We start from the raw sequence: 56,190 nt of genomic DNA, 5'->3' as shown, positions 1-56,190 counted from the left end.
GGTGAGCGTGACCAAGGCCGACGGCGCGATGCTGCGCGGCGGGCACGGCGCCATGACCGTCAAACTCGACGCGCACACCGATGAGATCCCGGCGCGCAACGTGATCGCCCAGACCAAGACCGGATCGACCGAGAACGTGGTGATGCTCGGCGCCCACCTGGACAGCGTCCCCGAGGGGCCCGGTATCAACGACAACGGATCCGGAGTGGCCGCGGTGCTGGAAACCGCTCTGCAACTTGGTGATTCGCCGCAGGTGAACAATGCGGTGCGGTTCGGGTTCTGGGGCGCCGAAGAGCTCGGTCTGATCGGCTCGCGCAAGTACGTCGAGTCGCTCGATGTCGAGCAGCTCAAGAATATCGCGCTGTATCTGAACTTCGACATGCTCGGCTCGCCGAACCCGGGCTATTTCACCTACGACGGCGACCAGTCCCTGGCGCCCGATAAGCGCGGCCAGCCGGTGGTGCCCGAAGGCTCGGCCGGCATCGAGCGCACCCTGGTGGACTACCTCAAGTGGGCCGGCAAGGAACCGCGCGACACCTCCTTCGATGGGCGCTCCGACTACGACGGGTTCACCCAGGCCGGGATCCCTTCCGGAGGCCTGTTCTCCGGTGCCGAGGTCAAGAAGACCGAGGACGAGGCCAAACTCTGGGGCGGTGCCGCCGATGAGCCGTTCGACCCGAATTACCACCAAAAGGGCGACACCATCGACAACATCGACCGCGATGAATTGGCGATCAACGGCCGGGGCGTGCCCTACGCGGTCGGGATCTACGCGCAGGATCTCGGCGGCCGCAACGGAGTTCCGGTTCGCGACGACCGCACGCGCCACGTCGTCAGCACCCCGTAATCCGTCCGGCCGGCGCCATTCTGGTCCCCTGACGGTGGCGACCCGACCGGCCCCAAGCGGAGCACCTTGCGCTCACTGTTCACCCAGATGTGTTAAGAATGGCGCTTTAGATAACGGAAGTTATGAGGTGATTATCACGCTCGGTGCTACGAACGACCCGGCCGGACGCCCGGGTGACCGCATCAGGCGGCGCCCCAAGGACCGCAAAGCACAGATCACCCGTGCGGCGGCGGAAGCGTTCAGTGCGCAGGGCTACCACGCGACCAGCATGGAGGCGGTCGCCACCAGAGTTGGGATTTCCGCGCCTGCTCTGTACCGGCACTACCCCAGCAAATACCACATGTTCGCCGTCGTCGTCGGTACGCTCGGCCAGCAGCTGGTTGACTGCACCGCCTTCCTCGACGACGTCTCCGACGCCGAATTGGAGCGCGACGCCGCGGCGGTACTCGACCGGGCGTTCGACGCGCTGATCACCTCGGGGATCAGTGATCGCGAGATCGGCGGGTTGTACCGGTGGCAGGGCCGCTATCTGCAGCCCGACGATCAGGCCAAGTTGATGGCGCAGATGCGCACGGTCCATCGGCGCATTCAACGTCCACTCGTCGCGCTGCGCCCGGAGCTGACCTCCGCCGAACGCTGGACCTTGTCATCGAGCCTGCTCAGCCTCTCCGGAAGCATCCTCGGCCACCGGCTGCGGCTCCCCGACGAAGAAGTCCGGCCACTGCTCAGCGAGGCTGCGCGCGCGGTGGCGGCCACCCAACTGCCCAAGCCCGAAGACGTCGGAGTCAATCGGCCGGCGGTATGGCGCATCTTCACGCCGGACGCCGGACCGTATGAGGCCCTGCTGCACGCGGCGATCCTGCTGTTCGGCAAACAGGGCTACGCCGAGACCAGTGTCACCGAGATCGCCGACGCCGTCGGCGTCCCGGCATCCGGGGTATACCGTTACTTCTCCAGCAAAGCCGACATCTTGACGACCGGTCTGCAGCGCGCCATGGACCGGATCGCCGGGGAGATGTCGGCCATCGCCAGTGTGTTCGCCGACCCGCGTGAGACGCTGACCCGCTTGGTCGAGGCGTGGGTGGCCACCGTGTTCGCCAATCCCGAGCTGGCCGCCGTCTACGACACCGAGCGGGTCAACCTGGCATCGGCCGAGCGGGAACTGCTCCGGGATTCCGAGCGTGCGTTCATGGACACCTGGGCCAAGCCGCTGATCATGGTGCGGCCGGGACTGGACAGCGACCACGCGCGGTTCCTGGTGCACGTGTTGTCGGTACTGCTGGACGACATGGGCCGGGTGGCTCGGGAGCGCGCGGCCAAGCTCGGCGAGGACTCCGTCCCCGGCGGGCCCGGCTATGCGCAGGCCTGCCTGCGCACTCTGATGGAGTCCATTCTGCTGGGCCCGGCTGACGCCTGACGATTCTCGGGCTCAGGCGAGCTGGTAGTCCTCCAGCGGGAACCGAGAGCCGTCGCGCACCGCATTGCGCACCGAGGTGGGCCGCAGCAGCGACGCTTCGCCGCTGGGGTTGAAGTAGTAGGACCGTGAGGTGGCGCAGTCGCCCGCGTAGAACACCGAGCGGTCCAGCCGTTTGGTCATCTCGTCGAGGAAGCGGGTGTTGGCGGCCTCGGTGACCTCGAAAGTTGTCGCGCCGCGGCGCTGCAGTTCGCCGAACAACCGGCCCATGTGGCGCATCTGGTATTCCATCGTGTTGAAGAACGACAGGCCGCAGAACGCATAGGGGCTGGCCAGGCTCAGGAAGTTCGGGAAGGCCGGGATCGACACCCCCTGGTAGGCCTGGAACCGGTTCTCCCGCCACCATTTACCCAGATTGCGCCCGTCGCGTCCGACGATCTCGATCGCCGGGAAGTTGGCCTCCCACATGTCGAAACCGGTGGCCAGCACCAGCGTGTCGATCTCGCTCTTGCGTCCGTCGAGGGTCACGATGCCGTCCGGCTCGATGTGATCGATCCCGGCCGTCTCCAGGTGCACGTGCGCCTTGTTGAAGGTGCGGTAGTAGTCGTTGGACCAGCTGGGCCGTTTGCAGCCGATGTCGTAGTTCGGGGTGAGCTTGGCCCGCAGCTCCTTGTCCCGGATCGAGATGAACCGGTGGATCTTGCACAGGTCCATCGCGCCGATCGACAGCCGGCGGAAATAGGGGAAGTTGAGGATCCCGACGAACGTCATGAACCCCAGCAGCCCATCGGTCACATACCGCACCGCCCGCTGCGTCAGCGGCACCCGGGCGAACAGGCGCCGCACCGCCGGCGAGATCCCGAAGTCCAGCTTGGGCGCCACCCAGATCGGCGTGCGCTGGTACACCGTCAGGTCGGCGACGGTCTTGGCCAGCTCCGGGATCAGCTGCACCGCGGTGGCGCCGGTGCCGATCAGGCCGACCCGGCGGCCGGTGAAGTCGTGGTGTGCATCCCAGGCGGTGGTGTGCACCACCTTGCCGGCGAAGTCGGCGATGCCGGGGATGTCCGGGGTGTGCGGCTGCGACAGGAACCCGGTCGCGGTGATCAGGTAGCGAGCACTCAGGGTGCTGCCGTCGGCCAAGTTCACCTGCCAGCGCTGGGCTTCCTCATCCCAGCGGGCGCCGTCGACGCTGGTGTTGAACCGCATGTGGCGGCGCACGTCGTACTTGTCGGCGACGTGCTCGGCGTAGCGCTTGAGTTCCGAACCGGTGGCGAACAGCCGCGTCCAGTGCGGATTGGGCTCGAACCAGTAGGAGTAGGTGGTCGAGGGGATGTCGACGGCCAGTCCTGGATAGCGGTTGACGTGCCACGTGCCGCCCAGATCGTCCTCGCGCTCGAGCAGGACGATATTGTCGTAGCCGAGCTTCTTGAGCTCGATCGCCGCGCCCATCCCGCCGAAACCCGCACCCACGATGACGACGTCGAAGCGCTCCGTACTCATGAAAATACGGTACCTGACTCGTCGGTAACCAGCGAAGTTCACCGGCCACCACACGGAAGGCAGTCATGACCGATTCGATGGCCGATCCGGCCACGGTGTTCACCGCGCTGGCGAACATCGTTTACCAGTCTTCCAGCCTCGACGAGGTGTATGCCGCCATCTGTGCGGCGGCGACGCTGATGGTGCCCGGATGCGACCACGCGAGCGTGATGGTGCGCCGCGGCGACAGTTACGCCATCGCCGCCGCGAGCGACGGGGTGGCGGCCACGATCGACGAGCTGGAGATCGCCCTCGGCGAGGGGCCCTGCATGGATGCCATCGAGGAAGAAGCAGCCCAAATCGAGCCCGACCTGGCCGCCGACAGCCAGTGGCCGGCGCTGGCCGCCCGGATCGTCGCCGAGACGCCGGTGCGCGGTTCGATGGGATTCCGGCTGCTGGCCGAGCGCCGCAAGGCGGGTGCGCTCAACTTGTTCTCTGACACCCCCGGCGCGTTCGACACGGCGGCCGCCGAACGCGCGGTCGTCCTGGCCGCTTTCGCCACGATCGCGATCGGCGCGGCGGTCCGCGGCGAAGAAGTGGACAACCTGCAACGCGGTCTGGCCAGCAACCGGGAGATCGGCAAGGCGATCGGCATGCTGATGGTGCTCAACGACATCTCCGAGCCAGACGCCTTCAACCTGCTGCGCCGCATCTCCCAGGACACCAACATCAAGATCGCCGACATCGCCGCGGAAGTCGTCAAGCGGCGAGGACTGGGGAAGTCAGCCCCGTAGCCGCAGCGCGGCGTCGATGGCCGGCACCGGCACATCGAGTGTCTTCGACGGCCTGGTGATGCCGTCGCGGTCGCCGGCACCCGACCCCGACGGCGGGCCTTTGGGCCGGCGCCGCCGAAACGGCAGGTCGTAGCGGATCGCCAGGAAGCCGCGCCGCGCCCACCCCTCGCAAAGCGGTTGCAGCATGGTCGAATCCCGGTTGCCGCCCGCGCCGTGGGCCAGCAGCACCACCCCGGCCGGGGCGCCGGCGGGTTCGTGGGCGACGCCGGTGGGGTCGTTGACTAGGGGTCGAGTTGGGCGGGGGCGACCCGGCACCGGGCGGCTTGGGCGCCGGCGTGCAGGCGTCGGTCCCAGACGGCGACGATCAAGTCGGAGTCGCCGATCGCCAACGCGCTGGCCAGATGAACCGCGTCGGCTCCGCGCAAGGCGTGAGCCCGGGCGAGCTGGCCGGCGTGCTGTTCAACCGCCGCGGTGAGTTCGACTGGGCGGGTAGCGGCCCAGAAGTCCTCCCAGTCACGCTCGGCGCCGGCGAGCTCGGGCTCGGTGAGGTCGTGATTGCGCGCCGCTGCAGCGAGTGCGGCGCGCACTTCGGGGTAGGCCAGGCGGCTGGACAGGGCGGCGTCGCAGCTGTCCCATAGCGCGGACGCCAGAGAACTCCCTGTTTCAGTGGTGAGAAGTTTGACGAAGGCGCTGGCGTCGAAGTAGACGAGTGACACCGGTCAGCGCCGCTGGTCGCTGACCTGGTCAGACACCGGCCGTCGCGGTTGCGGTGTGGGCCGACCCGCAGCGACGGGCCGCTGCACGGTGGCCTTGCCGATCACGCCTTCGGCCGCGAGACGCTCTAAGGTGCCTGCGCTGTCCAGCGCCGCCAGCCGCGCGACCGGAATCCCACGGTCGGTGATGACGACCTCACCACCAGCCCGCGCTCGATCGAGCCAATCGCTGAGGTGCGCGCGCAACTCGGTTACGGATACGTCCACACCCTGAATGTACACTCGTCGACCAAACGATCTGTACATGTCCGCAGGGAGCTGGTGTGATGGCGCCGCGGTTGGTGGCGGCGGACGGTGCCAGAGCCGCGGCTTCAGCCCAGTAGCCGCAGCGCGGCGTCGACGGCCAGCACCGGCACATCGAGTGTCTTCGACGCCAGGTCGTGGCGGGCGCCGGGGATCTCGACGACCTGGTGGGCAGCCGGGATCAACGCGGCGGCCGCCTGGATCTCGGCGGGCGTCCCGAAGGGGTCTGAGGCGCCGTGGGTGAACACCGTGGGCACGCCGATATCGGGCAGATGTTCGGTGCGGGCGCGTTCGGGCTTGCCGGGCGGGTGCAGCGGGTAGGAGAACAACGCCAGCAGGTCCATCTGGGCGCCTCCGGCCGCCTCCACCATCGAGGTCTGCCGCCCGCCGTAGGAGTGCCCGCCGGCGATCAGCGGACCGTCGGCAAGGCTGCGGGCATACCCGATGGCCGCGGTGATGCCTTCGCGGTCGCCGGCACCCGACCCCGACGGCGGGCCCTTGGGCCGGCGCCGCCGAAACGGCAGGTCGTAGCGGATCGCCAGGAAGCCGCGCCGCGCCCACTCGTCGCAAAGCCGCTGCAGCATGGGCGAATCCCGATTGCCGCCGGCGCCGTGGGCCAGCAGCACCACCCCGCTCGGGGTGCCGCCGGGTTCATGGGCGACGCCGGCGATCTCGTCGAGGATCACCGCGACAACCGGAACAGCGGTGAGACCGGGCCGTGCCCGTGGCCCAGCGGGTAGGCGGCGCGTAGGCACTCGGTCACCCAGCGCTTCGCGAACGCCACCGCCTCGGGGACCGAAAACCCGTGCGCCAGCGCGCATGCGGTCGCCGCGGCGAGCGTGTCGCCGGCCCCGTGGTCGTCGCCGGTGGCCACCCGGGGGCCGGGGTACTCCTGAAAGTGGTTGCCGTCGTAGAGTAGATCGGGACTGTGCTGCGCCGAGGGCAGGTGCCCGCCTTTGACCAGCACCCACCGCGGTCCCAGGGCGTGCAGCGCCTGGGCCGCCGCCCTCTGGGATTCGGCGTCGACCACCTCGATCCCGACCAGCAGCCGAACCTCGTGCAGGTTCGGTGTCACCAGGGTGGCTAGCGGAAACAGCTTGTCGCGCAGCGCATCCAGGGCGGATGTCGCCAGCAGTGCATCGCCGTGCATGGACGCCGAGACCGGATCGACCACCAGTGGCACCCTCAGCCCGAGTTCACGCCACGTCGCGGCCACTCCCGTGATGATCTGCGCCGACGCCAGCATGCCGGTCTTGGCGGCCTGGATTCCGATGTCGGGTACCACCGCTTCGATCTGGGCGGCGACGGTGTCGGTGGGCACCTCGTGAAAGCTCTTGACGCCCACCGTATTCTGCACCGTCACCGCCGTGACCGCGACGCAGGCATGCACCCCGAGCAGCGCACAGGTGCGCATGTCGGCCTGAATGCCCGCGCCGCCACCGGAATCCGATCCGGCGATGGTGAGCACCCGCGCCGGGGTCGATCCGGGCGGGGCCAGCGGCAGGAACTCCACTAGGAGGAGATGGGCAGATACACCCGGTTACCCTGGTCGGCGAACTCGGCGGACTTCTCGTCCATGCCCTTCTGGATCGCCGCGTCGATGTCCTCCTGAGTGTGCAACCCATGCTCGTCTGCGAAGTCGCGCACGTCCTGGCTGATCCGCATCGAGCAGAACTTCGGCCCGCACATCGAGCAGAAGTGCGCGGACTTGGCCGGCTCGGCGGGCAGGGTCTCGTCGTGGTACTCGCGGGCGGTGTCCGGGTCCAGAGACAGTGCGAACTGGTCATACCAGCGGAACTCGAAGCGCGCCTTGGACAGTGCGTTGTCGCGGTCCTGCGCGTGCGGGTGCCCCTTGGCCAGGTCGGCGGCGTGCGCAGCGATCTTGTAGGCGATCACGCCGTCCTTGACGTCTTTGCGGTCCGGCAGGCCCAGGTGCTCCTTGGGGGTCACGTAGCACAGCATGGCGGTGCCGGCCTGGGCGATGATCGCCGCGCCGATCGCCGAGGTGATGTGGTCATAGGCCGGTGCGATGTCGGTGGCCAGCGGCCCGAGGGTGTAGAACGGCGCCTCGTCGCACCACTCCTCCTCCAGCCGCACGTTCTCGACGATCTTGTGCATCGGTACGTGGCCGGGGCCCTCGATCATCACCTGGGCGCCACGGGATTTGGCGATCTTGGTCAGTTCGCCCAGGGTGCGCAACTCGGCGAACTGGGCCTCGTCATTGGCGTCGGCGATCGAACCCGGCCGCAACCCGTCGCCGAGGGAGAACGTGACGTCATAGCTGGCCAGGATGTCGGCGAGCTCTTCGAAGTTGGTGTAGAGGAACGATTCCTGGTGCCGTGACAGGCACCACGACGCCATGATCGAGCCGCCGCGCGACACGATGCCGGTGACCCGCTTGGCGGTCAGCGGCACGTAGCGCAACAGCACCCCGGCGTGCACGGTCATGTAGTCCACGCCTTGTTCGCACTGCTCGATCACGGTGTCGCGGTACAGCTCCCAGGTCAGCTTGGTCGGGTCGCCGTTGACCTTCTCCAGCGCCTGATAGATCGGCACCGTGCCGACCGGGACCGGGGAGTTGCGCAAGATCCACTCCCGGGTCTCGTGGATGTCCTTGCCGGTGGACAGGTCCATGATGTTGTCGGCGCCCCAGCGGGTGGCCCACACCATCTTGTCGACCTCTTCGCCGATCGAGCTGGTCACCGCGGAGTTGCCGATATTGGCGTTGATCTTCACCTTGAACGCCTTGCCGATGATCATCGGCTCCAGCTCGGGGTGGTTGTGGTTGGCGGGAATCACCGCGCGGCCGCGGGCCACCTCGTCGCGCACCAGCTCGGCGGGGAAGCCCTCGCGGGCGGCGATGAACGCCATCTCGGCGGTGATCTCTCCGGCCTGCGCGCGCTGGAGCTGGGTGCCGCGGTCACGCACCACGCCGGGGCGGGCCGGCAGGCCGCGGTGCAGGTCGATCGCCGCGTCGGTGTCGGTGTACGGGCCGGAGGTGTCGTAGAGGTCGAAGTGCTCGCCGTTGGTCAGATTGACCCGGCGGAACGGCACCTTCATCGCAACGCCGCCGGGGGCTTCGATCTCGCGGTAGGTCTTCTCGCTGTACGGGATGGGCCCGGTGGTCACCTGCGGCTCGACGGCTACATCGGTCATGTTGCTTCCTCTCCCTTGCCGGCATTACCCGGTCAGGTTCGTACGGTCGACGGCCCCGGCCGTCCTCTCAGCGCACTGGTTGCGCTCCCGCGGTTGTGGATTTCTGCATTGCCATTACTGCACTGCCACGCTATCGCAGCGCGGCAGCTGGCGTAAGGGACCGCATCACCGCCGAAGCGGGTTTTCCCAGCGCAGATCTGTGAAGCGACCGAAGTCGGTGTCGGCGGAGTAGAGCGTGACGCCGTGCTCGATGGCGAGTGCAGCGAGCATGGCGTCGGGAATGAGGTTGCCGCCGACGCCGGTGGTGTCGAGGAGCCGGCCAAGGATTCGGTGGTATTCGGGCCCCGGTTGCGGAATCCAGCCGGGTCCAGGGGGCGCGGGAAGATCCGCGGGTGCGTCGCGATGCGCAAGAAGGCGCCCGTGCTCTGCCAGGGCAAACCGACCCGCCGGGAGCCGTTGAGTTGGCGGGTCAGCCAACCGACCGCTGCCTGGTGCATCGGGGAATTCTCGTCGACCGCATAGATCAGGAGGTTGGCGTCGAGCAGCATCAATGGCTTGCCGCGCCGTCGGCGATTTCAATCGCCTCCCAGACGTTGGTGTAGTCGATGTGTGCCGGACCCATGTCGTGGGTCTGCTGCTCGAAGGGGACTCCGGCGGGCGGCTTGGCCAGACCCGAGCGGATGAGTTCGTTGATGGCCTCGCTGAGACCGATCGCGCGTTCCCGTCGAATTTTCTCGACGGCGCGCGCCACATCGTCGGCGAGATTCACGGTGGTGCGCATGCAATCCAGCGTAGGCGCATCGCGATGCGTGGCTCATGGAGTCGTGATGAGGATTAGGTATCCGATCCTTTGCATAGCTAATATATGTGCTTTGGCTTAGCGAAAGACGTGGTGACTTAATGACGGCGCAGGTCGAGAGGACAGATCTCGATCCCGGCGCGGTCGCCACCGCCCGTCGCCGGCGGCGCTACGGCCGCGACCACCCGCGCTACAAGTGGATCGCGCTGTCCAACACCACGCTGGGCGTGCTGCTGGCCACCATCAACGGCTCGATCGTGCTGATCTCGCTGCCGGCGATCTTCCGTGGCATCGGCCTGAACCCGCTGGACCCGGCGAACGTCAGCTACCTGCTGTGGATGCTGATGGGTTACCTGCTGGTCGGGGCGGTGCTGGTGGTCTTCTTCGGCCGGCTCGGTGACATGTTCGGCCGAGTTCGCATTTACAACTGGGGTTTCGTGGTGTTCACGGTCGCGGCGATCGCGTTGTCGATCGACCCGTTCGATCTGGGCCCCGGTGCGCAATGGCTGATCGGCTGGCGCGTGGTGCAAGGAGTCGGCGGGGCGATGCTGTTCGCGTCGTCGTCGGCGATCCTCACCGACGCCTTCCCGGCCAATCAGCGCGGCATGGCGCTGGGCGTCAACCAGGTGGCGGCGGTCGCCGGGTCCTTCATCGGCCTGCTGCTCGGCGGGCTGCTCTCGGAATGGGACTGGCGGGCGGTGTTCTGGGCCGGCGTGCCGATCGGGGTGCTGGGCACCATCTGGTCGGTGCGCTCACTGCACGAACTCGGTGAGCGGGCACCGGCCAAGCTGGACTGGGCCGGCACCGTGACGCTGGGGCTGGGCCTGACCGTGCTGCTGACCGCGATCACCTACAGCATTCAGCCGCACGGGAATTCGCCCACCAGCTGGACCAGTCCCGCGGTGCTGGGCTCGCTGGCGCTCGGGGTGGCGCTGCTGGTGCTGTTCTGTGTCATCGAACTGCGAGTGGCCGCCCCGCTGCTCGATGTGCGGCTGTTTTTGATCCCGGCCTTCGGCATGGCCAACGTGGCCGGCCTGATGTCGGCGATCGGGCGCGGCGGGTTGCAGTTCATGCTGATCATCTGGCTGCAGGGCATCTGGTTGCCGTTGCACGGCTACAGCTTCGAATCCACCCCGCTGTGGTCCGGGATCTATCTGCTGCCGATGACGGTCGGGTACCTGCTGGCCGGGCCGGTGGCCGGGTCGCTGTCGGACCGGCACGGCGCCCGGCCGTTCGCGGTCGGCGGCATGGTGCTGATGGCGGCGACGTTCGTGGCGCTGGTCATGCTGCCGGTCGACTTCGACTACCGGATGTTCGCGGCGCTGGTGTTCCTCAATGGGCTCGGCGGCGGGATCTTCACCGCGCCCAACAGCGCCGTGGTCATGTCGAGCGTCCCGGCCGATCAGCGCGGGGCGGCATCGGGTGTGCGGGCCACGTTCTTCAACGCCGGCACGTCGCTGTCGATCGGCGTCTTCTTCTCGCTGATGGTGATCGGGCTGGCCAACACGCTGCCCGCCGCGATGGGCGCCGGGCTGCAGCAGCAGGGCGTGTCGGCCGCGGTGGCCGACCAGGTGGCCGCCACGCCGCCGGTGGGCAGCCTGTTCGCGGCGTTTCTGGGCTACAACCCGATCGCCGAGTTGCTGGGACCCTCCGGCTCCCTGGACCATCCCGGCGTCGATGGCCAGGTGCTGACCGGGCACAGCTTCTTCCCCCAGCTCATCTCCGGGCCGTTCCACACCGGGCTGGAGGTGGTCTTCGTCGCCGCCGCGGTGATGATGGTGCTCGGCGCGCTGACCTCCTGGCTGGCGCCGGGGCGGTATGCGGTCGAGCCGGTCAACGTGTCCGATCGCACGCCGGCGTGAACGCTCGCGGCACAAGCGTATTCAGGCCCGTTAAGAGCGTCCGACACGCCCGAAATCCAGCGAGTTGACCCGGGCTCGCGGGTCATGCACTATGGACCACGCAAGCACCTCGTTAGGTGAGGCGTCTGCACGGACACAGGCCACTGACCCCGAACGTCGAAAGACGCCCCGGGTCAGGACAGCTCCTCCCGGCTTAAGGGTTGAGCCCAAGTGGCTTCCAGAGATGGACACGCCGTGCAGTGCCGAAGCTCTGACGAGAGGGGTGCGGTCTTCCGACAGTCGTCGGAGCTGCCTCCACGAGCATGCGGTGAGAACCGGCACGCCGACGCGTGCCCGCGACCGAGAGGAGGTGAGGGACGAATGAGTTCCGGTGATAGTCCGAGCCGATATCTGACGTCTGTTCCGTCCCCATCCGAACGGTCGCATACCGCCTCCAGCTGAGCCACTACCTGGACTCCTCGCTGGGCGCGTAGCGCCCCGTTACGCGACTAGGAGGCCATCATGGTTGCAATCGCTTACACCGACATCACGGCTCCGGCCCCGCGTGCCATCAGCACGCCGACGAAGCCGGAGGCCCGCCGGGGCGCGCCCGCCGCGCCTGCCTCAGACCCGGTGGTCGACATGGCCACCCGGTTGCTCAGCGGTCCGCTGAACCAGATGTACGCACTCCTGTGGCGCGTCGGAGTGCTGACCGTCAACAACTGAGGTCGCGCTAGACGTCTTCTAAGGCCTCGCCGAGGTGCTCGAGAACCTCGCTGCGGTGGTTGTTGGCCAGAATGTGGCCGGCAGCCACCGCAACGGCAACCGGCCAGTCGATGATCTCGAATGCGGCCAGCAGCGCCAGCCCCCCGTAGTAGGCCAGCTGCTCGGGACGCGGCACCGTCACCTTTCCGACCAGCGGCAACTCGACCGCGAAGCCCTCCGCATCGCGGATATGGGCCACCGCTTCTTTCTGAGATGTGCTGCGCCGCGGCTTGTCCGCCATCATGAGCCTCCTGGTGGCGACGGGTCGCCGGATGATCGGGCCGCGGCCGTTCCGCGACGAGAGCCGGTGTCCCCATTGTGCACAAGCCGCAGTTGCGGCGCGGGGTGGCCGTTGGACGCCGCGGTGCCGTCCGGCCGGCGCGGCCCCGGAACGATGAACTCGGTGGGCTGGTCCGCGATGCCCTGCCAACCGGACACCAGCTTGGGCACCACGGCCGCACCGACGGTGGCGACTGTCGCCGTACCCAACGCCTGGGCCCAGCCCAGCGGGCCCAGCGGGGTGCAGCCCAGCAGCTGACTGACACCGGGAATGGTGATCAACGTTCCCATCGCGCCCAGCGACCCGACCGCGGTGAGCACCACGAGCGGGTCGTGGGAGTCCAGCAGCGTCTGGCCGAGCTGGGCCGCCACCAGCGACACCAGGGCGACGGTCGACGCCCGCTGCTGGCGCCCGGTGACCGACGCCAGTGCCCAGGCGCCGACCGCCGACGACGCCGTGGTCACGCCGCGCACGGCGACCGCGCGCCACAGCGCGTCGGGATCCGGCCCGCGAGGCGCCGACGCGGCGGAGTCACTGAGCTCGCTGACCGCCAGCGCGGTAGCCGGCAGCGCATCGGTGAGCATGTTCACCAGCAGCAGCTGGCGCGCATTCAACGGCGAGCGGCCGGTGATCGCACTGCCGATGATCGCGAACGCCACCTCACCGGCGTTGCCGCCCAACAGCACCGCCACCGCTGCCTGCACCCGCTGCCACAGTTCGCGGCCCTCGTCCAGCGCGTCCAGCAGCGCATGCACCCGACCGCCTACCAGCACCACGTCGGCCGCGGTGCTCGCCGATTCGCTGCCGTGCGCGACGACGGCAAGGCCCACGGTGGCCGCCCGGATCGCCGCCGCGTCGTTGGCGCCGTCGCCGACCATCGCCGACACCTTGCCGGTGCGCTCCAGGGTCTGCACGACCTGAACCTTGTTCTCCGGTGACATCCGGGCGAACACCACCTTCTCGGTCACCGCCTGTTCCTGGCCCTTGCGCGACAACCCATCCCAGTCGGTGCCGCTGATGACCTGGTCGGCGCTGACGCCCAGGCCCATCTCCCGGGCGATCGCGGTGGCGGTGACCGGGTGGTCGCCGGTGATCAGCCGGACCGGGATCCCCCGGCGGTCCAGTTCGGCCAACAGAGCGGCGGCTTCGGGCCGCGGAGTGTCAGCGATACCCAGCAGGCCGACGAATGTCAGTCCGGCACCACAGAATTCGGCGATGTCCTCCGGATCCGGGTCGTCGCCGAGGGCGGCCACCTGTTCGGGGGTGAGGTCTCGGCGGGCGACCGCGATCACCCGCAGGCCTTCGCCGGCCATCTCCAGCACCGTTCGGCGGATCGCCGGGTCCCCGCCGCAGGCGGGCCCGACCACCTCGGGGGCGCCTTTGACCGACAGTTCGGCGCCGACGACCGACGCCGAGTAACTGCGGCCGGACCGGAACGGCAGGTGGGCGACTTCCCCGCGGTCGGGATCGACCACCTGGGCGGCCACCGCGGCCTCGACGATGGCGGCGTCGGTGGCGTGCACCTGCCGACCGTTGGTCGTGGGCGCGGCCTGCGCGGCGAACGTCAACACCTGCTCAGCCGTGTAACCCGGCGCCGGCTTCGCCTCGGTCACCCGCAGCCGGTTCTGGCTCAGTGTCCCGGTCTTGTCGAAACACACCACGTCGACACGGCCGAGCGCCTCCACCGAACGCGGAACCCGCACCAGGACACCGGATTTGGTCAACCGGCGAGCCGACGCCTGCTGGGCGAGAGTCGCCACCAGCGGTAGCCCTTCCGGGATCGCCGCGACGGCGATCGCGATGCCGGAGGCCACCGACTGGCGTAGCCCGGTGCGCCGGAGCATGCCTAGCCCGGTCACCAGCGCACCGCCGGCCAGGCTGATCCGCCACGCCCTGCTGGTCAGCAGGCTCAACTGGTGCTGCAGGCCGACCGCGGACTGCTCACCGGCGACCAGATCGGCGGCCCGGCGACTGTAGGTGTCACCGCCGGCCGCGGTCACCAGTGCCAGCGCCGTGCCGGTGATGACGGTGGTGCCGGCGTAGAGCATGCACTCGCGTTCGGCCAGATCCGCACCCGGGGTTGCCTCGACCTGCTTGACCACCGACAGGGATTCGCCGGTCAGCGACGACTCGTCGACTTCCAGGTCGTCCGCGTCGATCAGCCGCCCGTCGGCGGGAACCACCTCGTGGGACCGGACCTCGATCAGCTCGCCGGGGCGCAGATCTTCGGCGACCACGTCGCAGTAGGTCCGGTCGTCGGCGGTGGCGCCCAGGATCACCCTGCGGGCCGGCGCCACCTGCTCATTGAGCAGGACACTGAGCCGGCGCTCGGCCACCAGTCGCTGCGCGGCGGCCAGCACCGCGTTGCCGCTGACCACCGAACCGACCAGCATCGCGTCGACCGGTGAGCCCAGCACCGCGCTGGCCGCGGCGCCCAGCGCCAGCACCGGTGTGATCGGGTCGGACAGTTCGCTGCGGACCGCCTGGGCGAACTGCCAGAACAGTTTCGGCGGTGCGGTGCGCTGGGCGCCGCGGCGGGCCAGATCGACGGCCGCCAGCGCGGCCGCCGCCGCGGGCGCGTGGCGGGTCTCGGCCGGCATGTCCTGGTCCGGCGGCGGGAGCACCGCCCGCACCTGGTCGATCGACATGGCGTGCCACTCGTGCACCGCAGCCGGACGCGGCAGCGCGGTGTCCACCGCGCGCCGGGCCAGCCAGTAGCCCGACAGCGCGCCGGCTGCCGCACCGGTGGTCACCGGGCCGGGCCCGCGGCCACGCACCCCGGGCAGCATCAGCAGCGCACCCAACGTCGAAGCGCCGGTGGCGATCTCGACACCCCGGCGGCTGGCGGACCGGGCCGCGGGCAACGCGTGCAGCATCCGCCACGCCGCGGCCAGGTCGGTCAGTAACACGTCGGCGCACCACGGCGGGCTGCCCTGCCCCGGCAACATGCCCAGTGCCACGTCGGCCGCCGCGAGCGCGTCGACGGCGGCCGTCGAGAGCACCGCGACGTCGTGACCGTCGGCTTGGTAGGCGGTCACCGCGTCGGCCAGCGCCTCATCGATCGATGCGCCGTCCAGCGGACGGATCTCGTCGAAGATCGGCCGCAGCTCGCCGAGCGCCTCGACCTCGACCGAGATCACCTCGACGTCGGCGTGCCGGGCCTCGGTGACCACCGCGGCGGCCAGCGGCAGCAGCGCGGGCTGGAACGACGCCCGCACGCCGGCGCGCGGACCAATCCGGTGCCAGCCGGGGGTGAGCTCGGGGTCGTCCAGCCGGGCCAGCGCCTGTGCCCACACGGCGCGCAGCTCGTCGTCGTCCGCGCCGCGCACCTGCAACACCCGCAGGTTCTCGCCGCACAGTACCCGCGGGTCGATGATCACGGTGTCGATCCGGTCGAGCTCACGTAGACTGCCCGGGCGCAGCACCACCACGCCGTGCTGGTCGGCCAGACCGCGGCCCAGGGTCGCGGCGAACGACTCGCGCGCGGTGCGGGTGCCCTTCGGGGCGGTCACCGCCGCAGCGGTGCCGGCCAGGTCGGGACTGCGGGTCACGGCGCCGATCACGCCGGCCCCGACGGCCTGCGCAACGGCGCTGCGGTCCAGATGGCGTTCGACCGGACCCGGCGGTCGCGGCACCGGCCGGGCCGGGATGGCCACCGGCGGGTGATCGGCGTAGTCGGCGAGCTCGGGTTCGCGGCGGCGCCAGGCCCGCGCCGCGGCGAGCTCCTCCCCGGCGCGCATCGCCTCCATCGACAGATCCACCGCCAGCGCGGTGGGTGCCTGGTTGAGGGTGTGCACGCCCGCGCCGGCCAGCGACAGCAGCGCGTCGGTGGCCTGCTTGCCGAGGCTGTCCTCGAGCAGCCGGCGCAGCCGCGGCTGGTAGTCGACGACGATGACCCCGGCTTCCAGGCCCAACGGCAGCACCGGCAACCGCAGCAGCCGGCCGAGGGTCGCCAGGCCCAGACCGGCGACGTTGGCGCCGACGGTCAACGCGCGCAGCGCCTGCGTCATGCCGTCACCGGGCAGGCTCGCCGGCGGGCGGCCGCGGTGGGCCGGCCGACGGTACTGGCTCTCGATGTCGGCGACGACCCGGCACAGCTCGCGCAACGACACCACGTCATTGCCGTCATTGCCGCCGGACGAGTCCAGACCGACGACCAGCCGGGACAGCGGGTGGTTCAACCGGACCGACGTGACCCCGGGCAGTGCACGCGCGGCGCTGAGCACGGCGGTCGCCAGCTCGGCTGCGTCGGCGCCGTCGAGCCCGCGCACCTCGACCCAGGCCCGCTGCGCGCCGCGGAAGCACCGCCGGGACAGCGACCACCCGGCCTCGCCGTTGGGAATGACCGCTCCGGCTATGCCAGTCGCGGTCTGCACCGACGCATCGACCAGCGTGGACGTGAGTTGGACACCGAAATTCGCCGCACGCAGCGGAAGGGAGTGCCTAATGGCACGGCCTAAATCCACTCCGCCCCGCTCAGTGGCGCGCGCGAGCGCTGCCGCCGCCGGTGCGCGACTGCCGTGCCGTGGTCTTCTTGGCCTGCGAACCGCTGCGCCGCGGGGCCGACGAGCCCGCCGGCTTCCCCGACTTCACCGACTTCAACGGCCGTTCCGCTGCGGAGGGAGCCTTCGCCGAGCCCTTCGAGGGTGCCTTGCCGGGGGCGGCTGGGGATGGCGCGGCGTTCTGAGAGCGGCCGTTGAGCTGCTTGAGCACCAGCGCGGTGCCGCCTACTGCCACCAATACCGGCCACTCGATCAGCCCGGAGACGCCGAGAGCGCCCAGGGTCAGTGCGGCCGCCGGGGTGGAGTGGCTGCCGGTGCTGAGCCCGCGTTGCGCACCGCTGGCCGCCCCCTTCACTCCGCCGATCACCCCGTTGAGCGCGGCCCCGCCGATCGCACCGGCCGCCTCAGTGGTCATGGTCGCCGCGCGGGTTGCCGCCCCGGCGACCTTTCGTACCGTCCCTGCGACGGCGTTCATGGGTATTCCCTGCCCTTCAAATGAGCAAATTGGTTAACCCGATCCATCCTATGCGCTATTCGGCGAACACCGCGGAATCCACACGGAATTCATATAACCGCGGGCATCAGACCCGATTGATGTCCACCAGCACCGGCGCGTGGTCGCTGGGCGACTTGCCCTTGCGTTCTTCCCGGACGATCTCGCCGTGCAAGACCCGGGTCGCCAGCGCGGGGGAGGCCAGGATGAAATCGATGCGCATGCCCTGCTTCTTGGGGAAGCGCAGCTGGGTGTAATCCCAGTAGGTATAGACGCCGGGCCCGGGGGCGAACGGCCGCACCACGTCGAGGTACTGCGCCTCGGACAGCGCCCGAAACGCCCGGCGCTCCGGCTCGGAGACGTGCGTCGCGCCGTTGAAGAACTCCATGCTCCAGACGTCGTCGTCCTGCGGGGCGATGTTCCAGTCGCCGACCAGCGCGATCGGCGCCGACGGGTCGTCGGCCAACCAGCCTGCGGCGGTATCGCGCAGCGCGGCAAGCCATTCCAGCTTGTAGGTGTAATGCGGGTCGTTCAGCGCGCGCCCGTTGGGCACATACAGGCTCCACACCCGCACCCCGGCGCAGGTGGCGCCCAGCGCGCGCGCCTCCACCGCCGGATCAGCCTCCGGCTTGGCCCAGACCGGCTGGCCGGGAAATCCGACCTCCACGTCGTCCAGGCCGACCCGGGACGCGATCGCCACCCCGTTCCACTGGTTGTGGCCCACATGGGCCACCTCGTAGCCCAGTTCGTGAAACGGCAGCGTGGGGAACTGCGCGTCGGTGCACTTGGTCTCCTGCATGGCCAGCACGTCGACCTCGGCGCGGGCCAGCCAGTCGGTCACCCGGCCCACCCGGGTGCGGATGGAGTTGACGTTCCAGGTGGCAAGTCGCAGTGCAGTCACGTGGTCACCCTAGATCCCTGGCGTCGAGGTAGCGGGTGCGGTGCTGCCCGGCGAATCCGATCGCCTCGCAGAACTCGAACGCGGCCGAACCGCTTGGCACCTGGGCGTAGCCGCGGGTCGCGCCACGTTCGGACCCCCAGGCCTGTAGGGCAGTGCAGATCGCCCGCCCGTGGCCTTGCCGGCGCCTCTCCTCGGCCACCCGCAGCGCGGTCACCCCCAGCCAGCGGGTGCCGTCCGGGGCCTCGGTGACCGCGCCGCGCCCGACCGCCACCCCGGGTATGCAAGCGAACATCAGGTCACCGTCGACCACCGCGGTCAGCGGCCCCACCGGGTCGTCGGCCGGCCAGTCCGGGCCGGGCCGGTCGGTCAGCGTCACCTGCTCGGGCATCGTCTCGGCGGTCCACGTCCCGGCGGTCAACTCCCGCACCAGGGTGCGGGTTTCCAGCCGTGCGGGAATGTCCTCCGGCAGTCGCAGCAGCCGCTCCGGGACCGCCAGGGTCGGTTCCAGATCCCGTCGGGCATACCAGTCGATGATTTCCGGGATGGTGCTGGTGTGGGCGAACATGTCCAGGGGCACAGCCGAACTCGTGGCCAAATCGGCAGCGGGCCCGGCTCGCAGCAGCCAGCCGTCGAGCCACTGGTGTTCGCTGCCCGGCCAGGCCAGGGCGGCGGCGTGCTCGACGGATCGGATCGCCGAGTTCTTCACCGGCCGATCGGTCAGCCGGCGCACGTAGAGCACGTCGGCGTGCCGGCACTCGTGGATCACCCCGTCCGCGGAACGGATCCGCACCAGCGGCCCGGCTTCAACGAGATGGCCCACCACGTCGCCCATCGACGGCTGCGAGCCGGGGGGACGCAGGTAGCGCAGGCTCACCCGGACGCCGATCTCCGGCAGTTCCGCAGGCAGTTCGGGCGGCTGGTTCATCGCGGGTTCGTCAGTGGCCGAACGGATCCGGCACATCCCCGGGCATCCAGGACAGGCCCGGCACCCCCCAGCCGTTGGATTTCACCATCCGCTTCGCCGCGCGGGCGTGCCGGCCCACCAGCATGTCCAGATACAGCAGGCCGTCCAAGTGTCCGGTCTCGTGCTGCAGCATCCGGGCGAACAATCCGGTGCCCTCCAGCGTGACCGGCTTGCCGTCGGCGTCCAGTCCGGTGACCCGCGCCCACTCCGCCCGGCCGGTCGGAAACGATTCACCGGGCACCGACAGGCAGCCCTCGTCGTCGTTGTCCGGGTCGGGCATGGTCTCGGGGCGCTCGGAGGTCTCCAGCACCGGGTTGACCACCACACCGCGGCGCCGGGTGGTCGCGCCGCGGTCGTCGGCGCAGTCGTAGACGAACACCCGCAACCCCACGCCGACCTGGTTGGCGGCCAGCCCCACCCCGTTGGCGGCGTCCATGGTCGCGTACATGGTGGCGATCAACTCGCCCAGGTCGGTTGGTAGCGAGCCGTCTTCGGCGACGGCCACCGGAGTGGTCGGGGTGTGCAGGACGGGATCGCCCACAATGCGGATGGGTACGACGGCCATGACCGAAAATCTTAGGCGGGCGGTTCAGCGAGGCTCGACGGAGGAGAGGCGAAGCTGGAACCGCCGGGTTGATCCGGTGCAGCGGCCACGGCGACTCGCGGGACGGGCTCCCGGTTCCGCACCACCTGCCGTGATTCAATAATCGCGCAGAACACGCCGCCTACAAGCAACGAACGTTCCGCACAAAACTTTCCGGAAGGGTCCAGGAAACGATATGGACGGCGCCAGGGCGCAAGCGAATCGCTCAGGGGACGATTCGGAGCCCGCCGACGGCCTGAGTCGCCGCGAGCATGACATTTTGTCCTTCGAACGGGACTGGTGGAAGTACGCCGGCGCCAAGGAAGAGGCCATCAAGGAGCGGTTCGCGCTGTCGGCGACCCGCTACTACCAGGTGCTCAATGCGCTCGTTGACCGCCCGGAAGCACTGGCCGCCGACCCGATGCTGGTCAAGCGGTTGCGCAGGCTGCGGTCCAGCCGGCAGAAGGCGCGCGCGGCCCGGCGTCTCGGTTTCGATATCACCTGACGCGCCTGATCAGCGGGAACCCTTGATAGCTGGGCGTTTATCGGTTATGACCCGCACCTGGATACAGTGGACGCAATGAACGACCACGTTCCCGACTCGTCTCGACTCCCGCTGCGGGCCATGGTGATGGTGCTGCTGTTCTTGGGCACCATCTTTTTGCTGGTCGGGTTCCAGGCACTCGGCTCGTCGGGCAATGACGACGACACCAGCCATTCGCCGACCTCGAAGCCGGTGACCACCAGCTCGGCGGTCGCCAAGCCCGAGCATCCGGCGCACAAGTCCGATGTGCGGGTCTACAACATCTCCGAGCAGCCCGGACTGGCCGGCCACACCGCCGACCAACTGCGCGAAGCCGGTTGGAACGTGACCGACGTCGGCAACCTCGAGCTGCCCGAGGTAACCGGGACCACCGTCTACTTCAGCGACGCCCCCGGGGAGCACGACTCGGCCACCGCGGTGGCCGGGGTGCTGCACGCCGCGGTGGAGCCGCGCATCCCCGACGTCGCCGAGCAGCCGCCGGGCGTCATCGTGGTCGTCGCGGGTTAAGCTCCTCGCATGGTCACAGGTCACCGCAGAGTTCTCGCCGCCGCAGTCTTCGCCACCCCGCTTGTGATGGTGGCCGCGTGCAGTCCCAACGAGCCGCCGTCGGACGTGCCGGGCACCACGCCGGCCATCTGGACCGGGTCACCGGCGCCGTCCGGCCACGCGACTGAGCCGGGAGAGCAGGGCGGCTCTAACAACCTCGTCGCGCACCTGACGACCCCCGAGGGCGGCCAGGTCGCCACTGCGACGTTCGAGTTCAGCACGGCCGGCGGTAAGGAGTTCGCCACCATCACCGTGCAGACCACCAACGCCGGCGTGCTGACGCCCGGCTTCCACGGCATGCACATCCATGAGGTGGGCAAGTGCGAAGCCGACTCGGTGGCCCCCGGCGGCGGGGCGCCCGGCGCCTTCCTGTCGGCCGGCGGGCACTTCCAGGCTCCCGGCCACAACGAGCACCCGCAGAGCGGTGATCTGACTTCGCTGCACGTGCGCGCCGACGGCAGCGCGCTATTGGTCACCACCACCGATGCGTTCACCCGCGACGAGTTGCTGGCCGGCGAGAAGACCGCCCTGATCATCCACGCGGACAAGGACAACTTCGCCAACATCCCGGCGGACCGCTATACCCAGGTCAACGGCACTCCCGGCCCGGACCAGACCACGCTGACCACCGGAGACGCCGGCAAGCGGGTTGCGTGTGGTGTCATCGGCACCGGATAACCCGTTGCACAGCTGGGCTTCCTCCCGGTCTGAAGCCCGGATCGAGTTCGCGCACTGTGCCCGGCCCACCCTCGGGGTGGAATGGGAGTTCGCCCTGGTCGACGCCCAGACCCGCGACCTGAGCAACGAAGCCAGTGCCGTGCTCGCCGAAATCGGCGAGAACCCGCGGGTGCACAACGAATTGCTGCGCAACACCGTCGAACTCGTCACCGGCATCTGTGCCGACACCGGTGAGGCGATGGACGACCTGCGTCAGACGCTGGCCGCCACCCAGCCCATCGTGCACGACCGGGGGATGGAACTGTTCGGCGCCGGCACCCACCCGTTCGCGCAGTGGTCGGCGCAGAAACTGACCGACGCTCCCCGGTACGCCGAGCTGATCAAACGCACCCAGTGGTGGGGCCGGCAGATGATGATCTGGGGAGTGCACGTGCACGTCGGCATCTCCTCGGCGCGCAAGGTCATGCCGATCATCTCCTCGCTGCTCAACTACTACCCGCACCTGCTGGCGCTCTCGGCGTCGTCGCCGTGGTGGGCCGGTGAGGACACCGGCTACGCCAGTAACCGGGCGATGATGTTCCAGCAGTTGCCGACCGCGGGTCTGCCGTTTCAGTTCCAGACCTGGCCGGAGTTCGAAGGCTTCGTCTATGACCAGAAGAAGACCGGGATCATCGACGACACCAACGAGATCCGTTGGGACATCAGGCCTTCCCCGCGTCTGGGCACCATCGAGGTGCGGGTCTGCGACGGGGTGTCCAATCTTCGCGAGTTAAGCGCCCTGGTGGCACTGACCCACTGCCTGGTCGTCGATCTGGACCGGCGGCTGGACGCCGACCAGTTCCTGCCCACCATGCCGCCGTGGCACGTGCAGGAGAACAAGTGGCGCGCGGCCCGTTACGGCCTGGACGCCGAGATCATCCTCGACGCCGACAGCAACGAGCGCTTGGTCACCGAGGACCTCGACGACCTGCTCAACCGGCTGGAGCCGATCGCCGCGCGACTGAACTGCGCCGACGAGCTCGCCGCCGTCGCCGACATCTACCGGACGGGCGCGTCGTACCAGCGCCAGCGCCGGGTCGCCGAGGAACACGACGGCGACCTGCGCGCTGTCGTCGATGCGCTGGTCGCCGAACTGGACGTCAACTAAGGGGCCGCCCCGATGGAGCTGCCGATGTTCCCCTTGGAGTGGGTGCTGCTGCCCGGTGAGGAACTGTCCCTGCGGATCTTCGAGCTGCGCTACACGGTGCTCGTCGGCGACCTGATGCGCAGCGGTGACCCGCGTTTCGGGGTAGTGCTGATCGCCCGCGGCCGCGAGGTGGGCGGCGGTGAGCAGCGCAACGACGTCGGCGCCATGGCTGCCATCACGCACTGCGCCGAGCTCGGTGGCGGCCGTTATGCGTTGCGGTGCCTGACCGGGGAGCGGATCCGGGTGCGCGAGTGGCTCCCCGACGACCCGTATCCGCGGGCGATCGCCGAGGTGTGGCCCGAGGATGAGGCAGAACCGTTGGACGACAGTCGGTTCCGCGAGCTCGAAGACCGTATCGTCGCGCTGCACAGGCGGATGGCGATGGCGCGCCGCCGGTGGATCATGCCGGGGCGCAACTCCATGCTGGGCGGCCGCCGGTTGCGCTCGCTGGATCCGGTGCAGCGGCTGTATTCGCTGGCCTGCCGGGTGCCGATGGGCGAGGCCGACCGTTACGCGGTGTTGGCTGCGCCCACGCTATCGGACCGGATGGCGGTGCTGCGCGAGGCGATCGAAACGGTCTCGGCCCGAGTCGAATTCGATATCCCTCGTTGACTCTGCGTCCACCAGGCAGAAGTGCGAGTGAGGTGTCTGGTGGACGCAGAGTCAACGTGGCTTATTTCAGGCAGCTGCCCGCGTCGACGGTCATCGGAAGCCCGGTGATATAACGGGATTCGTCGGAGGCCAGGAACAGCACGGCGTTGCTGATGTCGACCGGTTCAACCCAACCGATCGGCAGCACGTGCATGAGCTGCGCCACGACGGCCATGTCGTCGGCGCCGGGGTTCTTCAGGTCCGGGCGGAACAGCTTCATCGTTCCCTCGTTCATGAACAGCGGCGTGTTCACGTTGGTGGGGTGTACCGAGTTGACCCGGATGAAGTGCTGTCCCAGCTCGACGGCGAAGGTGCGCATCAGCCCGACCACGCCGTGTTTGGCCGCGATGTAGTGACCGGTGTGCGGGTAGGCCTTGAGGCCGCCGACTGAGCTGGTCAAGACGATGGATCCGCCGTTTCCGCCGGAGATGAGATGGGGCACACCGGCTTTGACGGTTTTCCAGACGCCCGACAGGTTGACGTCGATCATGTCCTGCCAGTCGGTTTCGGAGGTCTTGTCCAGGGTCTCGCCGCCGTTGCCGATTCCGGCGTTGGCGACGATGACATCCAGGCGCCCGAGTTGCTCAACACCGCTGTCGACGGCGGCTTTGAGCGCGTCGAAGTCGCGGACGTCGACCTCGGCGGTCACGATGCGGCGGTTCAATCCCTTGATCAGATCCGCGGTTTCGGCGAGATCATCCGATGTCGCCGGCGGGATCACGGTATTGCTGCTGATCGGAGCGCACACGTCGACGGCGATGATGTCCGCGCCTTCCTGGGCGAGCCGCACCGCGTGACTGCGGCCCTGACCGCGCGCCGCCCCGGTGATGAAAGCGACTTTGCCCTCGACTCGTCCACCCATGTCTGCACCTCGCCTCGTGTTGGTCGATCGATCAGCAAGGCTGGCACCAACGGGCCGGGTTGTCAACCATCGGTTACTACTCGGTGCTAAGCCGGCGGGCCCGCCAGCCTGCCCAGCTGACGCTCGACGAGGACGCGCAGCTCGTCGTGGCCACTGGTGACGCCGACGGTCTCTTCGTTGCACAGGCTGCGGGCGGTCTGGGCGATCAGCATGGCGACGGCGACCGGGGGATACTGCTCCAGGTCGACGCCGTTGGTGCGCAACGCCACCGTGACGGCCGCGGTCTCGATGTCCCGGACCCGTTCGGCGTAGGCCTTGAGTTCGGTACGGATCGCCTTGCGGTGGTTGGCCAACGCCATGAACTCGGTATTCAAGCCGGTCAGGCGGGCATCGCTATTGATGGTCCACAGCGCCCTGAGCGGATCGTCGGCGGTGAGGGCGGCGCGCATCCGCTCCAGCGCGACGTCGGCCCCGGCGCGCAGCACCTCGACGAACAGGTCGTCCATGGTGGGGAAGTAGTAGTAGACCAGGGCCTGCTTCACCCCGGCCTCGGCGGCCACCCGCCGCGAGGTCGCCGCGGCGTAGCCTTCGTCGCGCATCAGCCGGGCGGTCGCTTCGATCAGCCGCCGCCGGGTTGCGCTGTCGGTCGATTTGGCCTTGCGCGGCCCCGTCATTCAGGCCATCCTGGCGCGGCGATTGCTTGACCGCCCGCTGCCGCACATGATAGGCATGACGCATTCTAACAATTTGATCGATCGATCAGCGCGACCAGGTCGTGATACGAGCGAAGGGGCGCATCCGTGGTGACGGATCTCGCGGCGGTGGATTACTTCTCCGATCCCGGGGTGACCCAGAATCCCTACCCTTATTACGAATACCTGCGCTCGAATGGGCCCGTCTTCGTCGAGCCGCACCACGGCGTCGTCGCCGTCACCGGCTACGACGAGGTGCTTGCCGCCTTCAAAGACCACGATTCGTTCTCGGCGGTCAACGCCATCGGCGGTCCCTTCCCGCCGCTGCCGTTCGAGCCCGAGGGCGACGACATCACCGAGCAGATCGAGGCGCACCGGCATCTGTTCCCGATCTTCGAACATGTCGTCGTGATGGATCCGCCCGCGCATACCCGCGCCAGGTCGCTGCTCAGCGGGCTGCTCACCCCGAAGCGCCTGAAGGAGAACGAGGACTTCATCTGGCAACTGACCGACACCCAACTCGACGAATTCATCGCCAACGGCCGCTGTGAATTCCTGTTCGACTACGCCAAACCCTATGCGACCCTGGCTATCACCGACCTGCTCGGCGTTCCCGAAGAGGACCGGGCCGAATTCCGGCGCGCGCTCGGTGCGGGGTACAGCGAGGGACAACACGTTGGATCCCTGGACGGGACGCCGGTGGGGCTCAATCCGCTGGAGTACCTCGACGAGAAGTTCAGCGGCTACCTCAGCGAGCGGCGACGCCAGCCCCGCGAAGATGTGCTCACCAGCCTGGCCACCGCCACCTACCCCGACGGGTCCACGCCGGAACTGCTCGAGGTGGTTCACCCGGCCACCTTCTTGTTCGGTGCCGGCCAGGAGACCGTCACCAAGCTGCTCGGTGCGGCGGTACAAACCCTCTGCGAGCGGCCGGAATTCCAGCAGACGCTGCGGGAGGACCCCGCACTGATCCCCGTCTTCATCGAAGAGGCGTTGCGCATCCAGAGCCCCACCAAGATCGACTTCCGTCTGGCCCGCAAGACCACCACGCTGGGCGGGACGCGGATCAAGGCCGGCACCGTGCTGATGCTGTGTCTGGGCGCGGCGAACCGCGATCCGCGCAAGTTCGCCAACCCCGACGAGTTCCGACTGGACCGCAAGAACGTGCGTGAGCACATCGCCTTCGGCCGGGGCATCCACACCTGCGCCGGCGCCCCGCTGGCCAGGGTCGAAGGACGTATCACCGTCCACCGGATGCTGGACCGGATGCGCGACATCAGAATCAGCGAAGCCCACCACGGGCCGGCCGGTGAGCGGCGATACGACTATGAGCCGACGTTCCTGCTGCGCGGCCTGAGCAAGCTGCACATCGAGTTCGACCCGGTGAGCTGATTCTTTTCCCGCGAGCAGTCACGAAAGCCCCCTAAAAACCCTGTCCTAGGGGGCTTTCACGTCTGCTCGCGCGGGGTGGTCGCGCCCTCGGCGCCCCACTCGTCGGTGACCCGCTGCTTCTGCTCCTCGATCACCTGGGCCAGCCGCGACGCCTTGGCCCAGCCGTAGTAGGCGCCGAATTGCAAAGCCAGCTCGTCCATCTGCTCGAACGACACGTCGCGACTCTTCAGTGCGGCGTAGACGTGGCTGAGGATCGGATACGGCGCGTCTTGAAACGCCACGCACGCCACGGTCACCAGCCGGCGCTGCTTCATGCCCAGCCCGGGCCGCAACCACATCTCGCCGAAGACGAAATTGAGAATCCCCGCGCCCGAGTACGGGTCGTCGCGCACCGGGGCGAAGGGTAGGCAGTTGACGTCCCGAAACGACTGCTCGCCGACGCGCAGGCGCGCTTCGGGGTCGCTGGGTGTGGCCAGCGGCAGCAGCGGGGTCGGTGGCGGGACCGGCTGGTCGCGCTCGGCGTGGATGCGCTGCCACTGCGCGTCGACGGTCATGTTGAACAGCGACGCTTTCGGCCAGCCCGCGTACACCGCGAAATGCAAGACCGCTTCCCGCATTTCGTCAATCGTGAGGTCCCCGCTCGCGAGCGCGGCGTAGACGTGCTGGCGCAGCGGTCCCTCGGTATCAGCGGCGGCCAGGCACGGCAGTGCGATGAACCATCGGTCGCGGCGGCTCAACCCCGGACGCGCCCAGACCTGGGCGAAGACGAAGTCGAGCATGGTCGCCGCGATCGGGGAGCAGTCGGGGGCTGGAACGGTCATCAACTCGGCGAAGGCGCGCTCGCCGCGCCCCGCCTCACCGGAGGGTGACACCGGCGTCGACCTTGAATTCCAGCCCGGTCACGTGCCGGGACTCATCGGAGACCAGGAACAGCACCGCGTTGCTGACGTCGCGAGCCTCGGTCATCACGATCGGCAACGCGTTCTGGAAGATCGGTCCCAGGTCGGCGCGGGCCTCGTGCAGCAGCCCGTGCAGCGTGTCCGGCCGCATCCCGGTCTCGACCCCGGTCGGGTGGACCGTGTTGACCCGGACATTCACCGCGGCAAGCTCATTGGCCAGGGCTCGGCTCATGCCGACCACACCGTGCTTGGATGCGGTGTAGGGAGTGTGCAGCGGACTGCCCTTCAGCCCGGCCACCGAACTGATGTTGATCAGGCTGCCACCATGCTCGACCAGGTGCGGCAGTGCCGCCGAGCAGGTGTTCCACGTCCCGATCAGGTTGACGTCGACGACGGTGCGCCACTGCCGGGAGGTGGTGGTGTCCCAGGTTCCCCCGGTAATCACCCCGGCGTTGGCCACCGAGGCGTCCAGGCCGCCCAGTTCGGCCACGCCGTCGTCAACGGCGGCGGCCAGCGCGGCGCCGTCGCGCACGTCGACCACGTGGCTGACCGCGCGGCGGCCCAGCTCAGTGACCAACCGCGCGGTCTCGTCGAGGTCTTCGGTAGTGGCCAGCGGATATTCGATCTCCGGCAGCGAGGCGCAGATATCGACCAGGATCAGGTCGGCGCCTTCCTCGGCCAGGCGCACAGCGTGACTGCGTCCCATGCCCCGCGCGGCGCCGGTCACCAGCACCCGCTTGCCTGCAACCCGCCCGCTCATAGCTTGTTGCAGAAGCCGGCGTCGACGGGGAAGGTGACCCCGGTGACGTATCGGGCGGCGTCGGAGACCAGGTAGGCGATCGCGGCGCTGATGTCCTCGGGTTCGAGCATGCCGACCGGCATCGGGTTCTGCAGGTGCGGCCCGCCGTCGGGATAGTGCTCGAGAAACGCCGTCATCGCCGGGTTGACCGCCATCATGGTGTTGACCGCGGTCGGGTGCACCGTGTTGACCCGGATGCTCTGCGGGGCAAGTGCATTGGACAGCGTGCGCATCAAGCCGACGATGCCGTGCTTGGATGCCGCGTAGCCCAGGCCGCCGCCCTGCAGGCCGCCGAAGCCCTTCAGGCCGGCTGTGGAGCTGGTGAACACGATCGACCCGCCCCGGCCGCCGGCGATCAGGTGCGGGATGGCCGCTTTGGCGGTGTGGAACGAACCGACCAGGTTGACGTCGATCACGTCGGTCCACATCTGCAGGTCTTCGTCGTCGGTCAGCTCGCGAAAGGCCATCGCGGCGATACCGGCGTTGGCGCAGACGATGTCGAGGCGGCCGAAGTGCTCGACCCCGGCATCCAGCGCGGCCTTCAGTGCGGCGAAATCGCGGACGTCGGAAACCGAGGCGATCATCTTGCCGCCCTGGGCTTCCACCAGCGCGACGGTTTCGTCGAGCTCCGCGCGACTGGCCATCGGATAGCCGTTGGAAGCAATGTCGGAGCAGATGTCGACACCGATGATGTCGGCTCCGTCGGCGGCGAGCCGAACCGCGTGGCTGCGGCCCTGCCCCCGCGCTGCGCCGGTGATGAATGCGACTTTTCCGTCAAGAGAACCCATGCCGGTACGGTAACCTGGTTACTCGTCGGCGGCAAGGGGTGAATTTATGGACAGTTCTGAGGATCGGATCCTGGGCATCGTCGTCGAAATCCTTGAAACGCGGGGCTATGACGCGGTCCAGCTCCGCGAAGTCGCCCGCCGGGCCCGGGTGTCGCTGGCGACCATCTACAAGCGGTATGCCACCCGTGACGAGCTCATTCTGGCCGCCCTCGACTCCTGGATGGCCGAGAACCGCTACTCGGGCGTCGTCTCGCATTCGCGGGCGCCCGGGGAATCGGTGTATACCGCGCTGATGCGCCTGTACCGCACCCTTTTCGAGCCGTGGGAGCGGCACCCGGCGATGCTCACCGCCTACGTCCGGGCCCGATCTGCCCCCGGCGGTGACACGTTGGTCCGCCGGGGGCTCGACGTGGTGGGCCCCGCGATGCGCGCAGCGCTCTCCGACGTCGACGAAGGTTTCATCACCGACCTGGATGTCATCATCTCGAACCTGGTTTACGGGCTGTCCGCCCGCTTCGCCGCCGGCGAGATCGCCATCACCGACATCCTGCCGAGCCTGGACCGGGCGGTGTACTGGCTCACCAGTGGATACGAGAGGGCCGCGGGCCGTTAGCGGCTGGTGAGCGCAAAGATTTTGATCTCGCGTCCGGACCGGCCCCGGTAGGTGTCGTAGTTGCTGATGTAGTCGACGAACTCCTGGTAGATCCGGTCGCGCTCCTCGCCGACCACCTCGGTGGCCAGCACCGGAAACTCCTTGCCGCCCATCGTGACCCACGCGTTGGGGTCGGCGACGAGATTCAACGCCCATGCCGGATGGTGCGCTTGTCCGAAGTTGCTGCCCACCAGGAACAGCCGGTCCCCGTCACGCATATACGCCAGCGGGATCTGGCGACGCTGACCGGATTTGCGGCCGGTGGTGGTGAGCAGCAGCAACGGGACGGCCATCGGTCCCAAGATGGTGAACCGGCCGCCGCTGCGGTCGAGCAGCCAGCGGTCCAGCGGCGTGCATCGGCGGATGAACCAGGCGCCGGGTTTCGATCCCGCGACCGCCCCGATCACTCGCCGCGCCCGCGTTCCGGGGTCGCGGCCCCACCGCACGTCGGGAAAGGGGTTCTCAGTCATGCCGCTGACTATCCCGCGTTTGCCGCGGAACCCAACCGGGGCGCAACAGGTTTCCCAAGGGCCCCACAAGTTGCCGGTGGGCGGGTGGTGAATGTCGCCGAATCGGATAGCGTCGACGCTATCGGGGCCGGGGGAGCGGACTTCGTGTGGATGACGGCACCATGTGTCGACGTACGCTTTCGTCATGGCAGACATCGGATTCACCGCGGTTTCACCGATCATTCCGGTGCGAGATCTCGATGCGGCGCTGGACCGCTACCGCCGGCTGGGATTCGTCGCTCGCGCCTACGTCGGGCCCGCCCGGTACGGCTTCGTCGAACGTGGGCCGGTCTCCTTGCACCTGTCAGAGTGGGCCGAGCACGATCCACTGCGGACCGCCTCCAGCGTGTATCTCTACGTCGACGACGCCGACGCGCTCTACGCGCAGTGGACCGCCTCGGGAGTGCAGGGACGTTTTGTCGAGCCGGTGGACACCGAGTATCAGCTGCGGGAGTTCGCCTACGTCGACCCGGACGGCACCGCCCACCGCGTCGGCTCACCGGCGAAGGTCGCCCACGCCAGCCGTGACATCGCCGCGCCGGCGGCGCGGATCTTCGAGTTGATCGCCGATCCGGCTCAGCAGCCCCGGTGGGACGGCAACGAGAACCTCGCCGAAGCGCCTGCCGGACAACGGGTGCACGCGGTCGGTGCGATGTTCACCATGGCGCTGACCCTCGGTGTCGTGCGGGAGAACCACGTGGTGGAGTTCGAGGAAGGCCGCCGGATCGCCTGGTTCCCGGCCGAACCCGGCCAGCAGCCCCCGGGACATCTATGGCGGTGGGAACTCGAGCCGTTGGACGAGGCACACACCCGGGTCACCCACACCTACGACTGGTCGCAGCTGACCGATCCGAAACGCCTCCCGCGGGCGCGCTGGACCACCGCGGACCGGCTGGCGGACTCGCTGGCCCGGCTTGCCGCGTTGGCTGAGGGCTGCTAACGCCGGCCGAGTTAACGCGCGTCAGCGAAGGATCGCAGCGTCTCGATCTGAGCGGGATCCAGTGAGGGCCGGACATTTTCACGCGCCGCGGTGATATCGGCGTTCGTCACGTCGGCGGCGTCGATGGAGCGCCGCATCGCGGTCAGAGCTGCTTCGCGCAGCAGCGCCACGCAGTCCGCGGCGCTGTAGCCGTCGAGGTCGGCGGCCAAGGCGTCGAGGTCGACGTCGTCATGCAGCGGCACGGACTTTCCGGCCACCCGCAGGATCTGCCGGCGCGCGTCGGCGTCGGGTGGCTCGACGAACACCAGCTTCTCCAGCCGGCCCGGCCGGGTCAGGGCCGGGTCGATCAGCTCCGGCCGGTTGGTGGCGCCGACCACCACCACGTCGCGCAGTGGGTTGACGCCGTCGAGCTCGGTGAGCAGCGCGGCCACCACCCGGTCGGTCACCCCGGAGTCGAAGCTCTGCCCGCGCCGCGGCGCCAGGGCGTCGATCTCGTCGAGGAACACCAGCGACGGCGCGGAATCGCGAGCGCGCTGGAACAGATCCCGCACCGCCCGTTCGCTGCTGCCCACCCATTTGTCCATCAGCTCAGCGCCTTTGACGGCGTGCACGCTGACCCGCCCGGATCCGGCCAGGGCACGCACCACGAAGGTCTTGCCGCAGCCCGGCGGGCCGTAGAGCAGCACGCCGTGCGGCGGGTCGACGCCCAAGCGGGTGAAGGTGTCGGGGTGCTGCAGCGGCCACAGGATCGCCTCGGTCAGCGCCTGCTTGGTGGCCTCCATGTCCCCGACGTCGTCGAGGGTCACCGAGCCAACGGAGACCTCGGTGGCGGCCGAGCGGGACAGCGGCCGGATCACGCTGAGCGCACCGGCCAGGTCCTCCTGGGTCAGCACCGGCTCCGCGCCGGTGTCGCTGGCCCGCGACGCCGCCCGCAGTGCCGCTTCGCGCACCAGAGCCGAAAGATCGGTGGCCACGAAACCCGGTGTGCGATCGGCGATCTCATTCAGATCCAGGGCGTCGCTGGGCACCGATTTCAGCATTCCGCCCAGCAGTGCTGCGCGGGTCGCGCCGTCGGGCAGACTCAACCGCAGCTCCCGGTCGCACAGCTCCGGGGCGCGCAGCCGAGCGTCGGCCCGATCCGGCAGCGCGGAGGTGGCGATGAACGCCACCCCGTCGGAGGCGACGGCGTTGCGCAGCTCGGCCAGGATCAGGGTGCTCACCGGCTCGGCGGTCTCCGGCAGCAGCGCATCGATGTCGGTGATCAACAGCACCCCGCCGCCGTCGCCGATGGCCGTCACGGCCGAGCGCACCGCCGCCAGTCGCTCGTCGGGAACCCTCGCCCCGATCTCGGGCCCGTCGAGTTCGACCACCCGCCGGCGGCCACACACCGCTCGCACCAGCGTGGACTTGCCGACCCCGGCCGGTCCGGACACCAGCACGCCGAGGTTGGTGCCGGCGTTGAGCGTCTTGAGCAGATGCGGTTCGTCCAGGGCCAGCTTGAGCCACTCGGTGAGCTTGTCGGCCTGTGCGGCGCAGCCTTTGAGGTCGTCGACGCTCAGCGGGGCGGATGCGGTGGCCACGGCCCGATTCGACGGCGCGACTGCGGTGCCCTTGCCCCAGTCCACCGAGGAGTTGGGTTGCACGCTGACCGGTCCGGCCGGGTCGACACCGGTGACCGTCAACAGTTCCGAGGTCCAGCTGATCCCCACCGCGGAGGCCAGCGCGGTGGTGGCCGCGGACGTCGAGGTGCCCGGACCCAGATCGCGCGGCAGCAGCGACACCGCGTCGCCGACGGTCAGCACCTTGCCCAGCAGTGCTTGGCGCAAGGTGGCCGGTGAGACCGACTGCGAGGCCAGCTTCGACCCGCTCAGCGTCACCGAGCGGGCGCCGTAGACCGTGACCGCTGCTACCACCACCTCGGTGCCGTCCCGCAGACCGGCGTTGGACAGGGTCACGTCGTCGAGCAGCACCACGCCGGCCGGCGAGCCCGTCGCAGCCAATCCGGCCACCGCTGCCGTGGTGCGCGAACCGGTCAGCGACACCGCGTCCCATTCCCGAATACCCAGGGCGGCAATCGCTTCGGCGTGCAACCGGACCACACCGCGGCGCGAATCCACAGCCGAGGTGTTCAGCCGGGCGATCAGCGTCAGGTGGCGGGAGGAGGTCCGGGAGGCATCGCCGTCCCGATGCTCTTCAATAGAACCCATGCGGCCATTATCGGCATACTGCACCATTCCGGCGTCGGCGATCTGCGCGGCCACCCTGCTGGCGCTACCGCCCACCGCCGGAGCCGATAACCCCAACCCGCTGGCCGAGTTGGTCGGGGCCGCCGCCCAGCGGCTGCAGGTCGGCGACGACGTGGCGGCCATCAAATGGCGCACCAACGCCGGCATCGAAGACCCAGCCCGGGTGCAACAACAACTGGACTCCCTGGCATCGGCCGCCGAGACCGAACACCTCGACGCCGGCTACGTGCGCCAGATCTTCACCGACCAGATCGCCGCCACCGAAGCGCTCGAGCACTACCGGTTCGCGCAGTGGAAGCTGCACCCGGCCAGCGCTCCGGCCGCTGCACCCGACCTGGCGACATCACGGGCGCGCATCGACGGCTTCAACCACGTCATGCTCACTCAGCTCGGCCTGCAGTGGCAGCAGCTGCACGCCCCGGAATGCCCCGCCCATCTCGATGCGGCCATCAGAGACGTCAGCGCGGCGCGGCGATTCGACGAGTTCTCCCGGCAGGCGTTGTCATCGGCGACGCGGGAGTACTGCGCCGGGTAACTCAGCGACCGGGCTTGCGCAGCCGCAGCCGTGCCATCGACTGCCCGCTGGGCCGGCGGATGCCCCGCCGCACACCCGGGCGGCGACTCGGCTGCGACCGGCGGATCTCCCGGCGCGCGGCCCGGCGCTCCCGGGGGGCGTGCTCCCAGGTCTCCGGGTGCGCGGCCACCCAGCGCTGGCTGCGAACCGAGAACGGAATGGTGCACAGGTACGTCACGATCAGCACCAGCACCAGCACATAGGGGAACAGGAACGCCGCGGCGGCCACCAGCGCCAGCACCGCCAACAGCGGCGCGGCCAGGTGCGGCGGTACTGACACCGCGTGCATCTTGCGCATCGGAATGCGACTGACCAGCAGCAGCGAGGTGGCCACCACCCAGGTGCAGGTGAACCACTGCGACGTCCACCAGCCGTCGCCGAACTGCAGTTTCGCGGCCAGCAGACCCATCAGCGTGATCGCTCCGGCCGGCGCGGGCATCCCGACGAAGAATTCGCGGGTGTAGGCCGGCAGGGTGGCGTCATCCAGCAGGGCGTTGAACCGGGCCAACCGCAGCACCACGCACACCGCGTAGAGCAGCACCACGATCCAGCCCGCCGGCTGCGTCGACAGCAGCGACACATAGATCACCACCGCGGGGGCCACCCCGAAGTCGACGGCGTCGGCCAGCGAATCGATCTCGGCGCCCATCCGCGACTCGGCATCCAGGATGCGGGCCACCCGCCCGTCGAGGCCATCGAGGATGGCGGCCGCCGCGATCAGCGCCATCGCTACGTGCGGCTGACCGTCCAACGCGTACTTGATTGAGGTCAGGCCCGCGCAGATGGCCAGCACCGTCATCGAGCTGGGCAGGATGTGCAGGCCCACCGAACCTCGGGTGCGGGACCCTGGGACGGCCTGATGAGGGGCGGCCGTCATGGCAGCTGGGCCAGCACGGTCTCGCCGGCGATCATGCGCTGACCGACGCCGACCAGCGGCTGGCTCCCGACCGGCAGGTAGGTGTCCAGCCGCGATCCGAACCGGATCAGCCCGTAGGTGTCACCGATCGCCAGGTGATCGCCGGGCCGGGTGTCGCAGACGATGCGCCGCGCCACCAGCCCGGCGATCTGCACCGCGATCACCTCGGCGCCGTCGGCGGTGCGGATGCGCACACTGTTGCGCTCGTTGTCTTCACTGGCCTCGGCGCGGTCCGCGGACCCGAACTGGCCGGCCCGGTGTCGCACGTCGAGCACCTCACCGCCGACTGGGGCCCGCTGCACGTGCGCGTCGAACACCGACATGAAGATGCTGACCCGCGGCAGCGGAGTGTCGGGCAGGTCCAGTTCGGGCGGCGGGGTGGCGGTGTCGACCAGACAGACCATGCCGTCGGCGGGGGCCACCACCACCCCGGGGCGGGTCGGCGGCACCCGCGGCGGATGCCGGAAGAACCCGGCGCTGGCGCCGGCGGCCAGCAGCCCGACGCCCCGCAGCCAGCGCTGCTTGCGGCCCAGCGCCGCCACGCCCAGCGCGCCGGCGACGAACGGTACGCCGGCGTGGTGCATCGGCGGCACCGTCGTGCGCACGAGCTCGATCAGGTGTCGCAGACCGCCGGGATCATCCGGTGGGCGGGGTCGTCTGGCCATCCGGCCATCTTAGAAGCTGCCGGCGGTGGCCTTGCTGAACCGCTCGGCTCATGCGGCGGTTCCAGCTTCGGCTCTCCCTCGTCGAGCCTTGCCGAACCGCCGGGCTCACCCGGTGAGGTCCCAGACCTCGACCGGAGTGCCCATCGCGAGTTCGGTCACCTCGTCGGCGATGTCCAGCAGGCAGTTGGCCGACGCCAGGTAGCGCAGATGGTGGGAGGCGGGCGGGCCGTAGTTGGTGACGGTCCCGGTGTCATGGTCGAGCAGGCCGCGCCGGAACTGCCGGCGGCCGGCCGGGGAGGTCAGCGTCTCGCTGAGGACGGCGGTGCGGCGCGGCCGGTCCGGTGTGGGCAGATCCATCGCGCGGCGCAGCGCGGGGCGGACGAACACCTCGAAGGAGACCTGCGCACTGACCGGGTTGCCGGGCAGCGTGATGATCGCCGCTTCGCCGACTCTCCCAATGCCCTGCGGCATGCCGGGCTGCATCGCCACCTTGACGAAGTCCACACCCTGATCGCCGTCCCGGCCGAAGACGTCCTTGACCACCTCGTAGGCGCCCGCGCTGACCCCGCCGCTGGTGATGATCAGGTCCACCGCACCCTCGCGCACGCCGTAGCGGTCGAGCACCGCGGTGAACGCGGCGGTGTCGTCGGCGACGGTCGCCGCGGCCACCACCTCGGCGCCGGCGTCGCGCACCGCGGCGGCCAGCATCACCCCGTTGGACTCATAGATCTGTCCGGGCGCCAGCGGGGTTCCCGGCGGGACCAGTTCGGTGCCGGTGGAGATCACCAGCACCCGTTGCCGGGGCCGCACCGTCAGCTCGGGCAGGCCCAGCGCCGCGGCCAAACCGGCCGCCGGCGCACTGACGGGCTGGCCGGCCCACAGCACGGTGGCACCTTCGGCGACGTCGCCGCCGGCGCGGCGGACGTGGCGTCCCCGGGCGGTGGCGGCACGGATCTCCACCACGTCGGTCCCGCCGTCGGTGGCCTCGACGGGAACCACGCCGTCGGCGCCGAAGGGGATCGGTGCTCCGGTCATGATGCGATGTGCGGTACCGGGCTGCAGTGACGGGATGTCGGTGCGCCCGGCCGGAATGTCCTCGGTCACCGGCAGCGTCACCGGATTCTCGGGTGTCGCCGCGGCTACGTCGTCGGCAAGCACGGCGTAGCCGTCCATGCCGGAGTTGTCGAAGACCGGCAAGGAGATCGGCGCGGTCACATCCGCGGCCAGCACCAGCCCCTCGGCATCGGACAGCGAAAGGGTGACCGGCGGACGCGGACGGATCAAGTCGGCGACAGCGCGCTGATGTTCCTCGACAGAACGCATCCCGACATTTTGGCCTACACCGGGAAATCGATTCCTGTCAGCTCCTGCGAGACCGCCCACAGCCGCTGCTGAAGTTCGACATCGCGAGCCTGCTTGCTGGCGTCGACCAGCTTCGGATGACCGCGCTGCTCACCGAGACCGCCCGGGCCGTAGTACTGACCGCCGGCCACCTTGGTGTCGGTGGCGGCCCGCAGTGTCGGCAGCGCCCCCATTGCGGCGCTCTGGACGACCAGCGGCAGCAGCAACCGGTCGGCCGGACGCAGGAATGGCGGCAGGTAGCGGGTCAGTTCGGTATTGGCGGTGCCGGGGTGCGCGGCGACGGCGATGGTGGATTTGCGTTTGGCCGCCAGCCGGCGCTGCAGCTCAAAGGTGAACATCAAGTTGGCCAGCTTGGACTGCCCGTAGGCGGCGATCCGGTTGTAGCCGTGCACCCACTGCAGGTCGTCGAAGTGGATCGCCGCCATGATCCGGTGCGCCATGCTGCTGACCGTCACCACACGGGAACCCTTCACCCGCATCATCCGGGGCAACAGCAGGCCGGTCAGCGCGAAATGCCCCAGATGGTTGGTGCCGAACTGCAGCTCGAAACCGTCGACCGTGGTCTGTTTGGGGGTGTACATCACACCGGCGTTGTTGATCAGCAGGTCGATGCGGGAGTGGGCGGCGCCCAGGGCGTCGGCGGCTTCACGGACTGAGGCCAGCGAGCTCAGGTCGAGTTCCTGTACTTCGACGGCGGCCTGCGGGCAGGCCTTGGTGATGCTTTCGGCGGCCGCGCGCCCCTTATCGAGGTCGCGCACCGCCAGCACCACCGCGGCGCCGTGCTCGGCGAGCACCAGGGCGGTGTGAAAGCCGATTCCGGTGTTGGAGCCGGTGATGACCGCGACGCGTCCGGTTTGATCGGGTACGTCCTCCGCCGTCCATTTGTCGCGGCTGCCCATTGAAGAAACGATACCGACGTCGGCGGGTTCTGCACGTTGGGAGATGACAGCACCGTGACGCTAGGTCATTCTCTGTTGCATGGCGCCCAACGCACATCGTCCCGGGGAGATCACTTTGGCCGACCCCACCAATCCGCCGAGCTCGCGTGCGCCGTTGGTGTGGGCACTGGTCGGAGCGGTGCCCTGGCTGGTGCTGGCCGTGCTGCAACTGGGCTGGGCGCTCGCCGATGAGCGGCTGGCCTGGCTGCACATCGCCGCGTTGGCGGTCACCGCGCTGGGGCTGCTGGTGTCCGCGGTGATCGCACCGCTGTGGCGATACCGCGTGCACCGGTGGGACATCAGTGACCAGGCGGTCTACACCCGGACAGGGTGGCTGGTGCAGGAGCGCCGGATCGCGCCGATCTCGCGGATCCAGACCGTCGACACCTACCGCGGGCCGCTGGACCGACTGCTGGGGCTGGCCAACGTCCGGGTGACCACCGCGTCCTCGGCGGGCGCGGTCCACATCGTGGCCCTCGACGCTCCGGTCGCCGACCGGGTGGTGGCGCAACTGACCGACATCGCCTCACTGGGCGCCGGGGACGCCACCTGAGTCCCGGACCGGCTAGCCACAACGATCGAGTTCTCCCCGATCACCCCAGCGATCGATCACCTGGCCGGCGAAGTCAAGCATCTGGTCAAGGGTGGGGAACAGGGCGAACGCATCCACGATCGCCTCATCCGCACCGGACCCGGCGAGGCGCTCGAGCCTGTCGGCAACCGAGTCGACGGACGCGCCCGGTTCGAGGTTGATCCGCATGGCCGTCTTGAGCGCGTCCGGATCGCGGCCGGCATCCTTGGCCGCACGGCGGGCAATCGACCACAGGTGGTCGGTGACCGCGTCCTGCAGCCCCTCGACCCCGAGCCAGCCGGTGCCGCTGCGGCCGACCCTGCGCATCGCGGCCTCGCTGGCACCGCCGATCCAGATGGGCGGCCCGCCGGCCTGGACCGGGCGCAGGTCGGCATGCACCGGCGGCAGCGTGAAGAATTCGCTGTCCCAGGCCACCGGGGTGGTCGTCCACCACTTCTGCAGGAACGCCAGCAGGTCATCGAGCATCGGCCCGCGTCGGCGCCAGTCCGCGCCGCGGGCGATGTCGTGCTCGTCCTTCATCCACCCGAGTCCCACGCCGACCTCCAGGCGGCCGTCGCTGAGCACGTCGAGCGTGGTGAGCAGCCGGGCCAAGTGCACCGGCTCGTAGTAGAACGTGCTGAGCGTGCTGGCGTTCAGTCGTATCCGGGTGGTCGCCGTCGCAGCGACCGTCCACAGCAGCACCGGATCGAGGTAGCGGGTCATCTGCGGCGGGTACGGCTGCTCTTTGCCCGGATAGGTGCTGTGCATGTCGACCGGCGTGACCAGTCGATCGCCGACCCATAGCGTGTCGTAGCCGAGGTCCTCGAGTCCGCGGCAGAACCCGCTCAGACCAGCGGCGCTGCTGATCGCGGGCCCGACGATGGGAAGGGCGAAACCAAGCTTCATAACGGATCCTTTCGGTGATCCCTCAACCAGTGCCAGGGCGCGCAAGGGCCCTGCTCATGGACGAGATGGACGGCGCCGGGGCGGCTCAGGCGGCAGGGCTGGCGCCGAGCGCGAAGTCGAAGTTCCCCACCCCGTGGCGGGCGAGACCCATCACGACCAGGCCCGTTCCTTCCAGCCAGTGCGCCATGTGCAAGTCGCCGACGTCCAGCGGGCGCAGCTGAAGGCTCTCGATGAACTCCGCGACGTCCGCTTTGGCGCGCGCGTCGTCGCCGGCGATGAACACGTCGAGCGGCCGGCCCTGGGCGAGGACGACGCCGAAGACGGTGTTGAAGGCTTTCACCACGCTGGCGCTGGCCGGAGCGGCCTTGGCAACTTCCTGCGCGACCGAGGTGTCATCGGCAATGGCCAGCCCGTCGGCCGCGGAGTTGAAGGGGTTGCTGATGTCGACGATGACCTTGCCCGCGAGAGCGTCCCCGTACTGGGTGACGACGGGAACGACACTGGCGTACAACAGGGACACGATGACGATGTCCCCGGCCGGAACGGCGCCGAACTGTCCGGTCGTGGCGCTGTCGCCGAGAGTTTTGGCCAGGTCGGCGGCCTTGGACTGATCGCGGCCGATGATCTCGACGGTGTTACCGCCCGCTACCGCCAGCGTGCCGATGGTGCGGGCCATGTTCCCGGTGCCGATGATGCTGATGCTGCTCATGAGGTATCCCGTCTTGAGTTACGATGGAAAAGGTTGATGGATCAACATTAAACCTGCTTTGTTGATGTGTCAACAAACAACCGGAGGCGTGGAGGCGGATGGAACCGAACTGGCTGAACCCTCGTGAAGATCGCGCCTGGCGGGCGTTCGTGTACGCGCATCAACAGATCGAGGCCCACCTCAACCGACGCCTGCAGCAATCCGGCCTGTCCGGCGCCGACTACGCGGTCCTCGCGGTGCTTTCGGCAGCCGACGAAGACCGCATGCCCGCCCACGCCCTGTGCAAAGCGCTGAGCTGGGAGAAGAGCCGTCTCTCCCACCAGGTGCGGCGCATGCAGAAGGACGGGCTGATCAGCCGGGAGCCCAACCCCGACGACGCCCGCAGCACCATGGTCCGGCTGATGCCGGCCGGCCGCGCCGCCATCGAGAAGGCGGCGCCCGGCCACGTGGAGGATGTGCGCCGAAACTTCATCGACCTGCTCAGCCCGGCTGAGCTCGACATGTTCACCGCCCTCAACGAACGAGTTCTGCGCCACCTGGCCACCGCCGACGGCGCTCCCACCGGAGACGAGCCTTCATAGGTCACTAGGCAACCTTTGCGGCTACGGTTCCAAGCAGGGCGCGGCGAGAGGCTGACCCGCAGTTCGCCAGGGCACGGAGAAGGCAGATGAACAGCACGCAACGCGCTGAGCAATGGCAGCGGCTGAGCCCGCGGATGCTGCTGGTGCATCCGCTGCACGAGGTACTGCGCGAGTTGCCGCTGCTGATCGCGGTCGTCGTATTCGGTTCGGCCACCAATAATTCGGTGTGGGTGCTCGCGGTGGTGTGGGTGATCGCCGTGGTCGGGGTGACACGCTGGTTCACCACCACCTATCGGATCGAACCGGACCCCGAGGCCGGCCGGGTGCAGCTGCGCTCGGGCCTGCTGCGCCGCAAGGTGCTTTCGGTGCCGCGCAACAGGATTCGTTCGGTGGAGACCGACGCCCGGCTGCTGCACCGGCTGCTGGGCCTGACGGTGCTGCGGGTCAGCACCGGCCAGCAGGCCGCTGGGGACACCATGTTCGAGCTGGACGCGGTCGAGATCAGCCAGGTGCCGCGGCTGCGCAAGGCCCTGCTGGCACACACCGGCCAGCCGGTTGCCTCCCCGGCGCCGGTTCCCGCGACGGTGCTGGCCCGATGGCGCCCATCGTGGTTGCGCTACAGCGCCCTGAATCTGTCCGGGCTGTTGACGATCGGTGCCGCGGTGGGTGCGCTGTACCAGAGCGGGGCCTGGGCGGCGGTGGAGGAGTCGCCGCTGAGCCGGTTCTGGCGCGCCGCCGCCGAGCGGTTCGGGCCGCAGCAGACCGCGGCGGTGATCGCCGCGCTGGTGCTGGTGGCGGCGATCATGCTGGCGGTGCTGAGATCCCTGCTGACCTACGGAAATCTGGTGTTGTCCCGCAGTACCGGGGCGGCCGCCGACGTGCTCGAGTTGAGCCACGGGTTGCTGCGGGTGCGCCAGCACAGCTACGACATGCGCCGGCTGCGCGGCGGAACGCTACGGCGGCCCCTGCTGGTGCGGCTGTTCGGCGGCGCGCGGCTGGACGCGGCGATGACCGGCGTCACCGGCGTGGGCGAATCCTCGATCCTGCTGCCGCCGTGCCCGCGGGCCACTGCCGAGCAGGTGCTGACCGGGCTGGTGGGCGACCCGGTCGCGGTCACCGGGCCGCTGCGCGGGCATGGCCCGGCGGCGGTTCGCCGCCGCTGGACACGGGCGATGCTGCTGCCGGTGGCGCTCGGGGTGGGACTGGCCGTCGTGGCGGCGGTCGAGGCGGTGCCGGCGTGGCACTGGCCGGCCTGGGCGGCGCTGATGCTCTGCGCGGCGCTGCTGGCCGCCGACCGGGCGGGTGCCCTGGGGCATCGCGTTGACCCGCAATGGCTTTCGGCCCGTACCGGCAGTTGGGAACAGCGCCGCTACTGCATCGCCACCGCGGGCATCATCGCCTGGACGGTGCGCCAAAGCTGGTTTCAGCGCCGGGCCGGGGTGGCGACGCTGATCGCGGCCACCGCCGCCGGGGTGAAGGCCTACCGGGTGGTCGACGTGCCGGAGGAGTGGGCGTGGTCGGTGGCCGCGCAGGCTTCGCCGTGGGTGGCCGACAGCGTGTGGGCGCGGTAGCCCGGCGGTTACCGCTCGGCTGGACGCCACAGAGGCCGAGAACGAAGATGTCCGCTTGTAGAAACTAAGGGTTTTCTCGTAAATTATTTTCCACGTAAATTTCCTGTCGAGGCTCCAGATAAGAGCTCGTTTTCTTGGGCGTTGTGTAGCGAGACGGGCCACGGGTCGGGGCTGACGAAACGTTAACAAAGTCGTTGCGTGGGGGATTCAGCACGAAAACTACGCCAAAGATGTCGCCGCGATAAGGCGACGTTCGGGCGTATTTGGGCCTTATTTCACAAATTGACGGTTGTGCAACCTAAGGTCGTTTATGCTGCGAGCTGAGAGGCAGCTGAGTCCGTTCGGAAGGGGAGTAGCAATGGGTGAGCGTCGGCGTGAACAGGGGAACAGTCGGGCGAGGACCCGTCGGCGAGACCGCGCGGTAGGTGCCGCCGCCTCGGTCGGGGCGTTCCTGGCGTTGGGCTTGTCGCCGTTGGCGGCGGCGCCGGCGGCCAATGCCGACTTCGATGATTTGTTGGCAGATCTGTTCGACCCGAGTGCGTGGGGCAACCTGTCCAACGATTTCGACAGTCTGTTCACGGGCTCGGACTGGGATCTGTCCGGTTCGGCCGACGCGTCAGGGGCGGAGCTGGCCCAGATGTGGGACACCTACTTCTACATGCCGCTGCACGACATGATGCAGGACTGGATCAACTCTGACTTCGGGGCGAGCGTCAACGGGATGATCAACCAGCTGTTCGCGCCGTTCACCGAGGGCTTCTGCGGGATGATCTGCAACGGTGTCGATGGCACCGAGGCCGATCCCGATGGTGGTAACGGCGGGCTGTGGTTCGGCGATGGTGGTGATGGCTGGTCGTCGACGGTGGACGAGATGGCCGGTGGTAACGGCGGGCATGCCGGGGGGATCGGCAATGGCGGTGACGGTGGCGCCGGTGGCCTGGGCGCCGATGGTGGCAACGGTGGCCACGGCGGGGAGATGTGGGGCAACGGCGGCGACGGCGGCGCCGGCGGTGCGGCGACCGCGGCCCTGGCCGCCGGTAATGGCGGCAATGGCGGTTCCTCGGGTCAGGCCCAGGACTTCTTCGGCATGGGCGCGATCGGCAACGGCGGCGACGGTGGTATCGGCGGTGCCGGCTGGAACGGGACGACCGGGTCGTTCGCCAATGGCGGGGATGGCACCGGTGCCAACGGCACCAACGGTGGTAACGGCGGCAACGGTGGCGCCGGTTCGTCGATCCTGGGCATCGGCGGCAACGGCGGTACTGGCGGCGCGGCCGGCAACGGCGGCAACGGCGCGACCGGGACCGTGGCGAACCTCAACGGCGGCGCGGGCGGCAACGGTGCGGCACCGGGCACCGGCGGTAAGGGCGGCCTGGGAGCGAGCTTGTTCGGCGGCAGCGGCAGCGACGGCACCCTGGGCGGTGGCGGCAACGGCGGCAACGGCGGCAACGGCTACGACGCGGCCACCGATGCCAATGCGGTGGCCGGGGCGGCCGGCGGTAACGGTGGCGCCGGTGGCAACGGCGGCGCGTACGGCAACGGTGGCAACGGCGGGGCCGGCGGCAACGGTGCGAACGGCGCCGCGGGTACCGCGGGCACTGCCACCGACCTCGACGGCGGCAACGGCACCGACGGCGGCCTCGGCGGCAGCGGCGGTAGTGGTGGCTTAGGCGGAGCCAACGCCGGTAATGGCGGTGTCGGTGGAGCCGGTGGCTCGGGCGGTAACGGCGGTAAGGGCGGCGACGGTGTTCAGGGCACCAACGGCGCCGACGCTGAGGCCGGCAGTGGCGCCGACGGCGGTAACGGCACCGACGGCGGCAGCGGCGGCAACGGCGGTACCGGCGCCAACGGCGGCGCCGGCGGTGCCGGTGGTGCGGCACAGGCCGACGGGTACAGCAACGGTGCCGTAGGTGCCGGCGGCGTCGGCGGCAACGGCGGAGCCGCGGGCAACGCCGGTGACGGCGGTGACGGCGGAGCCGGCGCCGCAGGAGGAACCGGAACCATCGCGGGCAGCGGTGGTAACGGCGGCAACGCCGGAGACGCGGGTACCGCGGGCGGCGTCGGCAGCGGCGGGCTCAGCGGTGACGGCAGCACCACCGCCGCCGACGGCACCGCCGGTGCGGCGGCCACCGGAGTCGGCAACGGCGGTAACGGTGGCGCGGGCGCTGACGGCCAAGTGGTCACCGTCGGCAACGGCACCATCGCCCAGGACGGCGGTAACGGCGGCGCCGGCGGCGCGGCCGGGGCGATCGGTAACGGCGGCAGGGGCGGCGCCGGCGGTAACGGCGTGGATGGCACCGGCGGCAACCCGCCGGCGCAGAACATCCCGCCGGCGGCCGGAAACGGCACCGACGCCCCCACCACCGTCGACGGCAGTGGCGGTATCGGGGCCGACGGCGGCGCCGGCGATCCGGGTGCGGCGGTCGGGCAGGCCGGCGGCAACGGCGGGCTCGGCGGCGGCTTCGCGAACGCCGCCGAAGACGCCACCGGTGGTAACGGCGGGTCCGGAGGTAGCGGTGGTCTCGGCGCGTCCGGTGGAAACGGCGGGGGTGGCGGCACCGTATTCGGCGCCGAGCTGGGCGTCAACGGCACCGGCGGGGCCGGCGGTACCGGCGGGGACGGCGGGGCCGGCGGGGCGGGCGGCAACGGCGGTATCGGCGGCAACGGCGACGTCAACACCGGCAACGGTATCGGTGGTAACGGTGGCGACGGCGGCAACGGCGGCACCGGGGCAGCCGGCGGGAACGGTGGCAACGGCGGCTACGGCGACACCGATGGCACCGGCGACGCGACTGGCGGTAACGGTGGTCACGGTGGTAACGGAGGTAACGGGGCCAGCGGCACCAGCGGCAGCAACGGCGGCACCGGTGGAGCGGGTGGAGCCGGCGGCACGGTGAGTGGTGTCGGCGGTGACGGCGGTGCCGGTGGTAGCGGCGGGAATGGCGCGGACGGCGACGTCGGCGGTGCTGGAGGTAACGGTGGCGCCGGCGGTGCCGTCAGCAACGGGAACGTGAGCACAGCAGGTGACGGCGGTGACGGCGGGAACGGCGGCGCCGGCGGGAACGGCGGTGACGCCGGTAACGGCGGCAACGGCGGGAATGCCGGACACGGTGCCGACGGCGCGGGCACCGCGGGTGCCGGTGGCGCGGCGGGTACCGCCGGGACCGGCGCGGCGGGCGGTGACGGCGGTTCCGGCGGCGCCGCAGGTCAGGTCTCGCAGGGCAACACCGTCATCGACGGCACCGACGGCTCGGCCGGCACCGGCGGGGCTCACGGCAGCAACGGCACCGCCGGCCAGGGAGGTTCAGCAGGCCAGCCCTGACCCGGGTTGACGCTCGCCGAGCGTGTAACTGCTGCGAAATTTCGCCGGACTTCTCGCAGTCAGTACACGCTCGGCGAAGCGTTGTCAGCCCTACAACTGCCGGATCGCCTCGATGCGCGCCCGCAGCTGATCCGACGTGGCTGCCGCCACCGGCGGCCCGCCACAGATGCGGCGCAACTCGTTGTGGATCCAGCCGTGCGGCTTGCCCAGCCGATGATGCGCCGCCGACACCAGCGCGTTGAGCTCGTGACGCAGCGCCCGCAACTGGCCGTGCGTGGTCACCGGCACCGGAACCCCGCCGGCGGCGGCCACTTTCGATCGCCGGTCCAGCTGTTCCTCCTGGCGCTGGCGCAACAGATCGCGCATCTGGCTGGCATCCAGCAGACCGGGGATGCCCAGATAGTCGGCTTCTTCATCGCTGCCGGCCGGGGTGGCGGTGCCGAACGAGGCGCCGTCGAAGATCACCTGGTCCAACTCGGCGTCGGCCCCCAGCGACTCGAAGGCGTTCTCCAGCTCGGAGGGCTCGTCGCGCCGCCGCCCGGCCTCGGCCAGTTCGTCATCGCCGAAGGGCTCCCGGTGCGGCTTGCCCAGCACGTGATTGCGTTGCTGTTCCAGCTCGCTGGCCAAGCCCAGCAGCGACGGCACCGACGGCAGGAAGATGCTGGCCGTCTCACCGGGCCGGCGCGACCGCACGAACCGGCCGATCGCCTGGGCGAAGAACAACGGGGTGGACGCACTGGTGGCGTACACGCCGACGGCCAGTCGCGGCACGTCGACACCCTCAGAGACCATCCGCACCGCAACCAGCCAGCGACTGGTGGACGCGGAGAACTGCGCGATCTTGTCCGACGCGCCTGCGTCGTCGGAGAGCACCACGGTGGGTTCCTCGCCGGTGAGCGTGGTCAACAGCTTGGCGTAGGCACGGGCATTCTTCTGATCCGAGGCGATCACCATCCCGCCGGCGTCGGCCATGCCGCCGTCACGCAGCTGGCGCAGCCGCTTGTCCGCGGCGGTGATCACCGCCGGCATCCACTGCCCGGCCGGGTCCAGCGCGGTGCGCCAGGCCCGGGCGGTGTGCTCGGCGGTCAGCGGCTCGCCCAGCCGGGCGGCGTGCTCCTCGCCGGCGCTGTCGCGCCAGCGGGCCTCCCCCGAGTAGGCCATGAACACCACCGGGCGCACCACCCCGTCGGCCAGCGCCTCGGGGTAGCCATAGCTGTCGTCGGCCACCGAGCGCAAGTGGCCGGCGCCGTCGGGCTCGTAGTTGACGAACGGGATGGGGCTGTCGTCGCTGCGGAACGGGGTGCCGGTCAGCGCCAACCGGCGGGTGGCATCGTCGAACGCCTCCCGGATGCCGTCGCCCCAGCTTTTGGCGTCGCCGCCGTGGTGGATCTCGTCGAAGATCACCAGGGTTCTCGCGGCCTCGGTCCGCACCCGGTGCCGGGCGGGGTGGCTGGCGACCTGTGCGTAGGTGACGACGACGCCGTGGTACTCCGAGCTGGTCTGCGCGTCGGAGTTGGAAAACCGCGGGTCCAGCGCGATGCCGTGTTCGGCGGCGGCGGTCGCCCACTGCACCTTGAGGTGATCGGTGGGCACCACGATCGTGATGCGCTCGACGGTGCGGTCGGCCAGCAGCTCGGCGACGATCCGCAGCGCAAACGTCGTCTTGCCGGCGCCGGGGGTGGCCACCATCAGAAAATCGCGCGGCTTGGCGGTCAGGTAGCGCACCAGAGCCCGGCGTTGCCAGCCCCGCAAAGCCCGGGTGCTGGGCGCTGCGTCAGCCCGCACCCGGTCTCCTATCTGATCGAGATGCAGTCTAGGGCAAGCCGATAGCATCGCTGGCGTGTCCACCCCGGGCGAGCCGGAATCGGTCCGTGTCGAGCGCTTACTCGACGCGCAGACCAAAGCCGCCGCGTTGTTCGACGAGATCGAACGGTCCGGCATGGTCCGCCCGGGCGTCGGCGAGCGGCAACTCTCCGATGAGATCCGTGACTTGGCCGCTGGCATGTTCGGGGTGACGCGGCACTGGCACAAGCGGGTGGTGCGCGCCGGGGAGAACACCCTGCAGCCGTTCCACGCCGACCCGCCGGATCGGCTCCTGGCCGACGACGACATCGTCTACCTCGACTTGGGGCCGATCTTCGAGGCGTGGGAGGCCGACTTCGGTCGCACCTTCGTGCTCGGCGCGGATCCGGACAAGCTGGCGTTGCGCGACGCGCTACCCGGAGTGTGGCGGGCCGGGCGGGAGTTCTTCGAAGCTCAGCCCGAGATCACCGGCGCACAGCTCTACGACCACGTCGTGGGATTGGCCCGGGAGCAGGGCTTCGAGTTCGGCGCGCCGATCGCCGGCCATCTGGTGGGCGAGTTCCCGCACAAGAAGATCTCCGGGGACGACGCACAGTTCTACATCAAGCCGGGGTCGGACAAGCCGATGCGACGACTCGACCGCACCGGTCGGGTCTGCCACTGGATCCTCGAGGTGCACCTGGTCAACCGGGTTCGCGGGTTCGGCGGGTTCTACGAGGAATTGCTCGACCTGGGTTGAGCCGGTTCGGCTATGCCGGAAAGACCACGCCGGTCAGCTCCTCGGAGACGGCCCAGAGCCGCTGCTGCGCGTCGACGTCGTGGGACTTGCGGCTGGACTTCACCACGGTGGGGTGGCCGCGGCCTTGCGTGAAGCCGTCCGGCCCGAAGTACTGCCCGCCGAGCGCCTGAGGGTCGGTGGCGGCGCGCAGTGTCGGTAGCGCGCCCATGTCCGCACCCTGGAACAGCGGTTTGAAATGAGATCGCCCGGCGCGCCGGAGTCGGCGCCGGGACCATCTACCGACACTTCCCGACCAAGGAAGAGCTGTTTCGGGCAGTCATCGAAGACCGCATGCAGCGCGTCGTCGACGACGGGTACGCCCTGCTGGAATCCGACGAACCCGGGGCGGCGATCTTCACCTTCCTGCGCTCGATCGTGTTGCGGTGGGGCGCCACGGATCGCGGTCTTGCGAGGCGCTTGCGGGCTTCGGCATCGACATCGCAGCGACCGCGCCGGAGTCCGAGGAGGCCTTTCTGGGGGTGCTCGGCGAACTGCTGGCTGCCGCCCAGAAGGCGGGCACGGTGCGGCAAGACCTCGACGTGCGCGAAGTCAAGGCGATCCTGGTCGGATGTCAGGCGATGCAGTCCTATAACTCCGCCGTGGCCGAACGGGTGACCGACGTCGTCATGGATGGTTTGCGCACGCCGCAATAGGGCACGGGTGATCTTGCACTCTCCAGGGGCGAGTGCTAAGAATGACGTTGGCACTCGCGACCGGCGAGTGCTAGGTCGGGACGGTGAGGTACGGGGCCGCACCTGCGGAGCACACCCAACGCCGTCCGTCGCGGGCACTGACCCGACCGACAAGACGTGCACCCCCTAACCGGAGGAATCACTTCGCAATGGCTAAGCAAATTGCGTATGACGAAGAGGCCCGTCGCGGCCTCGAGCGGGGCCTGAACGCCCTCGCCGACGCGGTCAAGGTGACGCTGGGGCCCAAGGGCCGCAACGTCGTCCTGGAGAAGAAGTGGGGCGCCCCCACGATCACCAACGATGGTGTGTCCATCGCCAAGGAGATCGAGCTGGAGGACCCCTACGAGAAGATCGGCGCCGAGCTGGTCAAGGAGGTTGCCAAGAAGACCGACGACGTCGCCGGTGACGGCACCACCACCGCTACCGTGCTGGCCCAGGCACTGGTCAAGGAAGGGCTGCGCAACGTGGCCGCCGGCGCCAACCCGCTGGCCCTCAAGCGCGGCATCGAGAAGGCCGTCGAGAAGGTCTCCGAGACCCTGCTGAAGGACGCCAAGGAGGTCGAGACCAAGGAGCAGATCGCGGCCACCGCCGGGATCTCCGCGGGCGACCAGTCCATCGGTGACCTGATCGCCGAGGCCATGGACAAGGTCGGCAACGAAGGTGTCATCACCGTCGAGGAGTCCAACACCTTCGGCCTGCAGCTGGAGCTCACCGAGGGTATGCGCTTCGACAAGGGCTACATCTCGGGCTACTTCGTCACCGACGCCGACCGTCAGGAAGCGGTCCTGGAGGACCCCTACATCCTGCTGGTCAGCTCCAAGGTGTCGACGGTCAAGGACCTGCTTCCGTTGCTGGAGAAGGTCATCCAGGGCGGTAAGCCGCTGCTGATCATCGCCGAGGACGTCGAGGGCGAGGCGCTGTCGACCCTGGTGGTCAACAAGATCCGCGGCACCTTCAAGTCCGTCGCCGTCAAGGCCCCGGGCTTCGGTGACCGTCGCAAGGCGATGCTGCAGGACATGGCGATCCTCACCGGTGGCCAGGTCATCAGCGAAGAGGTCGGCCTGTCGCTGGAGACCGCCGACATCTCGCTGCTGGGCAAGGCTCGCAAGGTCGTGGTGACCAAGGACGAGACCACCATCGTCGAGGGCGCTGGTGACTCGGAGGCCATCGCCGGCCGGGTGTCGCAGATCCGCGCCGAGATCGAGAACAGCGACTCCGACTACGACCGGGAGAAGCTGCAGGAGCGGCTGGCCAAGCTGGCCGGCGGCGTCGCGGTCATCAAGGCCGGGGCTGCCACCGAGGTGGAGCTCAAGGAGCGCAAGCACCGCATCGAGGACGCGGTGCGCAACGCCAAGGCCGCCGTGGAGGAGGGCATCGTCGCCGGTGGTGGCGTGACCCTGCTGCAGGTCGCACCGTCGCTGGACGAGCTCAAGCTCGAGGGTGACGAGGCCACCGGTGCCAACATCGTCAAGGTGGCGCTGGAGGCCCCGCTGAAGCAGATCGCCTTCAACGCCGGCCTGGAGCCGGGCGTGGTGGCCGAGAAGGTGCGCAACTCGCCCGCCGGGACCGGCCTCAACGCCGCCACCGGTGTGTACGAGGACCTGCTCAAGGCCGGCGTCGCCGACCCGGTGAAGGTGACCCGCTCGGCGCTGCAGAACGCAGCCTCGATCGCGGCGCTGTTCCTGACCACCGAGGCCGTTGTCGCCGACAAGCCGGAGAAGGCGGCCGCACCCGCGGGCGACCCGACCGGTGGCATGGGCGGCATGGACTTCTAAGTCTGGTTGCACGAAAGAGCCCGGCTCCCCTCACGGGGGCCGGGTTTTTTCGTACCTGTGCCGGTCGTGCGCGAGGATGGCGCCATGGAGATCCTGCTGTTGGGCACCGGCAGCGCCGACGGCTGGCCGAATCCGTTCTGCCGGTGCGTCTCGTGCCGATCGGCGACCGAAGTTCGCGGGCAGACCGCCGCGCTGGTCGACGACGTTCTGCTGCTGGACTGCGGACCGGAGGCGCCGCGGGCCGCCGCGCGCTTCGGACGGTCGCTGGCGTCGGTGCGCCACATCCTGTTCACCCACGGCCACTGGGACCACGTCGGGCCGGCCGCCATGCTGATGCGGCACTGGACCCGGACCGGCGAGCCGCTGGATGTGGTCGGCCCGCCGAGCGCTCTGGATCAGTGCCGGGACTGGGTGGGCCCGGAGGACCCGGTGCGCTTCATCGAGGTGAGCCCCGGCGACGACCTGCGCGTGGGTGACTACCGGGTCCGGGTGCTCGCCGCCGCACACGGGTCGGACATCGGCGCTGACGCGGTGCTCTACGACCTGGAATCCGTTGGCGGCCGGATCTTCTGGGCCACCGACACCGGCCCTCTGCCCGATGCCACGCACACCGCGGTCGCCGGCGCCGGCTTCGATGCGGTGTTTTTGGAGCAGACGTTCGGAATGCATACCGGACACGGCACCGAACACCATGATCTACCCGCATTCGCGGCGACCGTGGATGAGTTGCGCCGCTCCGGCGCCGTCGTGGCCGCCACCGAACTCGTCGCCGTCCATCTGAGCCATCATAACCCGCCAGAGCCGGAACTGACTGCGGCGCTAGCTGATTCGGGTGCCCGACCGGGTCGCGACGGCGAGATCGTGGGCGCAGAGCCGACCCGTTCGCTGATTCTCGGCGGAGCACGCTCGGGCAAGTCGGCGCACGCCGAAGCACTGCTGGCCGGGCAGGCCGCGGTGACCTACCTGGCCACCGGCGGGGTACGCGAAGGTGATCCGGAGTGGGCCGAACGGGTACGACTGCATCGGAGCCGACGCCCGGCATCCTGGCGCACGGTGGAGACCAGCGACGTCGCCGAGGCACTGCTCACCGCCGAAACCCCGGTGCTGCTGGACTGTTTGGGCACCTGGCTCACCGCGCGGATGGATCTGCACAACGTGTGGGACGGCGGGCTGCTGGACGGCGTGCACGACGACATCGACAAGCTGGTGGCAGCCTGGCGATCCTGCCCGGTGCGGGCGGTGGCGGTCAGCAACGAGGCCGGCAGCGGGGTGGTGCCGTCCACCCCGGCCGGACGGCTGTTTCGCGACCTGCTCGGTGTGCTGAACGCGCGCATCGCCGCGGAGTCCGACGAAGTCGTGCTGATGGTGGCCGGGCGACCGCTCAAGCTTCCTGCGCAGTGACCTTCAAGTCGACACAGTCGCTGTAGCAAGGGGTTTCACCCGGTGACTCCGGGGTAGCGACCCGGATCAGCACCGCGCGACTGGGGGAGATCTTCAGGCTGGCCAGCTCACCTGCATCAGACACCTCGGCGGTGCCGTCGACGATGACGGTGTAGCCGCCCGGGGCCGGCGGCGGCCACATCACCGTGACGTCGTTGCTGCGCGCCAGGTTCGCCCGGCTGCGCCGGCCGCCGAGGGCGCCGATGCACACGGTCTCGCCTTCTAGCGTCGGCATCACCGGCACTGGATGCGGCCGGTTCTCGGCGTCGATGGTGATCAGGTAGGCGTAGTCGTAGCCCGCCAATTTCTCTCCGAGCCTTGCGAAATCCACATTGGAAGCCATGTGGAACAGGCTAGTCCGCCTTGAGCTGCACGCAGTCGTGCATAGTGCCCAGCGCCCGCCCGTCTTCGAAGACCGGCCGGTGCAGCAGGGCTTTGGTCGGCGTGACCAGGATCGGGGCGGCCGGGTCGTCGGAAAGCTCGGCATGGCCGTCGACAAACAGTGAGTACTCGCTGACCTCGCGCGCCGGCCAGACCAGGGTGACGCTCGGGTGGGCCGACATGTTCTCCCGGCCGTGGCTGCCGACCGCACCGACATCGACCCGGGCGCCGTCGAATGTCGGGGTGATCGCCGTGGTGCGCACCCGGTAGTCGTCGCCGACGGTGACCAGGAACGCGAAGCCGTAGCCGGGCAACAATTCGCCCAGGCGGGCAAGGTCGACGGATTTGGCCATGGCCTCGAGGATAGCGGCGGGCTGCAGACATCTGGCCTGCTCTCGGTCAAGATGGTTCTTATGGAATTCCGCTACCTGGGCAACTCCGGCCTGCAGATCTCCGAGATCACCTACGGCAACTGGCTCACCCACGGATCGCAGGTCGAGAACGATGTCGCCACCGCGTGCGTGCATGCCGCGCTCGATGCCGGCATCACCACCTTCGACACCGCCGACGTCTACGCCAACGGTGCCGCCGAGGAAGTGCTCGGCGCCGCGCTGAAAGGCCAGCGACGTTCTTCGCTGGAGATCTTCACCAAGGTCTACTGGCCGATAGGGCCGGCCCCGCTGGGCCGCAACGACACCGGACTGTCCCGCAAGCACATCATGGAGGCCATCGACGGGTCGCTGCGCCGGCTGGGCACCGACTACGTCGACCTCTACCAGGCGCACCGCTATGACTCCTTCACCCCGCTGGAGGAGACCCTGCAGGCCTTCGCCGACATCGTCCGGGCGGGCAAGGCGCTCTACATCGGGGTCAGTGAATGGACCGCCGAACAGATCCGCCAGGCGCACGGACTGGCCCGCCAGCTGGGCGTATCGCTGATCTCCAGCCAGCCGCAGTACTCGATGCTGTGGCGGATCATCGAGTCCGAGGTGGTTCCCACCTGCCGGGAATTGGGCCTGGGCCAGATCGTCTGGTCGCCGATGGCCCAGGGGGTGCTGTCCGGCAAATACCTGCCCGGTCAGCCGCCGCCGGCCGGCTCGCGCGCCACCGACGAGAAGGGTGGAGCGAACTTCGTCAAACGGTTCATGACCGACGACGTGCTGACCCGTGTGCAGCAGCTGCGCCCGATCGCCGACGAGCTGGGGCTCACGACGGCGCAGCTGGCGATTGCCTGGGTGCTGCAGAACGACAACGTCGCCGCAGCTCTGGTCGGGGCGTCGCGTCCGGAACAGGTGGCCGAGAACGTCAAGGCGTCCGGGGTGCGCATCCCGGCGGAACTGATGACCCGCATAGATCAGGTCCTGGGTGACGCCGTCACCGCCGACCCGGCGCTGGTGGCCAAATCCACCCCGACGCAGCGGCTGCTGTAGCTCTTCGCCCTTCTGCCCACCGTGCGGTTTGATACGCAACACGCCGCAGCGGGCGGATGAAACCGCACATTCGGCAGCGCAGTACCGACCGCCTGTGGATGGTCGTCGGGCAGGGACGGCGATGTCCACGCCCGCCCGCACCGCCTTCGACATCGACCGAAGGCTTCCGTTCAAAGACGGCGTACAGCGACTTGATGCGTTGATGAATGCGACCGGCGTCAAGGTGGTCGACATCCAGGCCGTCATGGCAAGCCACCCCGGCATACCCGGACTGCGCCAGTTGGCGAATACGCTGCGGTTCGTCGACGCCGGCGCCGATTCTCCCTACGAGTCACTGACCCGTCTTCTGCTCGTGCAAAACGGATTCCCGCCATTGCAGACTCAGATTCCGGTATACGACACGTACGGTCGCGTGTTCGCGCGCATCGACATCGGCTGGCCGGAATTCCTGGTCGGGGTCGACTTCGAGGGCGCACATCATTGGACCGACCCCAAGCAGCGTGAATGGGACGCGGAGCGCTCTGCCCTGATCGCCGAACGCGGTTGGCTGGACATCAGGTTGGCCGCTGGGACGTTGCACAAGCGGCCGTGGGCCTTCCTGGACCGGGTGGGTGCGGCGTTGATCGACCGTGGCTGCCCGAAGACGTGGTGAGCGTGCGTTTTCATCCGCGGCAACCGGCGTGTTGCGAATAAAACCGCACAACCGGCTGGGGGCGGACGGATGATCAGGACGGCGCGGGTTGCCGGCCGCGCACCAGCCTGCCGGGGCGCGCCGCGGTGGGTTTGCCGTTCTCGGAGATGATCTCACCGGCGACGATCGTCGCCACGTAGCCGTCGGCGGTCTGGTCGAGCCGGCGCCCCCCGGCGGGCAGGTCATAGGTGACCACCGGCTTATGCAGCCGCAGGCGCTGGTGATCGATGACGTTGAGGTCCGCCTTGTAGCCGACCGCGATCCGGCCCCGGTCGTCGAGTCCGGCGGTTCGGGCGGGCACGGACGTCAGCTCGCGGACCGCCTCGGCAACACTGAACCGGCCGGCGGCGCGGTCACGGGCCCAGTGCGTCAGCACATAGGTGGGGAAGCTTGAGTCGCAGATCATTCCGTAGTGGGCACCGCCGTCGCCCAGGCCCAGCACCACGTCGTCGCGGCGCATCAGCGCACCGACGGTGTCCAGCGAGTTGTTCTCGAAGTTGGCCAACGCGTCCAGCAGGATCGCGTGCCCGTCGTCGTCGAGCAGGCGATCGTAGGCTTCCTCGACCGGGGAGACGCCACGCGCCGTGGCGCGGGCCGCAATGCTGTTCGACGGATCCGGTTCGTAGTCGGCGTCATCGCCCAGCGGATACGTCCAGTCCCAGGACTGCGCCAGATACGCGATCGGATTGGCCGGAACGATGGCGGGCGCATCGGCCAGAATCCGTTGCCGCACCTCGGATTTACGCATTTCGGCGACCCGTTCTTCGAGCGGCAGGCCGGCGATCTCCTGGTAGCTCGGGTACAGCACGAAGGGGTTGAAGCTCAGGTCCAAACCGATGATGAGCCCGACCGGGCGGGGAAAGACCTGCGCGGTGATCGCGGCGCCGGAGCCGTTCGCCTTCTCCACCAGGGTGATCGCGTCGCGCCACAGCGGCTTGCCGGCATTGCCGATCAGCAAGGTGAAGGTGACCGGAAGGCCGGCGTCGGTGGCCGCATCGAAAACCTGCTGCAGGACGGGCTGATACGCCCCATTGGGCAGGTCGGGGACGAACTGGATCAGCCCGCCGCCGCCGTCGGCGATGCCGCGCCCGATCTCGAGGATCTCGGTGTAGGCGGCGTTGTAGCTGGGGATCCGGGCTCCGGTCCAAGTGCGATGGGTGATCAGGCGCGACGACGAAAAGCCCAGTGCCCCAGCTTCGGTGGCTTCGCGGGCCAGCTCGCGCATCCGGGCCAGATCCGCCGGGCTGGCCGGCTCGCGGTCGACCCCACGTTGTCCCATCACGTAGACCCGCAGCGGCGAATGCGGCAGGAACGCCGCCACGTCAATATCGCGTTGCCGCGCATCAACGGCATCCATGAACTCCGGGAAGGTCTCCCATGTCCACGGCAGACCGTCGGTCATCACCACGCCGGGAATGTCCTCGACGCCGGCCATCAGGTCGACCAGCACGTCGTGATCGGCGATGCGGCACGGCGCGAACCCTACGCCGCAGTTGCCCATCAACGCGGTCGTCACCCCGTGTGCCGAAGAGGGATTGAGTCGATCCGACCAGATCGACTGCCCGTCGTAGTGGGTGTGCAGATCGACGAAACCCGGTGTGACCAACAGTCCGTGCGCATCGATAACCTGTCGCGCGTCGCCGGTCGCGGTACCGACCTCGACGATGATGCCCTCGTGCACTGCCACATCGCCGACGTACGGGTCGCCGCCCAGCCCATCGACGATCGTGCCGTTGCGGACCACGAGGTCGAAGCTCATCTAGTTAATCTACGACCGCGCGTTAACTCATGCCAGGATGTGTTGTGTGATCGACCACGTGGGCATCAACTGCACCGACTACGCCAGATCGCAGCAGTTCTACGACGC

At 69.2% G+C, this 56,190-nt stretch carries 53 protein-coding genes, 5 pseudogenes and 1 riboswitch (1 of these 59 only partly in view); of the genes and pseudogenes, 25 read left to right on the top strand and 33 right to left on the bottom strand.

Features of this window, described 5'->3' with window-relative positions:
- Both A5771_RS09730 and A5771_RS09725 read left to right on the top strand, forming a co-directional pair.
- Positions 1–847 carry the 3' portion of a M28 family metallopeptidase gene (locus A5771_RS09730; protein WP_109401085.1) on the top strand. It extends 632 nt beyond the left edge of the window, so the window shows 847 of its 1,479 coding nt (coding positions 633–1,479); its start codon lies beyond the left edge, outside the window; it ends in the stop codon at positions 845–847.
- 127 nt (positions 848–974) lie between these two features.
- The gene (locus A5771_RS09725) at positions 975–2,264 is read left to right on the top strand and encodes a TetR/AcrR family transcriptional regulator (RefSeq protein WP_267887464.1); all 1,290 of its coding nucleotides are present in this window, start codon (positions 975–977) and stop codon (positions 2,262–2,264) included.
- Positions 2,265–2,276: 12 nt separating this feature from the next.
- Here the strand turns inward: A5771_RS09725 and A5771_RS09720 are convergent, their stop codons facing one another.
- Positions 2,277–3,761, bottom strand: a complete 1,485-nt coding sequence (locus tag A5771_RS09720; RefSeq protein WP_064855006.1) for a flavin-containing monooxygenase — start codon at positions 3,759–3,761, stop codon at positions 2,277–2,279.
- A gap of 65 nt (positions 3,762–3,826) precedes the next feature.
- On the opposite strand from A5771_RS09720, the gene A5771_RS09715 reads away from it, so the two are divergent.
- Positions 3,827–4,534: a GAF and ANTAR domain-containing protein gene (locus A5771_RS09715; protein WP_064855005.1), complete on the top strand. Its 708-nt coding sequence runs from the start codon at positions 3,827–3,829 to the stop codon at positions 4,532–4,534.
- A 57-nt stretch (positions 4,535–4,591) separates the two neighbouring features.
- Here A5771_RS09715 and A5771_RS09710 read toward each other — a convergent pair.
- The 8 genes and pseudogenes from A5771_RS09710 to A5771_RS09675 all read right to left on the bottom strand — a co-directional run.
- Positions 4,592–4,849: pseudogene (locus A5771_RS09710) on the bottom strand (hypothetical protein); the annotation flags it as partial.
- Complete coding sequence (locus A5771_RS09705) at positions 4,816–5,250, bottom strand: type II toxin-antitoxin system VapC family toxin (protein WP_064855004.1); 435 nt, start codon at positions 5,248–5,250, stop codon at positions 4,816–4,818. The gene A5771_RS09705 and the pseudogene A5771_RS09710, both read right to left, overlap by 34 nt.
- Before the next feature lie 3 nt (positions 5,251–5,253).
- Positions 5,254–5,520: pseudogene (locus A5771_RS09700) on the bottom strand (type II toxin-antitoxin system Phd/YefM family antitoxin); the annotation flags it as partial.
- Between the two features lie 98 nt (positions 5,521–5,618).
- Positions 5,619–6,236, bottom strand: a complete 618-nt coding sequence (locus tag A5771_RS09695) for an alpha/beta hydrolase family protein (RefSeq protein ID WP_064855002.1) — start codon at positions 6,234–6,236, stop codon at positions 5,619–5,621.
- Positions 6,233–7,063, bottom strand: a complete 831-nt coding sequence (gene thiD, locus A5771_RS09690; protein ID WP_064855001.1) for a bifunctional hydroxymethylpyrimidine kinase/phosphomethylpyrimidine kinase — start codon at positions 7,061–7,063, stop codon at positions 6,233–6,235. The genes A5771_RS09695 and thiD overlap by 4 nt, the downstream gene beginning before the upstream one ends.
- Positions 7,063–8,706: a phosphomethylpyrimidine synthase ThiC gene (gene thiC, locus A5771_RS09685; protein ID WP_064855000.1), complete on the bottom strand. Its 1,644-nt coding sequence runs from the start codon at positions 8,704–8,706 to the stop codon at positions 7,063–7,065. Before thiC ends, thiD begins: the two co-directional genes overlap by 1 nt.
- A gap of 165 nt (positions 8,707–8,871) precedes the next feature.
- On the bottom strand, positions 8,872–9,183 hold the full coding sequence (locus A5771_RS09680; protein ID WP_207545420.1) for a PIN domain-containing protein: 312 nt from the start codon (positions 9,181–9,183) through the stop codon (positions 8,872–8,874).
- Between the two features lie 70 nt (positions 9,184–9,253).
- A complete protein-coding gene (locus tag A5771_RS09675; RefSeq protein WP_064854999.1) occupies positions 9,254–9,487 on the bottom strand; it encodes a hypothetical protein in 234 nt (77 codons plus the stop codon).
- Between the two features lie 119 nt (positions 9,488–9,606).
- On the opposite strand from A5771_RS09675, the gene A5771_RS09670 reads away from it, so the two are divergent.
- Positions 9,607–11,367: an MFS transporter gene (locus A5771_RS09670; RefSeq protein ID WP_064854998.1), complete on the top strand. Its 1,761-nt coding sequence runs from the start codon at positions 9,607–9,609 to the stop codon at positions 11,365–11,367.
- A gap of 101 nt (positions 11,368–11,468) precedes the next feature.
- Positions 11,469–11,636, top strand: a riboswitch (M-box (ykoK) riboswitch).
- Between the two features lie 232 nt (positions 11,637–11,868).
- Positions 11,869–12,072 carry an Rv1535 family protein gene (locus tag A5771_RS09665; protein WP_064854997.1) on the top strand — a complete coding sequence of 68 codons (204 nt, stop codon included), beginning with the start codon at positions 11,869–11,871 and terminating at the stop codon, positions 12,070–12,072.
- Between the two features lie 7 nt (positions 12,073–12,079).
- Here A5771_RS09665 and A5771_RS09660 read toward each other — a convergent pair whose 3' ends face one another.
- The 6 genes from A5771_RS09660 to A5771_RS09635 all read right to left on the bottom strand — a co-directional run bounded on the left by A5771_RS09660 (position 12,080) and on the right by A5771_RS09635 (position 19,816).
- Positions 12,080–12,355, bottom strand: coding sequence for a hypothetical protein (locus tag A5771_RS09660; protein ID WP_064854996.1), 276 nt, complete (start codon positions 12,353–12,355; stop codon positions 12,080–12,082).
- Positions 12,352–16,821 (bottom strand): cation-translocating P-type ATPase, encoded by a 4,470-nt coding sequence (locus A5771_RS09655; protein ID WP_207545421.1) that lies wholly within the window; start codon positions 16,819–16,821, stop codon positions 12,352–12,354. The genes A5771_RS09660 and A5771_RS09655 overlap by 4 nt, the downstream gene beginning before the upstream one ends.
- Before the next feature lie 46 nt (positions 16,822–16,867).
- Positions 16,868–17,368, bottom strand: coding sequence for a hypothetical protein (locus tag A5771_RS09650; RefSeq protein ID WP_064854995.1), 501 nt, complete (start codon positions 17,366–17,368; stop codon positions 16,868–16,870).
- A gap of 106 nt (positions 17,369–17,474) precedes the next feature.
- The gene (locus tag A5771_RS09645; RefSeq protein WP_064855014.1) at positions 17,475–18,278 is read right to left on the bottom strand and encodes an exodeoxyribonuclease III; all 804 of its coding nucleotides are present in this window, start codon (positions 18,276–18,278) and stop codon (positions 17,475–17,477) included.
- Positions 18,279–18,291: 13 nt separating this feature from the next.
- Positions 18,292–19,212 (bottom strand): N-acetylglutamate synthase, CG3035 family, encoded by a 921-nt coding sequence (locus A5771_RS09640; RefSeq protein ID WP_082947155.1) that lies wholly within the window; start codon positions 19,210–19,212, stop codon positions 18,292–18,294.
- A 10-nt stretch (positions 19,213–19,222) separates the two neighbouring features.
- Positions 19,223–19,816 (bottom strand): peptide deformylase, encoded by a 594-nt coding sequence (locus A5771_RS09635; RefSeq protein WP_064854994.1) that lies wholly within the window; start codon positions 19,814–19,816, stop codon positions 19,223–19,225.
- Positions 19,817–20,030: 214 nt separating this feature from the next.
- On the opposite strand from A5771_RS09635, the gene A5771_RS09630 reads away from it, so the two are divergent.
- The 5 genes from A5771_RS09630 to A5771_RS09610 all read left to right on the top strand — a co-directional run bounded on the left by A5771_RS09630 (position 20,031) and on the right by A5771_RS09610 (position 23,400).
- The gene (locus tag A5771_RS09630; protein ID WP_064854993.1) at positions 20,031–20,339 is read left to right on the top strand and encodes a DUF3263 domain-containing protein; all 309 of its coding nucleotides are present in this window, start codon (positions 20,031–20,033) and stop codon (positions 20,337–20,339) included.
- A 75-nt stretch (positions 20,340–20,414) separates the two neighbouring features.
- Entirely contained in the window at positions 20,415–20,885 is a 471-nt protein-coding gene (locus A5771_RS09625; protein ID WP_064854992.1) for a LytR C-terminal domain-containing protein, read from the top strand.
- 9 nt (positions 20,886–20,894) lie between these two features.
- Positions 20,895–21,602: a superoxide dismutase[Cu-Zn] gene (gene sodC, locus A5771_RS09620; RefSeq protein WP_064854991.1), complete on the top strand. Its 708-nt coding sequence runs from the start codon at positions 20,895–20,897 to the stop codon at positions 21,600–21,602.
- Between the two features lie 4 nt (positions 21,603–21,606).
- The gene (locus A5771_RS09615) at positions 21,607–22,749 is read left to right on the top strand and encodes a glutamate--cysteine ligase (RefSeq protein WP_082947154.1); all 1,143 of its coding nucleotides are present in this window, start codon (positions 21,607–21,609) and stop codon (positions 22,747–22,749) included.
- Positions 22,750–22,761: 12 nt separating this feature from the next.
- The gene (locus A5771_RS09610; protein ID WP_064854989.1) at positions 22,762–23,400 is read left to right on the top strand and encodes an LON peptidase substrate-binding domain-containing protein; all 639 of its coding nucleotides are present in this window, start codon (positions 22,762–22,764) and stop codon (positions 23,398–23,400) included.
- A gap of 61 nt (positions 23,401–23,461) precedes the next feature.
- Here the strand turns inward: A5771_RS09610 and A5771_RS09605 are convergent, their stop codons facing one another.
- Both A5771_RS09605 and A5771_RS09600 read right to left on the bottom strand, forming a co-directional pair.
- Entirely contained in the window at positions 23,462–24,301 is an 840-nt protein-coding gene (locus A5771_RS09605; RefSeq protein ID WP_064854988.1) for a mycofactocin-coupled SDR family oxidoreductase, read from the bottom strand.
- Between the two features lie 86 nt (positions 24,302–24,387).
- Positions 24,388–24,975: a TetR/AcrR family transcriptional regulator gene (locus A5771_RS09600; RefSeq protein WP_064854987.1), complete on the bottom strand. Its 588-nt coding sequence runs from the start codon at positions 24,973–24,975 to the stop codon at positions 24,388–24,390.
- Between the two features lie 129 nt (positions 24,976–25,104).
- Here A5771_RS09600 and A5771_RS09595 point away from each other — a divergent pair, with 129 nt between their 5' ends.
- Entirely contained in the window at positions 25,105–26,385 is a 1,281-nt protein-coding gene (locus A5771_RS09595; RefSeq protein ID WP_064855012.1) for a cytochrome P450, read from the top strand.
- A gap of 56 nt (positions 26,386–26,441) precedes the next feature.
- Here the strand turns inward: A5771_RS09595 and A5771_RS09590 are convergent, their stop codons facing one another.
- Genes A5771_RS09590 through A5771_RS09580 form a run of 3 tightly spaced genes read right to left on the bottom strand, consistent with a single transcriptional unit; the run spans position 26,442 to position 28,871 of the window.
- Positions 26,442–27,206, bottom strand: a complete 765-nt coding sequence (locus tag A5771_RS09590; protein WP_082947157.1) for a carboxymuconolactone decarboxylase family protein — start codon at positions 27,204–27,206, stop codon at positions 26,442–26,444.
- 34 nt (positions 27,207–27,240) lie between these two features.
- Positions 27,241–28,044, bottom strand: a complete 804-nt coding sequence (locus A5771_RS09585; RefSeq protein ID WP_064854985.1) for a mycofactocin-coupled SDR family oxidoreductase — start codon at positions 28,042–28,044, stop codon at positions 27,241–27,243.
- Positions 28,041–28,871 (bottom strand): mycofactocin-coupled SDR family oxidoreductase, encoded by an 831-nt coding sequence (locus A5771_RS09580; protein WP_064854984.1) that lies wholly within the window; start codon positions 28,869–28,871, stop codon positions 28,041–28,043. Before A5771_RS09580 ends, A5771_RS09585 begins: the two co-directional genes overlap by 4 nt.
- A 46-nt stretch (positions 28,872–28,917) precedes the next feature.
- Between A5771_RS09580 and A5771_RS09575 the strand changes: the two genes are divergently transcribed.
- Complete coding sequence (locus A5771_RS09575) at positions 28,918–29,484, top strand: TetR/AcrR family transcriptional regulator (RefSeq protein ID WP_064854983.1); 567 nt, start codon at positions 28,918–28,920, stop codon at positions 29,482–29,484.
- Here A5771_RS09575 and A5771_RS09570 read toward each other — a convergent pair.
- Positions 29,481–29,993, bottom strand: a complete 513-nt coding sequence (locus A5771_RS09570; protein ID WP_064854982.1) for a nitroreductase/quinone reductase family protein — start codon at positions 29,991–29,993, stop codon at positions 29,481–29,483. The genes A5771_RS09575 and A5771_RS09570 overlap by 4 nt on opposite strands.
- A gap of 184 nt (positions 29,994–30,177) precedes the next feature.
- On the opposite strand from A5771_RS09570, the pseudogene A5771_RS24530 reads away from it, so the two are divergent.
- Positions 30,178–30,501: pseudogene (locus tag A5771_RS24530) on the top strand (bleomycin resistance protein); the annotation flags it as partial.
- Entirely contained in the window at positions 30,478–30,972 is a 495-nt protein-coding gene (locus tag A5771_RS23930) for an SRPBCC family protein (RefSeq protein WP_267887465.1), read from the top strand. The pseudogene A5771_RS24530 and the gene A5771_RS23930, both read left to right, overlap by 24 nt.
- Positions 30,973–30,983: 11 nt before the next feature.
- Here A5771_RS23930 and A5771_RS09560 read toward each other — a convergent pair whose 3' ends face one another.
- Positions 30,984–33,179, bottom strand: a complete 2,196-nt coding sequence (locus tag A5771_RS09560) for an AAA family ATPase (protein ID WP_064855010.1) — start codon at positions 33,177–33,179, stop codon at positions 30,984–30,986.
- Here A5771_RS09560 and A5771_RS09555 point away from each other — a divergent pair.
- Positions 33,178–33,753: a chorismate mutase gene (locus tag A5771_RS09555; protein ID WP_064854981.1), complete on the top strand. Its 576-nt coding sequence runs from the start codon at positions 33,178–33,180 to the stop codon at positions 33,751–33,753. The two genes, A5771_RS09560 and A5771_RS09555, sit on opposite strands and share 2 nt — an antisense overlap.
- A 1-nt stretch (position 33,754) precedes the next feature.
- On the opposite strand, the gene pssA is transcribed toward A5771_RS09555, so the two are convergent.
- From pssA to A5771_RS09535, 4 genes are all read right to left on the bottom strand, one after another.
- Positions 33,755–34,669, bottom strand: coding sequence for a CDP-diacylglycerol--serine O-phosphatidyltransferase (pssA, locus tag A5771_RS09550; protein ID WP_064854980.1), 915 nt, complete (start codon positions 34,667–34,669; stop codon positions 33,755–33,757).
- Positions 34,666–35,373, bottom strand: a complete 708-nt coding sequence (locus A5771_RS09545) for a phosphatidylserine decarboxylase (RefSeq protein WP_064854979.1) — start codon at positions 35,371–35,373, stop codon at positions 34,666–34,668. Before A5771_RS09545 ends, pssA begins: the two co-directional genes overlap by 4 nt.
- A 105-nt stretch (positions 35,374–35,478) precedes the next feature.
- A complete protein-coding gene (gene moeA, locus A5771_RS09540; RefSeq protein WP_064854978.1) occupies positions 35,479–36,696 on the bottom strand; it encodes a molybdopterin molybdotransferase MoeA in 1,218 nt (405 codons plus the stop codon).
- Positions 36,697–36,710: 14 nt separating this feature from the next.
- The gene (locus tag A5771_RS09535; RefSeq protein WP_064854977.1) at positions 36,711–37,634 is read right to left on the bottom strand and encodes an SDR family NAD(P)-dependent oxidoreductase; all 924 of its coding nucleotides are present in this window, start codon (positions 37,632–37,634) and stop codon (positions 36,711–36,713) included.
- Between the two features lie 79 nt (positions 37,635–37,713).
- On the opposite strand from A5771_RS09535, the gene A5771_RS09530 reads away from it, so the two are divergent.
- On the top strand, positions 37,714–38,226 hold the full coding sequence (locus A5771_RS09530; protein ID WP_109401082.1) for a PH domain-containing protein: 513 nt from the start codon (positions 37,714–37,716) through the stop codon (positions 38,224–38,226).
- A gap of 12 nt (positions 38,227–38,238) precedes the next feature.
- On the opposite strand, the gene A5771_RS09525 is transcribed toward A5771_RS09530, so the two are convergent.
- Both A5771_RS09525 and A5771_RS09520 read right to left on the bottom strand, forming a co-directional pair.
- The gene (locus tag A5771_RS09525; protein ID WP_064854976.1) at positions 38,239–39,150 is read right to left on the bottom strand and encodes a TIGR03619 family F420-dependent LLM class oxidoreductase; all 912 of its coding nucleotides are present in this window, start codon (positions 39,148–39,150) and stop codon (positions 38,239–38,241) included.
- Positions 39,151–39,235: 85 nt separating this feature from the next.
- Positions 39,236–39,859, bottom strand: a complete 624-nt coding sequence (locus tag A5771_RS09520; RefSeq protein WP_064854975.1) for an NADPH-dependent F420 reductase — start codon at positions 39,857–39,859, stop codon at positions 39,236–39,238.
- Between the two features lie 98 nt (positions 39,860–39,957).
- Between A5771_RS09520 and A5771_RS09515 the strand changes: the two genes are divergently transcribed.
- The 3 genes from A5771_RS09515 to A5771_RS24300 all read left to right on the top strand — a co-directional run bounded on the left by A5771_RS09515 (position 39,958) and on the right by A5771_RS24300 (position 45,333).
- The gene (locus A5771_RS09515) at positions 39,958–40,440 is read left to right on the top strand and encodes a MarR family winged helix-turn-helix transcriptional regulator (protein WP_064854974.1); all 483 of its coding nucleotides are present in this window, start codon (positions 39,958–39,960) and stop codon (positions 40,438–40,440) included.
- 86 nt (positions 40,441–40,526) lie between these two features.
- Positions 40,527–42,011 (top strand): PH domain-containing protein, encoded by a 1,485-nt coding sequence (locus A5771_RS09510; RefSeq protein ID WP_064854973.1) that lies wholly within the window; start codon positions 40,527–40,529, stop codon positions 42,009–42,011.
- A 358-nt stretch (positions 42,012–42,369) separates the two neighbouring features.
- Positions 42,370–45,333, top strand: coding sequence for a PGRS repeat-containing protein (locus A5771_RS24300; RefSeq protein ID WP_109401081.1), 2,964 nt, complete (start codon positions 42,370–42,372; stop codon positions 45,331–45,333).
- A 90-nt stretch (positions 45,334–45,423) separates the two neighbouring features.
- Here A5771_RS24300 and A5771_RS09500 read toward each other — a convergent pair whose 3' ends face one another.
- Positions 45,424–47,118, bottom strand: coding sequence for a DEAD/DEAH box helicase (locus A5771_RS09500; RefSeq protein WP_064854971.1), 1,695 nt, complete (start codon positions 47,116–47,118; stop codon positions 45,424–45,426).
- Positions 47,119–47,173: 55 nt separating this feature from the next.
- Between A5771_RS09500 and A5771_RS09495 the strand changes: the two genes are divergently transcribed.
- Complete coding sequence (locus A5771_RS09495) at positions 47,174–47,875, top strand: M24 family metallopeptidase (protein ID WP_064854970.1); 702 nt, start codon at positions 47,174–47,176, stop codon at positions 47,873–47,875.
- 10 nt (positions 47,876–47,885) lie between these two features.
- On the opposite strand, the pseudogene A5771_RS09490 reads toward A5771_RS09495, so the two are convergent.
- Positions 47,886–48,101: pseudogene (locus A5771_RS09490) on the bottom strand (short-chain dehydrogenase); the annotation flags it as partial.
- Between the two features lie 8 nt (positions 48,102–48,109).
- Here A5771_RS09490 and A5771_RS09485 point away from each other — a divergent pair.
- The 3 genes and pseudogenes from A5771_RS09485 to A5771_RS09475 all read left to right on the top strand — a co-directional run.
- Positions 48,110–48,567 (top strand): annotated as a pseudogene (locus A5771_RS09485) (TetR/AcrR family transcriptional regulator); the annotation flags it as partial.
- 188 nt (positions 48,568–48,755) lie between these two features.
- Positions 48,756–50,381: a chaperonin GroEL gene (gene groL / locus A5771_RS09480; protein WP_064854968.1), complete on the top strand. Its 1,626-nt coding sequence runs from the start codon at positions 48,756–48,758 to the stop codon at positions 50,379–50,381.
- Between the two features lie 84 nt (positions 50,382–50,465).
- Positions 50,466–51,782, top strand: coding sequence for a bifunctional adenosylcobinamide kinase/adenosylcobinamide-phosphate guanylyltransferase (locus tag A5771_RS09475; protein ID WP_064855008.1), 1,317 nt, complete (start codon positions 50,466–50,468; stop codon positions 51,780–51,782).
- Here A5771_RS09475 and A5771_RS09470 read toward each other — a convergent pair.
- Positions 51,763–52,164 (bottom strand): pyridoxamine 5'-phosphate oxidase family protein, encoded by a 402-nt coding sequence (locus tag A5771_RS09470; RefSeq protein WP_064854967.1) that lies wholly within the window; start codon positions 52,162–52,164, stop codon positions 51,763–51,765. The two genes, A5771_RS09475 and A5771_RS09470, sit on opposite strands and share 20 nt — an antisense overlap.
- 10 nt (positions 52,165–52,174) lie before the next feature.
- Positions 52,175–52,555, bottom strand: a complete 381-nt coding sequence (locus A5771_RS09465; protein ID WP_064854966.1) for a hypothetical protein — start codon at positions 52,553–52,555, stop codon at positions 52,175–52,177.
- A gap of 60 nt (positions 52,556–52,615) precedes the next feature.
- Here A5771_RS09465 and A5771_RS09460 point away from each other — a divergent pair, with 60 nt between their 5' ends.
- Positions 52,616–53,632: an aldo/keto reductase family protein gene (locus A5771_RS09460; RefSeq protein WP_064854965.1), complete on the top strand. Its 1,017-nt coding sequence runs from the start codon at positions 52,616–52,618 to the stop codon at positions 53,630–53,632.
- A 121-nt stretch (positions 53,633–53,753) separates the two neighbouring features.
- Positions 53,754–54,284 (top strand): hypothetical protein, encoded by a 531-nt coding sequence (locus tag A5771_RS09455; RefSeq protein WP_207545419.1) that lies wholly within the window; start codon positions 53,754–53,756, stop codon positions 54,282–54,284.
- Positions 54,285–54,357: 73 nt separating this feature from the next.
- Here A5771_RS09455 and A5771_RS09450 read toward each other — a convergent pair whose 3' ends face one another.
- Entirely contained in the window at positions 54,358–56,082 is a 1,725-nt protein-coding gene (locus tag A5771_RS09450) for an N-acyl-D-amino-acid deacylase family protein (RefSeq protein WP_064854964.1), read from the bottom strand.
- Positions 56,083–56,190 lie beyond the last annotated feature (108 nt).

The organism is Mycolicibacter sinensis (assembly GCF_001667375.1).
In the GTDB taxonomy this organism is placed as follows: domain Bacteria; phylum Actinomycetota; class Actinomycetes; order Mycobacteriales; family Mycobacteriaceae; genus Mycobacterium; species Mycobacterium sinense_A.
This window is presented reverse-complemented; position numbering and strand designations above follow the sequence as displayed.

Coding starts and splice junctions, on each gene's coding strand:
- A5771_RS09720 (WP_064855006.1), bottom strand. CDS start 3,761: ATGAGTACGGAGCGCTTCGACGTCGTCATCGTGGGTGCGGGTTTCGGC.
- A5771_RS09715 (WP_064855005.1), top strand. CDS start 3,827: ATGACCGATTCGATGGCCGATCCGGCCACGGTGTTCACCGCGCTGGCG.
- thiC (WP_064855000.1), bottom strand. CDS start 8,706: ATGACCGATGTAGCCGTCGAGCCGCAGGTGACCACCGGGCCCATCCCG.
- A5771_RS09675 (WP_064854999.1), bottom strand. CDS start 9,487: ATGCGCACCACCGTGAATCTCGCCGACGATGTGGCGCGCGCCGTCGAG.
- A5771_RS09670 (WP_064854998.1), top strand. CDS start 9,607: ATGACGGCGCAGGTCGAGAGGACAGATCTCGATCCCGGCGCGGTCGCC.
- A5771_RS09665 (WP_064854997.1), top strand. CDS start 11,869: ATGGTTGCAATCGCTTACACCGACATCACGGCTCCGGCCCCGCGTGCC.
- A5771_RS09660 (WP_064854996.1), bottom strand. CDS start 12,355: ATGATGGCGGACAAGCCGCGGCGCAGCACATCTCAGAAAGAAGCGGTG.
- A5771_RS09650 (WP_064854995.1), bottom strand. CDS start 17,368: ATGAACGCCGTCGCAGGGACGGTACGAAAGGTCGCCGGGGCGGCAACC.
- A5771_RS09640 (WP_082947155.1), bottom strand. CDS start 19,212: ATGAACCAGCCGCCCGAACTGCCTGCGGAACTGCCGGAGATCGGCGTC.
- A5771_RS09635 (WP_064854994.1), bottom strand. CDS start 19,816: ATGGCCGTCGTACCCATCCGCATTGTGGGCGATCCCGTCCTGCACACC.
- A5771_RS09630 (WP_064854993.1), top strand. CDS start 20,031: ATGGACGGCGCCAGGGCGCAAGCGAATCGCTCAGGGGACGATTCGGAG.
- A5771_RS09625 (WP_064854992.1), top strand. CDS start 20,415: ATGAACGACCACGTTCCCGACTCGTCTCGACTCCCGCTGCGGGCCATG.
- sodC (WP_064854991.1), top strand. CDS start 20,895: ATGGTCACAGGTCACCGCAGAGTTCTCGCCGCCGCAGTCTTCGCCACC.
- A5771_RS09610 (WP_064854989.1), top strand. CDS start 22,762: ATGGAGCTGCCGATGTTCCCCTTGGAGTGGGTGCTGCTGCCCGGTGAG.
- A5771_RS09605 (WP_064854988.1), bottom strand. CDS start 24,301: ATGGGTGGACGAGTCGAGGGCAAAGTCGCTTTCATCACCGGGGCGGCG.
- A5771_RS09600 (WP_064854987.1), bottom strand. CDS start 24,975: ATGACGGGGCCGCGCAAGGCCAAATCGACCGACAGCGCAACCCGGCGG.
- A5771_RS09590 (WP_082947157.1), bottom strand. CDS start 27,206: ATGACCGTTCCAGCCCCCGACTGCTCCCCGATCGCGGCGACCATGCTC.
- A5771_RS09585 (WP_064854985.1), bottom strand. CDS start 28,044: ATGAGCGGGCGGGTTGCAGGCAAGCGGGTGCTGGTGACCGGCGCCGCG.
- A5771_RS09580 (WP_064854984.1), bottom strand. CDS start 28,871: ATGGGTTCTCTTGACGGAAAAGTCGCATTCATCACCGGCGCAGCGCGG.
- A5771_RS09575 (WP_064854983.1), top strand. CDS start 28,918: ATGGACAGTTCTGAGGATCGGATCCTGGGCATCGTCGTCGAAATCCTT.
- A5771_RS09570 (WP_064854982.1), bottom strand. CDS start 29,993: ATGACTGAGAACCCCTTTCCCGACGTGCGGTGGGGCCGCGACCCCGGA.
- A5771_RS09555 (WP_064854981.1), top strand. CDS start 33,178: ATGCGGCCATTATCGGCATACTGCACCATTCCGGCGTCGGCGATCTGC.
- A5771_RS09560 (WP_064855010.1), bottom strand. CDS start 33,179: ATGGGTTCTATTGAAGAGCATCGGGACGGCGATGCCTCCCGGACCTCC.
- pssA (WP_064854980.1), bottom strand. CDS start 34,669: ATGACGGCCGCCCCTCATCAGGCCGTCCCAGGGTCCCGCACCCGAGGT.
- A5771_RS09545 (WP_064854979.1), bottom strand. CDS start 35,373: ATGGCCAGACGACCCCGCCCACCGGATGATCCCGGCGGTCTGCGACAC.
- moeA (WP_064854978.1), bottom strand. CDS start 36,696: ATGCGTTCTGTCGAGGAACATCAGCGCGCTGTCGCCGACTTGATCCGT.
- A5771_RS09535 (WP_064854977.1), bottom strand. CDS start 37,634: ATGGGCAGCCGCGACAAATGGACGGCGGAGGACGTACCCGATCAAACC.
- A5771_RS09530 (WP_109401082.1), top strand. CDS start 37,714: ATGGCGCCCAACGCACATCGTCCCGGGGAGATCACTTTGGCCGACCCC.
- A5771_RS09525 (WP_064854976.1), bottom strand. CDS start 39,150: ATGAAGCTTGGTTTCGCCCTTCCCATCGTCGGGCCCGCGATCAGCAGC.
- A5771_RS09520 (WP_064854975.1), bottom strand. CDS start 39,859: ATGAGCAGCATCAGCATCATCGGCACCGGGAACATGGCCCGCACCATC.
- A5771_RS09515 (WP_064854974.1), top strand. CDS start 39,958: ATGGAACCGAACTGGCTGAACCCTCGTGAAGATCGCGCCTGGCGGGCG.
- A5771_RS09510 (WP_064854973.1), top strand. CDS start 40,527: ATGAACAGCACGCAACGCGCTGAGCAATGGCAGCGGCTGAGCCCGCGG.
- A5771_RS24300 (WP_109401081.1), top strand. CDS start 42,370: ATGGGTGAGCGTCGGCGTGAACAGGGGAACAGTCGGGCGAGGACCCGT.
- groL (WP_064854968.1), top strand. CDS start 48,756: ATGGCTAAGCAAATTGCGTATGACGAAGAGGCCCGTCGCGGCCTCGAG.
- A5771_RS09475 (WP_064855008.1), top strand. CDS start 50,466: ATGGAGATCCTGCTGTTGGGCACCGGCAGCGCCGACGGCTGGCCGAAT.
- A5771_RS09470 (WP_064854967.1), bottom strand. CDS start 52,164: ATGGCTTCCAATGTGGATTTCGCAAGGCTCGGAGAGAAATTGGCGGGC.
- A5771_RS09465 (WP_064854966.1), bottom strand. CDS start 52,555: ATGGCCAAATCCGTCGACCTTGCCCGCCTGGGCGAATTGTTGCCCGGC.
- A5771_RS09460 (WP_064854965.1), top strand. CDS start 52,616: ATGGAATTCCGCTACCTGGGCAACTCCGGCCTGCAGATCTCCGAGATC.
- A5771_RS09455 (WP_207545419.1), top strand. CDS start 53,754: ATGTCCACGCCCGCCCGCACCGCCTTCGACATCGACCGAAGGCTTCCG.
- A5771_RS09450 (WP_064854964.1), bottom strand. CDS start 56,082: ATGAGCTTCGACCTCGTGGTCCGCAACGGCACGATCGTCGATGGGCTG.